The organism is Shinella lacus (genome assembly GCF_010994755.1).
Lineage (GTDB): Bacteria > Pseudomonadota > Alphaproteobacteria > Rhizobiales > Rhizobiaceae > Shinella > Shinella lacus.
This window is the reverse complement of record NZ_WHSB02000001.1, coordinates 172,498-230,168: the sequence shown is the minus strand read 5'-3', so window position 1 is coordinate 230,168 and position 57,671 is coordinate 172,498. Positions and strand designations below refer to the sequence as shown.

General features: G+C 64.7%; 50 protein-coding genes (1 of these 50 running past the window's edge). 35 read left to right on the top strand and 15 right to left on the bottom strand.

Going from position 1 to position 57,671, the window contains the following annotated elements; genetic code table 11:
- The first annotated feature begins 58 nt into the window (after window positions 1-58).
- The 5 genes from GB927_RS01020 to GB927_RS01000 all read left to right on the top strand — a co-directional run bounded on the left by GB927_RS01020 (window position 59) and on the right by GB927_RS01000 (window position 5,978).
- On the top strand, window positions 59-1,099 hold the full coding sequence (locus GB927_RS01020; protein WP_256114640.1) for a Dyp-type peroxidase: 1,041 nt from the start codon (window positions 59-61) through the stop codon (window positions 1,097-1,099).
- Window positions 1,092-1,892 (top strand): family 1 encapsulin nanocompartment shell protein, encoded by an 801-nt coding sequence (locus GB927_RS01015; RefSeq protein ID WP_256114639.1) that lies wholly within the window; start codon window positions 1,092-1,094, stop codon window positions 1,890-1,892. The genes GB927_RS01020 and GB927_RS01015 overlap by 8 nt, the downstream gene beginning before the upstream one ends.
- A gap of 29 nt (window positions 1,893-1,921) precedes the next feature.
- Window positions 1,922-3,199 carry an NAD(P)/FAD-dependent oxidoreductase gene (locus GB927_RS01010; protein ID WP_256114637.1) on the top strand — a complete coding sequence of 426 codons (1,278 nt, stop codon included), beginning with the start codon at window positions 1,922-1,924 and terminating at the stop codon, window positions 3,197-3,199.
- Between the two features lie 26 nt (window positions 3,200-3,225).
- Entirely contained in the window at window positions 3,226-3,606 is a 381-nt protein-coding gene (locus GB927_RS01005; RefSeq protein WP_256114636.1) for a DUF427 domain-containing protein, read from the top strand.
- Between the two features lie 113 nt (window positions 3,607-3,719).
- On the top strand, window positions 3,720-5,978 hold the full coding sequence (locus GB927_RS01000; protein ID WP_256114635.1) for a mechanosensitive ion channel family protein: 2,259 nt from the start codon (window positions 3,720-3,722) through the stop codon (window positions 5,976-5,978).
- Window positions 5,979-5,999: 21 nt separating this feature from the next.
- On the opposite strand, the gene GB927_RS00995 is transcribed toward GB927_RS01000, so the two are convergent.
- Window positions 6,000-8,402 (bottom strand): thiamine pyrophosphate-binding protein, encoded by a 2,403-nt coding sequence (locus GB927_RS00995; RefSeq protein ID WP_256114634.1) that lies wholly within the window; start codon window positions 8,400-8,402, stop codon window positions 6,000-6,002.
- 128 nt (window positions 8,403-8,530) lie between these two features.
- Here GB927_RS00995 and GB927_RS00990 point away from each other — a divergent pair, with 128 nt between their 5' ends.
- The gene (locus GB927_RS00990) at window positions 8,531-9,031 is read left to right on the top strand and encodes an Lrp/AsnC family transcriptional regulator (protein WP_256114633.1); all 501 of its coding nucleotides are present in this window, start codon (window positions 8,531-8,533) and stop codon (window positions 9,029-9,031) included.
- Window positions 9,032-9,043: 12 nt separating this feature from the next.
- Here GB927_RS00990 and GB927_RS00985 read toward each other — a convergent pair whose 3' ends face one another.
- The 3 genes from GB927_RS00985 to GB927_RS00975 form a co-directional block, all read right to left on the bottom strand.
- Window positions 9,044-10,627 (bottom strand): Na+/H+ antiporter, encoded by a 1,584-nt coding sequence (locus GB927_RS00985; RefSeq protein ID WP_256114632.1) that lies wholly within the window; start codon window positions 10,625-10,627, stop codon window positions 9,044-9,046.
- A gap of 126 nt (window positions 10,628-10,753) precedes the next feature.
- Window positions 10,754-11,509, bottom strand: a complete 756-nt coding sequence (locus tag GB927_RS00980) for an alpha/beta fold hydrolase (protein ID WP_256114631.1) — start codon at window positions 11,507-11,509, stop codon at window positions 10,754-10,756.
- A 164-nt stretch (window positions 11,510-11,673) separates the two neighbouring features.
- On the bottom strand, window positions 11,674-12,693 hold the full coding sequence (locus tag GB927_RS00975; protein ID WP_256114629.1) for a 1-aminocyclopropane-1-carboxylate deaminase: 1,020 nt from the start codon (window positions 12,691-12,693) through the stop codon (window positions 11,674-11,676).
- 139 nt (window positions 12,694-12,832) lie between these two features.
- On the opposite strand from GB927_RS00975, the gene GB927_RS00970 reads away from it, so the two are divergent.
- From GB927_RS00970 to GB927_RS00920, 11 genes are all read left to right on the top strand, one after another.
- A complete protein-coding gene (locus tag GB927_RS00970; RefSeq protein ID WP_256114628.1) occupies window positions 12,833-13,309 on the top strand; it encodes an Lrp/AsnC family transcriptional regulator in 477 nt (158 codons plus the stop codon).
- A 70-nt stretch (window positions 13,310-13,379) separates the two neighbouring features.
- Window positions 13,380-15,674 carry an FdhF/YdeP family oxidoreductase gene (locus GB927_RS00965; protein ID WP_256114627.1) on the top strand — a complete coding sequence of 765 codons (2,295 nt, stop codon included), beginning with the start codon at window positions 13,380-13,382 and terminating at the stop codon, window positions 15,672-15,674.
- Window positions 15,671-15,949 (top strand): hypothetical protein, encoded by a 279-nt coding sequence (locus GB927_RS00960; RefSeq protein WP_256114626.1) that lies wholly within the window; start codon window positions 15,671-15,673, stop codon window positions 15,947-15,949. Before GB927_RS00965 ends, GB927_RS00960 begins: the two co-directional genes overlap by 4 nt.
- A 76-nt stretch (window positions 15,950-16,025) precedes the next feature.
- Window positions 16,026-17,456: an amidase gene (locus GB927_RS00955; protein ID WP_256114624.1), complete on the top strand. Its 1,431-nt coding sequence runs from the start codon at window positions 16,026-16,028 to the stop codon at window positions 17,454-17,456.
- Window positions 17,457-17,470: 14 nt separating this feature from the next.
- Window positions 17,471-18,472 carry a LacI family DNA-binding transcriptional regulator gene (locus GB927_RS00950; protein ID WP_256114623.1) on the top strand — a complete coding sequence of 334 codons (1,002 nt, stop codon included), beginning with the start codon at window positions 17,471-17,473 and terminating at the stop codon, window positions 18,470-18,472.
- 129 nt (window positions 18,473-18,601) lie between these two features.
- Window positions 18,602-19,636, top strand: a complete 1,035-nt coding sequence (locus GB927_RS00945) for a sterol desaturase family protein (RefSeq protein ID WP_256114622.1) — start codon at window positions 18,602-18,604, stop codon at window positions 19,634-19,636.
- A complete protein-coding gene (locus GB927_RS00940; protein WP_256114621.1) occupies window positions 19,633-19,944 on the top strand; it encodes a MocE family 2Fe-2S type ferredoxin in 312 nt (103 codons plus the stop codon). The genes GB927_RS00945 and GB927_RS00940 overlap by 4 nt, the downstream gene beginning before the upstream one ends.
- 75 nt (window positions 19,945-20,019) lie before the next feature.
- Window positions 20,020-20,964, top strand: a complete 945-nt coding sequence (locus GB927_RS00935) for a substrate-binding domain-containing protein (protein WP_256114620.1) — start codon at window positions 20,020-20,022, stop codon at window positions 20,962-20,964.
- A 55-nt stretch (window positions 20,965-21,019) separates the two neighbouring features.
- Entirely contained in the window at window positions 21,020-22,225 is a 1,206-nt protein-coding gene (locus GB927_RS00930) for an NAD(P)/FAD-dependent oxidoreductase (protein WP_256114619.1), read from the top strand.
- Complete coding sequence (locus GB927_RS00925; protein ID WP_256114618.1) at window positions 22,222-23,058, top strand: sugar phosphate isomerase/epimerase family protein; 837 nt, start codon at window positions 22,222-22,224, stop codon at window positions 23,056-23,058. The genes GB927_RS00930 and GB927_RS00925 overlap by 4 nt, the downstream gene beginning before the upstream one ends.
- Window positions 23,059-23,489: 431 nt before the next feature.
- Window positions 23,490-24,143 carry a methyltransferase domain-containing protein gene (locus GB927_RS00920; RefSeq protein ID WP_256114617.1) on the top strand — a complete coding sequence of 218 codons (654 nt, stop codon included), beginning with the start codon at window positions 23,490-23,492 and terminating at the stop codon, window positions 24,141-24,143.
- 40 nt (window positions 24,144-24,183) lie between these two features.
- Here the strand turns inward: GB927_RS00920 and GB927_RS00915 are convergent, their stop codons facing one another.
- From GB927_RS00915 to GB927_RS00875, 9 genes are all read right to left on the bottom strand, one after another.
- Complete coding sequence (locus tag GB927_RS00915; protein WP_256114616.1) at window positions 24,184-25,353, bottom strand: nucleotide sugar dehydrogenase; 1,170 nt, start codon at window positions 25,351-25,353, stop codon at window positions 24,184-24,186.
- A gap of 34 nt (window positions 25,354-25,387) precedes the next feature.
- Window positions 25,388-25,861, bottom strand: coding sequence for a cupin domain-containing protein (locus tag GB927_RS00910; protein WP_256114615.1), 474 nt, complete (start codon window positions 25,859-25,861; stop codon window positions 25,388-25,390).
- Between the two features lie 105 nt (window positions 25,862-25,966).
- Window positions 25,967-27,094, bottom strand: coding sequence for a sugar-transfer associated ATP-grasp domain-containing protein (locus tag GB927_RS00905; RefSeq protein ID WP_256114614.1), 1,128 nt, complete (start codon window positions 27,092-27,094; stop codon window positions 25,967-25,969).
- A gap of 44 nt (window positions 27,095-27,138) precedes the next feature.
- On the bottom strand, window positions 27,139-28,419 hold the full coding sequence (locus GB927_RS00900) for a type III PLP-dependent enzyme (RefSeq protein ID WP_256114613.1): 1,281 nt from the start codon (window positions 28,417-28,419) through the stop codon (window positions 27,139-27,141).
- Window positions 28,412-29,938, bottom strand: coding sequence for an AMP-binding protein (locus GB927_RS00895; RefSeq protein WP_256114612.1), 1,527 nt, complete (start codon window positions 29,936-29,938; stop codon window positions 28,412-28,414). The genes GB927_RS00900 and GB927_RS00895 overlap by 8 nt, the downstream gene beginning before the upstream one ends.
- Window positions 29,935-30,198 carry an acyl carrier protein gene (locus tag GB927_RS00890; protein WP_256114611.1) on the bottom strand — a complete coding sequence of 88 codons (264 nt, stop codon included), beginning with the start codon at window positions 30,196-30,198 and terminating at the stop codon, window positions 29,935-29,937. The genes GB927_RS00895 and GB927_RS00890 overlap by 4 nt, the downstream gene beginning before the upstream one ends.
- A 32-nt stretch (window positions 30,199-30,230) precedes the next feature.
- The gene (locus tag GB927_RS00885; RefSeq protein WP_256114610.1) at window positions 30,231-31,076 is read right to left on the bottom strand and encodes a hypothetical protein; all 846 of its coding nucleotides are present in this window, start codon (window positions 31,074-31,076) and stop codon (window positions 30,231-30,233) included.
- A 143-nt stretch (window positions 31,077-31,219) separates the two neighbouring features.
- Entirely contained in the window at window positions 31,220-33,025 is a 1,806-nt protein-coding gene (locus GB927_RS00880; protein WP_256114609.1) for a serine aminopeptidase domain-containing protein, read from the bottom strand.
- 133 nt (window positions 33,026-33,158) lie between these two features.
- Window positions 33,159-34,412: an oligosaccharide flippase family protein gene (locus GB927_RS00875; RefSeq protein WP_256114608.1), complete on the bottom strand. Its 1,254-nt coding sequence runs from the start codon at window positions 34,410-34,412 to the stop codon at window positions 33,159-33,161.
- 178 nt (window positions 34,413-34,590) lie between these two features.
- Between GB927_RS00875 and GB927_RS00870 the strand changes: the two genes are divergently transcribed.
- From GB927_RS00870 to GB927_RS00820, 11 genes are all read left to right on the top strand, one after another.
- A complete protein-coding gene (locus GB927_RS00870) occupies window positions 34,591-35,271 on the top strand; it encodes a polysaccharide deacetylase family protein (protein WP_256114607.1) in 681 nt (226 codons plus the stop codon).
- A gap of 211 nt (window positions 35,272-35,482) precedes the next feature.
- Window positions 35,483-36,403 carry a glycosyltransferase family 2 protein gene (locus GB927_RS00865; RefSeq protein WP_256114605.1) on the top strand — a complete coding sequence of 307 codons (921 nt, stop codon included), beginning with the start codon at window positions 35,483-35,485 and terminating at the stop codon, window positions 36,401-36,403.
- Window positions 36,403-37,605: a glycosyltransferase family 4 protein gene (locus GB927_RS00860; protein WP_256114603.1), complete on the top strand. Its 1,203-nt coding sequence runs from the start codon at window positions 36,403-36,405 to the stop codon at window positions 37,603-37,605. Before GB927_RS00865 ends, GB927_RS00860 begins: the two co-directional genes overlap by 1 nt.
- Window positions 37,606-37,625: 20 nt before the next feature.
- Window positions 37,626-38,921 (top strand): phenylacetate--CoA ligase family protein, encoded by a 1,296-nt coding sequence (locus GB927_RS00855; protein WP_256114602.1) that lies wholly within the window; start codon window positions 37,626-37,628, stop codon window positions 38,919-38,921.
- Between the two features lie 89 nt (window positions 38,922-39,010).
- Window positions 39,011-40,318, top strand: a complete 1,308-nt coding sequence (locus GB927_RS00850) for a nucleotide sugar dehydrogenase (RefSeq protein WP_256114601.1) — start codon at window positions 39,011-39,013, stop codon at window positions 40,316-40,318.
- Window positions 40,299-41,552: a glycosyltransferase family 4 protein gene (locus tag GB927_RS00845; RefSeq protein ID WP_256114600.1), complete on the top strand. Its 1,254-nt coding sequence runs from the start codon at window positions 40,299-40,301 to the stop codon at window positions 41,550-41,552. The genes GB927_RS00850 and GB927_RS00845 overlap by 20 nt, the downstream gene beginning before the upstream one ends.
- Window positions 41,549-43,510 (top strand): alginate lyase family protein, encoded by a 1,962-nt coding sequence (locus GB927_RS00840; RefSeq protein ID WP_256114599.1) that lies wholly within the window; start codon window positions 41,549-41,551, stop codon window positions 43,508-43,510. Before GB927_RS00845 ends, GB927_RS00840 begins: the two co-directional genes overlap by 4 nt.
- Window positions 43,507-44,769: a glycoside hydrolase family 5 protein gene (locus GB927_RS00835; RefSeq protein WP_256114598.1), complete on the top strand. Its 1,263-nt coding sequence runs from the start codon at window positions 43,507-43,509 to the stop codon at window positions 44,767-44,769. Before GB927_RS00840 ends, GB927_RS00835 begins: the two co-directional genes overlap by 4 nt.
- Before the next feature lie 70 nt (window positions 44,770-44,839).
- The gene (locus GB927_RS00830) at window positions 44,840-46,165 is read left to right on the top strand and encodes an O-antigen ligase family protein (RefSeq protein ID WP_256114597.1); all 1,326 of its coding nucleotides are present in this window, start codon (window positions 44,840-44,842) and stop codon (window positions 46,163-46,165) included.
- A gap of 111 nt (window positions 46,166-46,276) precedes the next feature.
- Window positions 46,277-47,779 (top strand): GumC family protein, encoded by a 1,503-nt coding sequence (locus GB927_RS00825; RefSeq protein ID WP_256114596.1) that lies wholly within the window; start codon window positions 46,277-46,279, stop codon window positions 47,777-47,779.
- Between the two features lie 617 nt (window positions 47,780-48,396).
- Complete coding sequence (locus tag GB927_RS00820) at window positions 48,397-49,032, top strand: DUF1062 domain-containing protein (protein WP_256114595.1); 636 nt, start codon at window positions 48,397-48,399, stop codon at window positions 49,030-49,032.
- Window positions 49,033-49,157: 125 nt separating this feature from the next.
- On the opposite strand, the gene GB927_RS00815 is transcribed toward GB927_RS00820, so the two are convergent.
- Both GB927_RS00815 and GB927_RS00810 read right to left on the bottom strand, forming a co-directional pair.
- Complete coding sequence (locus tag GB927_RS00815; RefSeq protein WP_256114594.1) at window positions 49,158-49,439, bottom strand: muconolactone Delta-isomerase family protein; 282 nt, start codon at window positions 49,437-49,439, stop codon at window positions 49,158-49,160.
- A gap of 9 nt (window positions 49,440-49,448) precedes the next feature.
- A complete protein-coding gene (locus GB927_RS00810; RefSeq protein WP_256114593.1) occupies window positions 49,449-50,477 on the bottom strand; it encodes a LacI family DNA-binding transcriptional regulator in 1,029 nt (342 codons plus the stop codon).
- Window positions 50,478-50,618: 141 nt separating this feature from the next.
- Between GB927_RS00810 and GB927_RS00805 the strand changes: the two genes are divergently transcribed.
- The 7 genes from GB927_RS00805 to GB927_RS00775 all read left to right on the top strand — a co-directional run.
- Entirely contained in the window at window positions 50,619-51,827 is a 1,209-nt protein-coding gene (locus tag GB927_RS00805) for a CaiB/BaiF CoA transferase family protein (RefSeq protein ID WP_256114592.1), read from the top strand.
- Window positions 51,827-52,651 (top strand): 3-ketoacyl-ACP reductase, encoded by an 825-nt coding sequence (locus tag GB927_RS00800; protein WP_256114591.1) that lies wholly within the window; start codon window positions 51,827-51,829, stop codon window positions 52,649-52,651. Before GB927_RS00805 ends, GB927_RS00800 begins: the two co-directional genes overlap by 1 nt.
- Before the next feature lie 48 nt (window positions 52,652-52,699).
- Window positions 52,700-54,193: a sugar ABC transporter ATP-binding protein gene (locus GB927_RS00795; RefSeq protein ID WP_256114590.1), complete on the top strand. Its 1,494-nt coding sequence runs from the start codon at window positions 52,700-52,702 to the stop codon at window positions 54,191-54,193.
- 10 nt (window positions 54,194-54,203) lie between these two features.
- Entirely contained in the window at window positions 54,204-55,670 is a 1,467-nt protein-coding gene (locus GB927_RS00790; RefSeq protein ID WP_256114589.1) for an aldehyde dehydrogenase family protein, read from the top strand.
- Between the two features lie 2 nt (window positions 55,671-55,672).
- On the top strand, window positions 55,673-56,521 hold the full coding sequence (locus GB927_RS00785) for a Cof-type HAD-IIB family hydrolase (RefSeq protein WP_256114588.1): 849 nt from the start codon (window positions 55,673-55,675) through the stop codon (window positions 56,519-56,521).
- Window positions 56,514-57,506 (top strand): ABC transporter permease, encoded by a 993-nt coding sequence (locus tag GB927_RS00780; RefSeq protein ID WP_256114587.1) that lies wholly within the window; start codon window positions 56,514-56,516, stop codon window positions 57,504-57,506. The genes GB927_RS00785 and GB927_RS00780 overlap by 8 nt, the downstream gene beginning before the upstream one ends.
- Window positions 57,507-57,571: 65 nt before the next feature.
- On the top strand, window positions 57,572-57,671 hold the 5' end (the start) of the coding sequence (locus GB927_RS00775; RefSeq protein WP_256114586.1) for a substrate-binding domain-containing protein. 854 nt of this gene lie beyond the right edge of the window; 100 of the gene's 954 nt are visible here — the first part of the coding sequence; its start codon is at window positions 57,572-57,574; the stop codon falls past the right edge of the window.

The window sequence follows — 57,671 nt, the reverse complement described above, 5'->3', positions numbered from 1 at the left end:
CACGGCGCAGCGAGACTCGCTACGTTCCGACAGACAGGTTCTGCCGAACGGATCGAGTATGAATGCAGTCTTGCCTTCCGTGGTTCCCCAGCCGGTCGCAGCGCGGCTGTCGCGCGCGGCCATCTTCCTCGTCGTAACGCTGACGCCCGGCCGCCCGGCGGAAACGGCAGCGCGCGCGCTGTGCGCCGATCTTTCCGGCCTGCTGCGCGCGGTCGGGTTTCGCGATCTCGAAGGCGGGCTTTCCTGCGTGCTCGGCATCGGCTCGGCGGCCTGGGACCGGCTCTTTGCCGCACCCCGCCCGAAGGACCTGCACCCCTTCCGCGAAATCCGTGGCCGCCACCATGCCGTCTCCACGCCCGGCGACCTCCTGTTCCATATCCGCGCCACGCGCATGGACCTCTGCTTCGAGCTCGCTACCCAGATCATGGCGCGGCTGGCTGGCCTGGTGTCCACGACCGACGAGGTGCACGGCTTCAGCTATTTCGACGACCGCGACCTGATCGGCTTCGTCGACGGCACGGAAAACCCGGTCGACCAGGCCGCGGTCGACGCGACGATCATCGGCGACGAGGATGCGGATTTTGCCGGCGGCAGCTATGTCATCGTGCAGAAATACCTGCATGACCTGCCCGCCTGGAACCGCCTGCCGGTCTCCGACCAGGAGAAGATCATCGGCCGCGAAAAGCTTTCCGACATCGAGCTCGACGATGCTGTCAAGCCGAGCTACGCGCACAATGCGCTGACGAGCATCGAGGAAAACGGTGAGCCGCTGGAAATCCTGCGCGACAACATGCCCTTCGGCGATGTCGGCAAGGGCGAGTTCGGCACCTATTTCATCGGCTATGCACGCTCGCCGCGCCGCATCGAGATGATGCTGGAAAACATGTTCATCGGCCGCCCGCCCGGCAATTACGACCGGCTGCTCGATTTCAGCCGCGCCGTGACCGGCACGCTGTTCTTCGTCCCCGCCGCGTCCTTCCTCGATGCGGTATCGCCCGATGTACCCGACACGACCGCCCCGGCGGACCAACCGCAGCCGAAGCGCCACGACGGCTCGCTCGGCATAGGCTCTCTCAGGAAAGAGGCTTCCCATGAATAACCTGCACCGCGACCTGGCCCCGATTTCCGAGGCCGCCTGGGCCGAGATCGAGGAAGAGGCCACGCGCACGCTGAAGCGGAACCTCGCTGCACGCCGCGTCGTCGATCTGGCCGGCCCCTCGGGGCTCGGGCTCTCCGCCGTCGGCACCGGCCGTGTCGCGCCCATCGCGCCGCCGGCCGAAGGCGTGCAATCGCTGCGGCGCGAGGTGAAGGCGCTGGTCGAGCTCCGGGTTCCCTTCACGCTGTCGCGCAGCGCCATCGACGACGTCGAGCGTGGTTCGCGCGATTCCGATTGGGAGCCGGTGAAGGAAGCCATGCGAAAAATAGCCTTCGCCGAGGATCGCGCGGTGTTCGACGGTTATGCCGCCGGCGATATCGAGGGTATCCGCCAGGCCGCGAGCAATCCCGCCATTCCGCTGCCGGCCAGCGCCAAGCGCTATTCCGATGCGGTGGCCCGCGCGGTTGGCCAGCTCCGGCTCGCGGGCGTCGAAGGGCCTTATGCGCTGGTGCTGGGGGCTGATGCCTATATGGCGGCAAGCGGTGGCAGTGACGATGGCTATCCGGTCTTCCACCATCTCGAACGGGTGGTGGACGGCGGCATCATCTGGGCACCGGCGATCGAGGGCGGCCTCATTCTGTCCTTACGCGGCGGTGATTTCGAGCTGACCGTCGGGCAGGATTTTTCCATCGGCTATCTCAGCCATTCCGCCACTACCGTCGATCTCTATGTGCAGGAAAGTTTCACCTTCCGCACGCTGACGACCGAGGCGGCCGTGGCGCTTTCGCCGGAATAACCGACGCCCGGATCACGAGAGGACATCGCATGGCGGCAAGAGGCGACCACCATATCGTCATCATCGGCGCGGGTTTTGGCGGGCTGGAGGCGGCGCGCAACCTGGCCAAGGGGGCGGTCCGCATCACCGTTATCGACCGGCGCAACCATCACCTGTTCCAGCCCTTGCTCTACCAGGCGGCAACGGCGTCGCTGGCGCTGTCGGAGATCGCCTGGCCGATCCGCTCGCTGCTGCGGGGCTACGACAATGTGACGACGCTGCTCGGCAGCGTCACCGGCGTGGATGCGGCGGGCAAGGCGGTGCTGCTGGAGGATGGGCGCGCCATCCCCTACGACACGCTGATCCTCGCCACCGGCGCGCGCCACGCCTATTTCGGCCATGACGAATGGGAGCCGCATGCGCCCGGCCTGAAGACACTGGAGGACGCGACGACAATCCGCCGTCGCATCCTTTCCGCCTTCGAGCGGGCGGAATGGCAGGACGATGCGGCCGAGCGCCGCCGCCTGCTGACCTTCGCCATCATCGGCGCCGGCCCGACCGGCGTGGAGCTTGCCGGCACCATCGCCGAGCTGGCGCACGAAACGCTGCGCCGCGATTTCCGCAACATCGACACGCGCGAGGCCCGCGTGGTGCTGGTCGAGGCGGGGCCGCGCATTCTCGCGGGCTTCACCGAGGATCTTTCGACCTATGCCGAACGGGCGCTGACGCGCCTCGGCGTCGAGGTGCGCACCGGCCATGCGGTGTCGCAATGCGATGCCGCCGGCATTACGCTCGGTGACGAGGTTCTGCCGGCCGCGACCATTCTCTGGGCGGCGGGCGTTGCCGCATCGCCGGCTGCCGAGTGGTTGCAGGTTCCCGCCGACCGGGCCGGGCGCGTGCTCGTCGCCCCCGACCTCAGCGTGCCCGGCTTCCCGGACATTTTCGCGGTCGGCGACACCGCCCATGTGCCGCTGGGCGAGGGCAAGATCGTTCCCGGCATCGCGCCTGCGGCAAAGCAGGAAGGGCGCTATGTGGCCGGCGTCATCAAGGCCCGGCTCGATGGCAAGCCCGTGCCAAAACCCTTCACCTATCGCAACGACGGCAATCTGGCGACGATCGGCAAGCGGGCCGCCATCGTCGATCTCGGCTGGATCAAGCTGAAGGGCCGGCTTGCCTGGTGGACCTGGGGCATCGCCCATGTCTACTTCCTGATCGGCCTGCGCAACCGGCTGACCGTCGCGCTGAGCTGGCTGTGGATTTACTCGACCGGCCAGCGCAGCGCCCGCCTGATCACGCAGGCAAGCGCCGAGGATGGCCGCAGCGGCTAATCCGTTTTATCGGAAAGGTGAAGCAAATGGCGGAAAGAATTGTCAAAATGCCGGGTCCGGATCACCCGATCTCCATCGAGCGCATCCCTGCACGCGTCGTCGTGCGTGCGGCTGGCCAGGTCATCGGCAGCTCGCAAAGGGCGCTGCGCCTGCGCGAAGCGACATATCCAGCGGTCGTCTACATGCCCCGGCCGGACATGGACATGACGCTGCTCGAACGGACGGAGCATAAGAGCTATTGCCCTTACAAGGGTGAGGCGAGCTATTTCAGCATTCCGCTCAGCGGCGGCACCAATGCGGCCTGGAGCTACGAAACACCATATCCGTCCGTCGCGGAAATCGAGGGCCACATCGCCTTCTACGCCGACCGGGTGGAAATCGACGAGGTGCAGGACATCGAGGAATGAGGCGTGCGGTCCAGCGTTCTGGCCCGGCGCCGGCATCGCTTGACTTTGCTTGGGCTTGCATGATCGAACAGTAGGGATTGCTCAACAAGCGCGGGCGAGGGGGATTGAAAAGCATGGTGGCCGCATTCCGTCAGCTTCTGCGGTGCAAGGCGATCCTTGTCGCGATGGCCCTGCTCTTTGCCGGTCCGGCGCTTGCACAGGACGTTGCGGCGCCGCCCGTCGACAAGCTGCGCGAGATTTCGCGCCTGCTTTCCGATCCCGCCGTCGCCACCTGGCTCAACAGTGCCGAGACCGGCCCGGGCAAGGCCGAGGATATCGCTCCTGCCGGCTCCGAATCCATGATGATGGAGACGGGTTACGTCGCCGAAAAGCTTGGCATGATCCAGAACCGGATCGACACCGCCATGCAGGGCAGCATGGAGCTTGGCCCCGGCGCGCACACTGCCATGACGCGGCTTGAGGCCGAAGTCACCAGCCGCGGTCCGCTGCGCCTGTTCTTCCAGCTGCTTCTCGTGCCCGTCCTCGCCATCGGCTTCGAGCGATTGTTCAACCGATTGTCGGCCCGGCACTGGCGCCGCCAGGCGGCGGAGCCGCAGGTCGATCCGGTGGGCGTGGTGCCGATAGGGCTGCACGCCTGCGGGCAGGCCATCTGCTTTGCCGTCGGCGCGCTGCTGCCGCTCGCCATCGTCGCCTGGCCGCCGCTGTTGCAGCGCACCGCGCTTATCCTGGCGATCGCCGCCATCATCGTCCGCTTCGGCGGCCTCATCGGCGCCTATATCGTCTGGCTGATCGAGCAGCCGACCGATCGCGCGGCTGAAAAGTCACCGGCCGAGGCTGTCGTGGTGCCGGAGGGCACGGTGGCCGTGGAAGCGGCGCCCGTCCTCGTTTCCGAACCGGTCGTGGACACGGTGGCAGCCGATGATCTCCAGTCCTCGGCAAACATCACGCCAGAACGGGTTCGCTACTGGCTCTCGCGGTTTCTGCGCGCCCTGCGCTTTTTCGTCATCGGCTGGATCGTGCTGGAAATGATGCGGGTGTTCGGCTTTTCCAAAGGCTCGATGCTGCTCGTGATGTTCGCCTTCGATTTCGGCCTCTTCGCCATCGCCATCGAAGCGATCTGGTCGCGTCCGCGCCGCCTTGAGCAAACGGACACCGCGCGCAAGATATGGTCGTGGCTCGCAACCGTGGCGGTGATCCTGCTGCTGGTCGTGTGGCTCGCGGGGCTGCACCTGCTCTTTGCGGCGGGCGTGGTAGCACTCCTCCTGCCGCCACTCTTGCGGCTGACGACGGCGGTCGTTGCCCGCCTCCATGGCGGCACCGAGACCAGGCGTCCCACCAGCATGCATTTCGTGATCGGCGAACGCGGCATGCGCGCCATCGTCATCATCCTGTCCGCCTGGTGGATCGCCGCCGTCGCGGGCGTCGACGCCGCCGGCATGATGGGGGCCGGCGACACGCTGGTCAGCCGCGTCGCCCATGCCGCCACCCAGGCGATCGCCGTGCTGCTGATCGCCGATATCGCCTGGCAGTTCCTGAAGGCCGAGATCGCCGTGCGCATGGCCGACAATCCGGCGGATCGCCGCCTCACCGACGATGAGCGCGGCCGCAACGCCCGCATCCGCACGTTGCTGCCGATCCTGCGCAACATCCTCGCCATCACGCTCGCCGCCGTCGCCGTCATGATGGTGCTGACCAGCTTGGGCGTGGATATCGGCCCGCTGATCGCCGGTGCCGGCGTTGCCGGCGTCGCCATCGGCTTCGGCGCGCAGACCATCGTCAAGGACCTGATCTCGGGCATCTTCTACCTGTGGGACGATGCCTTCCGCATCGGCGAATATATCGAGACCGGCAAATACAAGGGCGTGGTCGAAAGCTTCTCGCTGCGCTCGGTCAAGCTGCGCCACCACCGCGGCCCGCTCACCACGGTGCCCTTCGGCGAGCTCGGCGCGGTGCAGAACATGAGCCGCGACTGGTCGGTCATCAAGTTCAACCTCTCCGTGACCTACGACACGGATCTCGAAAAGCTGCGCAAGGTCATCAAGCGCATCGGCACGGAGACGGCGGAAAAGCCCGAATACAAGGATATCCTGCTCGAACCACTGAAGATGAAGGGCGTGTCCGATTTCGGCGAATATGCCATCGTCGTGCGCGTCGGCTTCACCACCAAGCCGGGCGAGCAATTCATGATCCGCCGCGAGATCATGAACCGCATCAAACTCGATTTCAAAGCCAACGGCATCCAGTTCGCCTCTCCGACCGTGCATGTCGGTGGCGGCAGCGGCGACGCCCAGGCCGACGCGGCAGCCGCTGAAGCCCACTATCGCCAGCGCCAGCAAGCGCAGACCGCCGCAAACGAGGCGGCGGCGGGCTGAGCGGGCCTCCTGCGACCGGTTTCAGACCGCCCGCAACGGCACGGACGCGTCCGAACGGACCACGGATTCCGCGGCCTCGATGATGGCGTCGGTGTCGATGCCGAAATGGGCGTAGAGGTCGGCAATCGTGCCGGTCTGGCCGAAATGTTCGACGCCGAGCGAGATCGTGCGGTGGCCCTCCACGGAGCCCAGCCAGCCGAGCGTCGCCGGATGGCCGTCCGTGGCCGTGATGAGGCTTGCGGGGCGCGGCACGGCGGAAAGCAGCGTCTCGATATGGCTGCGGGCGCCGAAATCGCCGTGGCGACGGGCGCGTTGCGCGGCCGTCCAGCCGGCATTCAGCCGGTCGGCGGAGGTGACCGCGAGCACGGCGATATCGCCATGCGCTTCGGCGAGCCGCCCGGCCGCCATCAGCACTTCCGGCGCAATGCAGCCTTGATAGGCGAGCACGATGCGGGTGCGGGCCGATGGCGGGCGCAGCCAATAGGCGCCGTCGATCACGCCCTGGCGGAAGGCAGGGTCCTCGCGCCTGAGCGCGATCTGCTCCAGCGGCCGCGTCGTCAGGCGCAGGTAGACCGAGCCGCCGGTCTCGTCGCGCAGCCACGTGCGCGTGTCGTGCCAGCCGTCGCCCTCGCGCTGCATATAATCGAAGGACCAGTCCATGATGACCGACAGTTCGTCGAGATAGGCGGGCTCGAAGCTCGCCAGCCCATCCTGGCTTATGCCGATCAACTGCGAGCCGATCGACTGGTGCGCCCCACCCTCCGGCGCCAGCGTCACGCCCGAAGGCGTGCCGACGATCATGAAGCGGGCATCCTGGTAGCAGGCATAGTTCAGCGCATCAAGGCCGCGCGCCACGAAGGGATCATAGACCGTGCCGATCGGCAGCAGCCGCTCGCCGAATAGCGAATGCGACAGGCCGGCGGCTCCCAGCAGCAGGAACAGGTTCATTTCCGCGATGCCGAGTTCGATATGCTGGCCGGCGGGACCGAACTCCCATTTCTGCGCCGAAGGCACGCGCTCGTCGCGGAACGTATCCGCCAGCTTCTCGCGGGCGAAAAGGCCGCGGCGGTTGACCCAGGGGCCGAGATTGGTCGAGACGGTAACATCCGGCGCCGTGGTGACGATGCGCGCCGACAGGGCATCGTTGCGCTGGGCGAGCGCATCGAGGATCTTGCCGAAGCCGGCCTGCGTCGACAGTTCCCGGTCGTCGAGGAAGACCGGGCCGGACGAGGGCAGTGCGGGTGACGTGAAGCGCCGCGTGCCTTCCGCAAAGAAGGGCACGGTCTTCAGAAGCTCGCGCACCGGCTCGGGCGAGGGGATCGCGCCGAACATCTGCCATTCCGCGCCGGGTTTCACGCCGATGCGGCTCTGGAAGGTTTCCATCTGTGCCTTGGTCATCAGGCCGGCATGGTTGTCCTTGTGGCCGGCGAGCGGCGTGCCCCAGCCCTTGATCGTATAGGCGAGGAAGACCGTCGGGCGGTCGTGGTCGATGCTTTCGAAGGTGCGGATCAGCGTTTCCAGGCAATGGCCGCCAAGATTGTTCATGAGGTCGGAAAGCTGGTCGTCGTTGCGCGCCGCCAGCAGCGCGGCCACACCGGGCTTAGTGCCGATCTCGTCGGTCAGCCGCTTGCGCCAGGCGGCACCGCCCTGGAAGGTCAGCGCTGAATAGAGCTGGTTCGGACATTGGTCGATCCAGCCGCGCAAGGAAACGCCGCCCGGCTCCTCGAACGCTGCCTCTTGAAGCGCGCCGTATTTCAGCACCTTCACATCCCAGCCGAAGGCGGTGAAGATGCCCTCGATGCGCTGCCACAGCCCTTCGCGCACGACGCCGTCGAGGCTCTGGCGGTTGTAGTCGATCACCCACCAGGTGTTGCGCAGGTCGTGTTTCCAGCCTTCCTGCAGGCATTCGTAGATATTGCCCTCGTCGAGTTCCGCATCGCCGACCAGCGCGATCATCCGGCCCGCCGGGCACTCCGACCATTGTTTGGCGGCGATGTAGTCCTGCACGATCGAGGCGAAGGCGGTAATCGCGACGCCGAGGCCGACGGAGCCGGTGGAGAAATCCACGTCGTCGATATCTTTGGTGCGGCTCGGATAGGATTGCGCGCCGCCGAAACCGCGGAAATTCTCAAGCTTTTCCCGGGTCTGGTTGCCCATCAGGTACTGGATGGCGTGAAAAACGGGCGAGGCGTGCGGCTTGACCGCCACGCGGTCCTCCGGCCGGAGCACATGAAAATAGAGCGCCGTCATGATCGCGGCGAGCGAGGCCGACGAGGCCTGATGCCCGCCGACCTTCACCTCGCCCTTTTCGCGCAGGTGATTGGCATTGTGGATCATCCAGCAGGCATGCCACAGGACCTGTCTTTCCAGGTCCTTCAGGCAGGCCAGCCGTGCTGGCGTCAGGGCCGGCGCATTCATCGTCATCTCTCTCCCGTGATCTCCCAATTGACCGGAATGCTACACCGGAATTTCGGAGAAAAGTGATCTCAGTTGACCGCGTGAAGAGAAATTGCGAAAGGTTTATCCGATAATTCCTCCGTCATCGGTCAATTATGCCCCCCTCGAAACCCGCGCTCGATTCCGCTTCCATCCGCATCCTCGACCTGTTGCAGCAGAATGCCGAGATGAGCATTTCGGAGCTGGCGGAGGCGACGGGGCTTTCGGCGTCGCCCTGCTGGCGGCGCGTCAACGATCTCAAGGAAAGCGGCGTCATCAAGGGCTCGGTGGCGCTGGTCGATGCGCAGGCGCTGGGGCTCGCGGTCAATGTCTTCGTGCAGGTCTCGCTGAAGCAGCAGGACCGGGAATCGCTCGACGTCTTCAACGCCGCGATCCGCACCAAGCCCGAGATCGTCGAATGTTACCTGATGACCGGAGAGGCGGACTACATGCTGCGGGTGGTCGTCGAGGACCTGATGAAGTTCCAGGCGCTGGTGGTCGATTTTCTTACCCGCATTCCCGGCGTTGCCAATATCCGCTCCAGCTTCGCGCTCGGCCAGATCAAATATACGACGGCGCTGCCGACCGGCCATCTGAAGGCCGGCCGCGGGGCGTGAGGGCGGGGGCGGTCATGCCTTGGCGGAAATGGCGCTCAGTTCTTCGAGGTCGAGGTCGCGTTCCAGTTCGTGCAGCGTCTCGTCGTCGATCTCGCCGGCCCGGTGGAGGCGGATGAGTTCGCGGCGGCCGGTGGCGACGGCTTCGAGCACCAGGTCGAAATGGGCATGGAGAACCGGCGTGTAGTCTTCCGTGCGCTCGGCATAGTCGACGATCGATGTCGCCCTGCGCTGGTAGCGCTCCAGCAATTGCGGGTGGACGAGATTGCCGTCTCCATCGTATGCCCGGCTTCGTACGACCACGAACTGTGCCTGCGCCATGGCAGCTTCGGTCTGGCTCATGGTGAGCCGTGGCTTTTCCGAGGCCGGCTCGCTGAGCTTCGCCCAGGCGATCACCTTGCCCAGGGTCGTGCCCTGGATCAGCACGGTTCCGAGGATGACGGCGAAGGATGTGACGAGGATGAAATCGCGGCCCGGAAAGCCTTCCGGCACGGAGAGCGCCAGCGCCAGCGTGACCACGCCGCGCACACCCGCCCAGCCGAGCACGGTGGAGCCGCGGGCGCCGAGCGGCGTATAGCGATCGATCCCCAGCATGTTGCACAGCCTGATCACATAGTCGGAGCCGAACACCCAGGCGAAGCGCGCGAGCGTCAGCGCGATGAGGATGACGAGGATCGGCAATCCCATTGTGGCGACCACGACGTCGATGCCGCCGCCGCGCTCCACGACGCCACGCAGCGAGAGGCCGATCAGGATGAAGACCGCGGCCTCCATCAGGAAGACCAGCACGGTCCAGAAGGAGGTGCCGCGCATGCGGGTGGCGGCGGAAAAGACGGTGTGCTGGTGCCAGCCGGCGATGAGGCCGGTGGTCACGGTGGCGATGACGCCCGAGACGTGGAAGAATTCGCCGAGCAGGTAGGATGTCCAGGAGAGCAGCGCCGTGGCGGCGATGATCAGGTAGTCGTCTTCAAGGCGGCGCACGAGCAGCACCCAGACCGTGCCGATGGCGATGCCGACCAGCGCACCGCCGATTGCCAGAACGAAGAAGCTTCCGACCGCATCCACCGTGCTGAAGGCGCCGGTGACGGCGGCGGCGATGGTGAAGCGGAAGAGCACGAGGCCGCTCGCATCGTTGAACAGGCTTTCGCCTTCGAGCAGGATCTGCAGGCGCCGCGGCAGTTTCACCTGCTGCAGCACGGCGCGGGCGGAGACCGCATCGGGCGGCGAGACGATGGCGCCGAGCGCCGCGCAGGCGGCCCAGGGCAGCGAGGGGAACAGCAGATGGGTGACCACGGCCACGACGACACAGGTGAAGACCACGGCACCGACGGCGAGCGAGGCGATGCCGATCATGTGGCGGCGCAGGCGGCCGAGCGCGATGAACCAGGCACCGTCCATCAGCAGCGGCGGCAGGAAGATGATGAGAACCAGCTCCGGATCGACTTCGATGGTGGGCAGGCCCGGCGCGAAGGCCAGCAACGCACCGCCCGCGAGCAGCGCCACGGAAGGCGGCAGCCCGAGCCGGTGGGCCGCATAGTGCAGCACGATGATCGCCAGGAACATCCCGATCACGAGTTCGAACAAATGTGTAGGATCCATGCGCTTCTGTCCCGAACGGCTTTATTACCGTCGGCTTCATTACAAAGCGCATTCCGCCGAAAGGCAATTGCCCTCCGGCGGAAAATCCCGTGTCGCCAATGGCATGGCCCCTAACGCCGCAGTGCATCAATCCGAAAGCGTGGTCGCGGCCTTCTCGATCAGGTCGGCGACCGCTGCCGGTTGTGACATGAAGACGGCATGGCTCGCCTTCACCTCGACCGGCTCGCTGCCGGCGCGCTTGGCCATGTCGCGCATCAGGTCGGGGTGGATGGCGCGGTCGTCGGTTGCGATCAGCGCCCAGCTCTTGCGGCTCTTCCAGGCCGGCGCCGTGATTTTGGTCTCGAACGCCGCCTTGGCGGGGTAGACCTGGGAGTGGGCCATGAAGCGGGCCTCGTCCGCCGGGATATCGGCCGCGAAATCGGCGGCGAAGGCGGCCGGGTCGAGGAAGAGATAATCGTCCTTCGTCGCCATGATGGCCTTGGTCGCGGCCGGCGTTTTGCCGGCGAGGTCGAGCAGGGTTTCGCCCGCATCCGGCTGGAACGCCGCGACATAGACGAGGCCCGCGACATTGTCCGCGGTGCCTGCTTCGGTGACGATCATGCCGCCATAGCTATGGCCGACGAGCACCGACGGCCCGTCCTGCTGGTCAAGGATACGCTTCGTCGCGGCGACGTCGTCTTCCAGCGAGGTCATCGGCGGCTGGACGACGGTGACCTTGAAGCCCTTGGCCGTCAGCCGGTCGAATACCTTGCGCCAGCCGGAACCATCGGCAAGCGCGCCATGCACGATCACGACGTTCCTAACGGGTTCCGCAAACGCCTGCCCGACAGGGCCGAGCGCAATGCTTGCCAGGGCGGCGAGCAGAATGGATGTCTTGCGCATTTCAAAAGTCCTTTCCTTGGGTTGGTGGGATCGTCCCCTGGGGGTGGCGTCTTGCCTCAAGGAAGCGACGCTTCTCGTTTTGGAAGACGAACGCCACCGCTAGCTGCCGTGGCGGCAGCGCCGGGCCGTTCGTCTTCAATGGGGTTTTTGGATCGAGCCGGCGGTCAGCCGTCCTTGTAGTAGTAGCTGTAGCCGTTCAGCGCCGGGGCGCCGCCGAGATGGGCGTAGAGCACTTTGGAGCCCTCGGGGAAGAAGCCTTTCTGCGCGAGGTCGATCATGCCCTGCATGGATTTGCCCTCGTAGACCGGGTCGGTGATCATCGCCTCGGTGCGGGCGGCAAGCCGGATCGCCGCATTGGTCTCTTCCGACGGCACGCCATAGGCCGGATAGGCATAATCGGGGTTGATGACGATCTCGTCCTCGCGGATCGCCCGGCCGAGGCCAACCAGTTCGGCCGTTGCATCGACGATGCCGCGCACTTGCGCGCGGGTCTGGTCGAGCGTGCCGGAGGCATCGATGCCGATTACCCGATCGGCACGGTCCTGCGCGGCGAAGCCGACGATCATGCCGCCCTGGGTCGATCCGGTGACGACGCAGACGACAATGTAATCGAAGGTGAAGCCGAGTTCCTTCTCCTGCGCCGCGACCTCCTCGGCGAAGCCGACATAGCCGAGCGCGCCGTATTTGTGCACCGAGGCGCCGGCGGGGATCGGGTAGGGCTTGCCGCCGGCATCCTTCACCGACTGGATGGCGTCTTCCCAGCTCTTGCGGATGCCGATGTCGAAACCGTCGTCGACCAGCCGGCTGTCCGCCCCCATCAGCCGCGTCATCAGGATATTGCCGACGCGGTCGTAGACGGCATCGTAATGCGGCACCCATTTTTCCTGGATGACCACGCATTTCATGCCGATCTTCGCAGCCGTGGCGGCCACCATGCGCGTGTGGTTCGATTGCACACCGCCGATCGAGACCAGCGTATCGGCACCCGAGGCGATGGCGTCCGGCACGATATATTCGAGCTTCCTCAGCTTGTTGCCGCCCATGGCGAGGCCGGAATTGCAATCATCCCGCTTGGCGTAGATCTGAACCTTGCCGCCGATTGCGGCCGACAACCGCGGCAGATGCTCGATCGGCGTCGGGCCGAAGGTGAGCGGGTAGCGTTCGAATTTTTCGAGCAGTGACATTGTGTCCTCCGTTCCGATTTTGCCAAGGAAAGATGGCAGAAACCGTGTGGAAGGTGCTCTCTATTTTTGTGGCCGTTTTTCCAAAGAACCGATAGATTTGTGCACTGGTGATTTAATTTTTCGGATTGAGTGGTGAAAAATGAAAGATTCTTCCGAAGAGGGTTTTGACAGGATTGACCTGAAGATCCTGCGCGCCCTGCAATCCGAGGGCCGGCTTTCCAATGCCGATCTCGCCGAGCGCGTGAATGCCAGTCCGGCCACTTGCCACAGGCGCACGCAGAGGCTTTTCGACGAGGGTTACATCACCGGTGTGCGGGCCGAAGTGGCGCCGGCCGCGGTCGGTCTCGGCGCGCTTGTCATGGTCGGCGTGGTGCTCGACCGGTCGACGCCCGAGAGTTTTGCCGCCTTCGAGGGCGCGGTGATGGCGATGAAGGAAGTGCTCGACTGCAACCTGGTTGCCGGCGATTTCGATTATCTCTTGAAAATCCGCGTGCGCGACATGGCGGATTTCAACAAGCTGCATGGCCAGAAGCTGATCGCGCTGCCCGGCGTGCGCCAGACGCGCACCTTCTTCGTCATGAAGGAAGTGAAGGAGAATGCTCGTCTGCCGTTTTGATAGGAATTGACTATCAAGCCATCGTGACAGTCGCCTTGATCCCCGCCCTGCTGTCGATAATACATGAGTCATGACAACGACTTTTATCGGCAAGAAATCCTCCGCAGCCGGTGGCTGGGGAGCGTTGAAGAGTTGCGGCAAAAGGCTTCTGGAGAGCGGCATGCCGATCTCCGGCGCGCGCACCCTGCTGAAGGCTAACCAGCCGGACGGTTTTGATTGCCCGGGCTGCGCCTGGGGCGATCCCGAACACGGCTCCTCCTTCGAATTCTGCGAAAACGGCGTGAAGGCCGTCGCCTGGGAAGCGACGGAAAAACGCGCTTCGCCGGCCTTCTTCGCCGCCCATACCGTTTCGGAACTGCGCCGGCTGACGGATTACGAGCTGGAGCTCAACGGCCGCCTGACGCACCCGATGCGCTACGACGCGGCGAGCGATCGTTATCTGCCGGTCGCCTGGGAGGATGCCTTCGCCGAAATCGGCGGCATCCTGAAAGGTCTCGACAATCCCGACCGTGCGGAATTCTACACGTCCGGCCGCGCCAGCAACGAGGCGGCCTATCTTTACCAGCTGTTCGTGCGCGCCTACGGCACCAACAATTTCCCGGACTGCTCGAACATGTGCCACGAGGCGAGCGGCGTCGGGCTGCGCCAGGCGATCGGCGTCGGCAAGGGAACGGTACTGCTCGAAGATTTCGAGGCGGCGGATGCGGTCTTCGTGATCGGCCAGAACCCCGGCACCAACCATCCGCGCATGCTGGGCGACCTGCGCCGGGCCGCCATGCGCGGCGCCCGCATCGTCGTCTTCAATCCCATCCGCGAGCGCGGCCTGGAGCGCTTCTCCGATCCGCAGGACAAGATCGAGATGCTGCGCGGCGGCGCGACGGATATTGCCAGCCATTATTTCCAGCCGCAGCTCGGCGGAGACATGGCGGCCGTGCGCGGCATGGCGAAGGTGGTGTTCGCCGCCGAGGACGCGGCGGTGGCCGCCGGCCTGCCGAGCGTGCTCGACCACGCCTTCCTGGCTGAACATTGCGCCGGTCTTGCCGAGTATCGCGCCGCCGTAGAGGCGACGGGCTGGGCCGAGATCGAGGACCAGTCCGGCCTGACGCGCGCCGAGATCGAGCGCGCCGCCGAGGTCTACATCAAGGCCGAGCGCGTCATCTGCACCTGGGCGATGGGGGTGACGCAGCACCTGCATTCCGTCGCGACGATCCGCGAGATCGCCAACTTCATGTTCCTGCGCGGCAATATCGGCCGGCCCGGCGCCGGCCTCTGCCCGGTGCGCGGCCATTCCAACGTGCAGGGCGATCGCACCGTCGGCATCAACGAGAAGCCCTCGCAAGCCTTCCTCGACGCGCTGGAAAAACATTTCGGCTTCGCAGTGCCGCGCAAGCACGGGCACAACGTGCTCTCGGCGATCGGCGCCATGCTGGACGGCTCGGCAAAGGCCTTCATCGGCCTCGGCGGCAATTTCGCCCGCGCCACGCCGGATAGCGCGCTCGTCGAAAAGGCGCTGAGCAGCCTCAAGCTGACGGTGCATGTCGCCACCAAGCCGAACCATTCGCATCTGATGCCGGGCGAGGTCTCCTTCATCCTGCCCTGCCTCGGCCGCACCGAGATGGACCTCAACGCCGCGGGCAATTCGCAGCTCATCAGCGTCGAGGATTCGATGAGCATGGTGCATGGCTCGGCCGGCATCAACCGTCCGGCCTCGCCGCATCTCAAGTCCGAAGTCGCCATCATTGCCGGCATTGCGCGGGCGACGGTTGGCGAGGGCACCATCGACTGGACGGCGCTCGCCGAGGACTACGACCGCATCCGCGACGCCATCGAGGCGACCATTCCGGGCTTCGAGGATTTCAACAGGCGCCTGCGCAAGCCGCGCGGTTTCCACCTGCGCAACACGGCCGCGCACCGCGAATGGGATACGCCTGCGGCAAAGGCGACCTTCTTCTCCGGTCCGCTGCCGGCAGAGACCGTGCACCAGAAGGCGCGCAAGGGCGGCGGGCGTTTTGCGCTACAGACCTTCCGCTCGCACGACCAGTACAACACGACGGTCTATGGCCTCGACGACCGTTATCGCGGCGTCTATGGCGAACGCCAGGTCATCTTCATCCACCCGGAAGACCTGAAGGCCATGGGCGCGCAGGCGGGCGACCGCATCGACGTCGTCGGCGACCATGACGACGGGATCGCGCGCATCGCGCCCGATTTCCGCTTCGTGCCCTACGATATCCCGCGCGGCAGCATCGCCGGCTATTATCCGGAACTCAACGTGCTGGTGCCGCTCGCCAGCGCGGGCGAGGAAAGCGACACGCCGACCTCCAAGTCGATCATGGTGACCTTCCGCAAGCGCGAGGCGGCGTGACCGGCACGGTGCCGGATGCCGAGCAGTTCCTGACGCTCGTCGCCCGGCTGCAAGCGGAGGAGCCGCGGCTGAGCGCGATCCAGGCGGGACTTCTTGCCGCCGCGTCGCTCGGCATCGCGCATGACAGCCGCACCTTCGCCCGCCATCTCGGGCTCGCCCATGCGCTCGTGCTGCGGGAGTTGAATGCGCTTGCCGAACGCGGCGACCGGCTTTCCATCGAGACGCGCGACGCCCGCACGATGCGCACGCATTACATCCTGCCCGGAAAAACCTGACGGCAGCGCGCCGGTTGACAAAAGCGCCAGTGCTGGCTTGTGTGGCGGTCCCGCGTCATGACCGTCAGGATTTTCCATGAACCTTTCCGAATATTGCAGCCATGACGCGACTGGACTTGCCGATCTGGTGAAGCGCCGGGAGATTTCCGCCCGCGAACTGACCGCGCTCGCCCGCGCGGCGCATGAAAAGGTCGATCCCGAAATCAATGCGGTCGTCGAGTTCTACGCTGATGCGGAAGACGTGACCGGCCCGGACGAGGGCGTCTTCGCCGGCGTGCCGTTCCTGCGCAAGGATATCGGCTCCAAGGAGGCCGGGCGCCTTCAGGAATGCGGCAGCCGGCTGATGAAGGGCAATGTCGCGACCTTCGACAGCTACTACACCACCCGCGCCAAGGCGGCCGGCCTGCGCCTCATCGGCCGCAGCGCCGTGCCGGAATTCGCCTTTGCCGGCTTCACCGAGACCCTGCTGGAAGGCGTCACGGGCAATCCCTGGAATCTCACCCGCTCGGCGGGCGGCTCCTCCGGCGGTGCGGCCTCGGCGGTCGCTGCCGGCGTCGTGCCGATCGCGCACGCGTCCGATGGCGGCGGCTCGATCCGCATTCCGGCCGGCTGGTGCGGCCTGGTCGGGCTCAATCCCTCGCGCGGCCGCGTTTCCGGCGGCCCCGACGGTCAGGATTCGCTCTTCGGCCTCGCCCGCGAATTCGTCGTCTGCCGCACGGTGCGCGACATGGCGGCGGCGCTCGACGTGTTTTCCGGCCCGGAGCCGGGCGATCCCTTCATCATCCGCGAGCCGGAGCGTCCCTATGTCGAGGAGCTGAACCGGCCGACCGGCAAGCTGCGCGTCGGCCTCGCGCGCACCGCCTGGGGCAGGGTGCCGATTGCGCCAGACGTGCTGGCCGTGCTCGACGAAACGGCAGCCCTTCTCGCCGAGATGGGCCACGAGATCGAGGAAATCGGCGCGCCCGCAGACCCGCAGGATATCATGGTCGGCGTCATGGGCGGCTTCAATCTCGGCCTTGCCGAAATGCCGGACTTCGCCCGCCTGCTCGGCAAGCCGCTCGATGCTACGACGCTGGAGCCGGTGATCCTGAAACTGATGGAGCAGACGCTCGCCATGTCGCCGGCGGCGATCGTCAACGTCTTCGAGGTCCTGCGCAAAATCCGCCATGACGTGGCCGTCGCCACGCAGCGCTTCGATATCCTGCTGACCCCGACGACGCCGGTCACGGCACCGGAACACGGCCTGTTCTCGACGACGCGCGAGGACCTGACGGCGCAGGCGTTTTCCGAGGGCGATACGACGCTCTTCACCTTCCTCGGCACCTTCAACGCCACCGGCCAGCCCTCCGTCAGCCTGCCGCTCGGCCTCGACCGCACCGGCATGCCGATCGGCATCCAGGTCGTCGGCCGTTTTGCGGACGAGGCGACCCTGGTGCGCGTCGCCTGCGACCTTGAGCTGGCCCGCCCGTGGAGCGCGCTGCGGGCGCCGGTTCATGCCGGCAGCTAGCGGGAGGTTTTAGCGTGAGCAAACCGCGCTACCGGGACATCGCCCGCCAGGCCGGGGTGGGGACCGCGACGGTGGAGCGGGTGCTCAACGGGCGAGGGGGCGTGCGGCCCGAACTGGTCGAGAAGGTGGTCGCCGCCGCGCGCAGCCTCAACTATCCGCGCACGCTTCCCGAAGCACACCGCGGCCTGCTGCGCATCGACGTGCTGATGGTGCGCCCCGAGACGACCTTCTATCGCCGCCTCTCCAAGGCGTTCGAACGGATCGCCGCGACGCTCGATCCGCTCGTGGTGGTGCATCGGCGGTTTGCGGAGGAGATGAACCCGCAGGAGATCGCCCGGCACATCCTGTCCACGGACGTGCCGCGCGCAGGCCTTATCCTTGCGGTTCCAAACAGCCCGCTGATCCGGGCGGCGGTGGAAACAGTCGTCCGGCAGGGCGTGCCGGTCGTCCATGTCGTGACCCGTGCTTCCGAGGACAAGGTCGACTTCGTCGGCATCGACAACTACGCCGCGGGGCGCACGGCCGCCCATTTCATCGCCCGCATGGCGCGGACGGAAGGCCCGGTCGTCGCGCTGTGCCATCCGATCTATCAGGTCCACCATGACCGTATCCGCGGCTTTTCCGAATATTTTCGCGACCATCCCGGTGCGATCAGTTTCGACTGGCTCGGCTTCACCCGCGACGAAGAACATTTCAGCGCGGAAACGCTCGCGATGGCGCTCGGCATGTTTCCGAACCTCGTCGGTCTCTACAATGCCGGCGGCGCGAACTCGGCCTTGATCGACGTGCTGCGGCGCCATGGTCGCGGCAAGGACATTCTGTTCATCGGCCACGAACTGACCGACTACACCCGCGCGGCCCTGCGCGACGGCATCATGGATGTGGTGCTCGACCAGGCGCCGGAGGCGCAGGCGCAGCGTGCGCTCGACCTCATCCTGCGTCGCGTCGGTCTCACCGAGGTTGAGCCGGACCGCAATCCCATCCGCTTCATCACCATTACCGCCGAGAGTCTTTGATCTGTTTTGATCAACTAAGCCTTCGGTGTTTGAACGGCCTCCTGCTACTTTTGCGGTCGGGAGGAGAGGCGGCGTTTCAGGAAAAGGCCGCGCGTCTCCCATCGGAAAGGTCTGCCGAAGGAGAGCGTTATGGACGACTTAAAATATGGCACGCGCAACAAGCGGGGGGACTGGGCGCCGCATGAGCCTGTCGAAACCGCACCGCTCTTCACCTTTCCGCCGCGGCTGCTGGCGGTCCTGAAGTGGCTGCCGCACTATTTCTTCCCGTGGAATGCGATCTTCGCGGCCTCCGCCGTCGCTTACTGGGCCTGGGTCATCCCGCCGGTGGAGACGATGGCGACGCTGAGCGCCGGCTGGATCGCCTGGCTCTATGCCGTCAACGCTGTCTGCGTGGCGCTTTTCTATGGCGCCTTCGAGGTTCACCTTTATGTGCTGAAGCGGCAGGAGAACCGCTTCAAGTACAACGGCAAATTCCCCGCAGATCAGAAGAACAAGGCTTTCTGGTTCGAAAGCCAGAACCTCGACAATATCCTGCGCACCTTCCTTTCCGGCGTCACCATCTGGACCGCCATCGAGGTCGCGATGCTCTGGGCCTATGCCAATGGTTATGCGCCCTGGCTGAGCTTCACCGAAAACCCGTGGACGCTTGCCCTCGTCGCCCTCGTGGTGCCGATCATCCACGAGTTCCACTTCTTCTGCATCCATCGGCTCATCCACACGCCGTTCCTCTACAAATGGGTGCATTCGGTCCACCACAATTCGGTCAACCCGTCGCCCTGGTCCTCGCTGTCGATGCATCCGGTCGAGCATTTTCTCTATCTCGGCACGGCCTTCTACCACCTGGTCCTGCCGTCGAACCCGATCCTCATGCTCTACCAGTTGCACTATGCCGGCTTCGGCGCGATCCCCGGCCATGTCGGCTTCGACAAGGTGGAGGTCGGCGAGGACAAGCTGGTCGATAGCCACGCCTATGCGCATTACCTGCACCACAAATATTTCGAGGTGAACTACGGCGACGCGCTGATCCCGCTCGATAAGTGGTTCGGCACCTGGCACGACGGCTCGGCGGACGGCGAGGCGCGCATGCAGGAACGCTACCGCCGGCGCAAGGAAAAGCTCGCCGCCCGCAAGGCCCGCACGCAAGTTCAGGGAGCAGCCGAATGACCTGGGTTCCCGCCTGCAAGCTCGACGACATCGAACAGGAAGGCGCCATTCGCTTCGACCATGGCGGCCGCACCTACGCGCTCTACCGCGGACCGGACGACAGCGTCTACTGCACCGCCGGCCTCTGCACCCACGAGGCGATCCATCTGGCGGACGGGCTGGTCATGGATTTCGAGGTGGAATGTCCCAAGCATTCCGGCGCCTTCGACTACCGCACCGGCGAGGCGCTCAGGCTCCCCGCTTGCGAGAACCTAAAGATCTATCCCGTCGAAGTGATCGACGGCGAGATCCGCGTGGCGCTCAGCTAGCGCCGCGCACATCAACCAGGCCCATCGGGCTTCCGGAATGTGATCGGGTGAACCGGCACCCATTGGGAGGATATGATGAAAACACTGTATCTGGCGGCCGTGCTGGCCGCCTTGACGGCAAGTGCTGCCTCGGCCGAGACGATCGGCATCTCAATGCAGAGCTTCGACAACAATTTCCAGACGCTGCTGCGCGAAGGGCTGAGCGCTAGGGCCTCCGAGGTCGCGGGCGTCAACGTCCAGGTCGAGGACGCGCAGACCGACATTTCCAAGCAGCTCAACCAGGTGAACAATTTCATTGCGGCAGGGGTGGATGCGATCGTCATGACGCTGACGGACACGTCGGCTGCCCCGGGTGTCAGCGAAGCGGCGGCGAAGGCCGGCATTCCGCTCGTGTACCTCAATCTGGAACCCGAAAACGTCGACAAGCTGCCGGAAAAGCAGGCCTATGTCGGATCCAAGGAAACCGACGCCGGGCGCCTGGCTGGCGAGGCGGCCTGTTCGCTGCTCCAGGAGAAGGGCAAGGCGGGCGCGGCGCAGGTCTACATCCTGATGGGCGATCTCGCCCATCAGGCCTCGCGCGATCGCACCTCCTCGTTCAAGGACGCGCTGGCGGCGGGCGACTGCAAGGGCGTCACGATCGCCGACGAGCAGTCCGCCGCCTGGACGCGCACCAATGCCATGGACATGACGACGAACTGGATCACCGCCGGCCAGCCGATCGACGTGGTCTTCGCCAACAATGACGAAATGGCGATCGGCGCGATCCAGGCGCTGAAAGCGTCCGGCCTGTCGATGGACGATGTCATCGTCATCGGCATCGATGCGACGCAAGATGGCCTTGCCGCCATGGCCGCCGGCGATCTCGACGCGACCGTGTTCCAGAATGCCAAGGGCCAATCGGCAAGCGCCATGGATACAGCCGTGGCGCTTGCGCGCGGCGAACCGGTCGAAAAGCAAGTCATGGTGCCTTTCGAGCTCGTGACGCCGAAGAACATGGCCGAATACGCCAGCAAGAACTAATGCTCCGGCCGGCGCGCTTCTGGTTCGCGCCGGTCTCATTTTCCAGGGAGACGACATGCAGGGTATCGTCATCATCGGTGCGGGCGAGGCCGGCACCCGCGCGGCCTTTGCCGCCCGCGAGGCGCGCTTTTCGGGTGCTATCACGCTGGTCGGCGCGGAGCCGCATTCGCCCTACGAGCGCCCACCGCTCTCCAAGCCGCTGGACGGCGCGGTGCAGATGAAGCCGATCTGCGGGCTACCGGCGCTGGAGGCCACTGGCATCGACTATCATCAGGGCGTTTCTGCCTTGCGCATCGAGCCGGACGCCCGATCTGTAGTGCTCAGCGACGGGCGCACGCTGGCCTATGATAAACTGCTCCTCGCCACCGGCGCGCGGCCGAGACGCCTGGCATGCCCCGGCGCCGGGCGCGCGCTCGACTTCCGTACCTATGCGGATGCGGCGGCGATCTTTTCCAAGGCAGAGGCGGGCGGGCGAGTCGCAATTATCGGCGGCGGCTTGATCGGAATGGAGCTTGCCGCGGTGCTGCGCGGCAAAGGCGTCGCCGTCAGCATTATCGAAGCAGCGCCAAAGCCGCTCGGGCGGGCGGTTCCCGCGCGCTTTGCCGCGACGCTGCATGCCCGGCATATGGAGGAGGGCGTGCTGTTCTATCTCGGGCAAGGCGTGGCCGAGATCACTCCCGACGCCGTCCTGCTGGCCGATGACGCGTGCGTGCCCGCCGACATCGTTGTTGCCGCCGTCGGTGTCGTGCCTGATATGGCACTGGCCGAGGCCGCCGGACTTGCAACCGGCAACGGCATCCTCACCGATGCATTTCTGCGCACGAGCGACCCGCACATTTTCGCGGCCGGCGACTGCGCCGCCGTGTCTCAGCCCGATGGCGGCCAAGTCCGCTTCGAGAGTTGGCGCAACGCGCGCAGCCAGGCCGAGACGGCCGCGCGCAACATGGCGGGTGCCAACGAGGCCTTTGCTGCGACGCCCTGGTTCTGGTCCGACCAATACGATCTCTGCTTGCAGGTGGCAGGCCTGCCGCTGCCGGGGCATCAAAGTATCGTGCGCACGCTTGGCGACGGCGAACTGGAGTTCTATCTTGACGGCGGGCGCCTCGTCGCCGCAGCAGGTCTTGGTGTCGGCAACGGTATCGCCAGGGATATCAAACTGGCGGAAATGCTGATCGCCGCCGGCGTCGCCCCCGATCCGGCCGCGCTGATGGACCCGGGCGTCAACCTCAAAACGCTCCTCAAGAGCGCACGGGCCGCGTGATGCAAAAGCTGCTTGTCTTTCAATCGCTCTGGGCAATGGAGCGCCGGAACACCGACGGCCAGGAGCGCAGCCTCGCGGAAAACATCGCGATGATTGCGGCGGCGGGGTTCGATGGCGTCAGCGCGCATTATACCAATCGCCGGGACGTGGCGGGTCTCGACGAAACCCTGCGCGGCACCGGGCTGAAGATCGAAGGCGTCTGTTTCCCGCGCACCATCGACGACCTGCGCTTGCCGCTCGAACTGGCGACCGAATTCCCGGTCAGCCATATCAACCTGCAACCCGATGTGCGGCTGCGCCGTATCGAGGATTGCCTGCCGCTGCTCGATGGCTGGATGCGGCTTGCCGAGGATGCGGGCATTCCCGTCTTCATCGAGACGCATCGCGATCGCATGACCACGGATCTCTTCTTCACACTCGACCTGCTGGAGCGCCGTCCAGACCTGCCGCTCCTCGCCGACCTCTCACATTTCCTCGTCGGTCGGGAGTTCGCCTTTCCGGTCGACGCTGAAAACCACGCGCTGATTCAGCGCATCCTGCGCAATGCAAAAGCCTTCCACGGCCGCGTCGCTTCGCGTGAACAGGTGCAGATCGAGATCACCTTTCCGCACCATCGCCCCTGGGTCGATCTCTTCCTGCAATGGTGGGACGACGGTTTTCGCGCGTGGCGATCGCGTGCCGCTGACGATGCCGAACTGGTCTTCACCTGCGAACTCGGCCCCAAGCCCTATGCCATCACCGGACGTGACGGCAACGACACGACGGACAGATGGGCGGAGGCCTTGCTCCTGCGCCGGATGGTGCGGGGTCTCTGGGCCGCGATCGACCGGTAGCCTCTGCCGCAGCCGACCTCCTCGGGTTGCGGTCGAAAGAAGAGAGGTGGTTCCCGGCCACCTCTCTTCGTTGGCTTTTGTCATGTATATGTTAAGTGATTTTAACCATAGATTGTAACTGACTGTGCCAGCTATGGCATCGGCCGCCGGATTCCGGTAAAGATTAATGAACGATTAGCAGACGGAAATTCTGCCGATTTTCTTGTCGGCATTTGAAACAAAGTGAATCCAGAAAAGGTACAGATCAGTTCTATTTCTGGATTACCGAAATGTAATCTTTGGAGAGTTTTCATTATTCGGAGAATAGTGTAGATGACCAAGGGCATGTTCTAACTTACTTTAAAAGGTGTATCGTTGTGTCCTATTTCAGCCGTAAGATAAGGGCTGCGTTTCCCTGGTTGCAGGATGCAAAGGCCGTAAAGGAGTTGCTCATGCAGAGTGATTCCCGCGTCTTTACCTGCGCCTGCTGCGGAAACAGCCAGAAGTTTCGCCTCGCGGGTTACCCGCCGCGCCTCAATGCGATGTGCCCGACCTGCGGCTCGCTTGAGCGCCACCGGCAGTTCACGCTTCTCCTGAACGACCGCCCCGACCTGACGAAGGGCAAGTCAATCCTGCATTTCGCGCCCGAGCCGACGCTTCGCAAGGGTATCGAGACGGTGGCCGCCTCCTATATCGGCGCCGACATCGACCCGAACCGCGGCGACCGGGAAATGAACATCGAAGCCATCGACCTGCCGGCCGACAGCATCGAGCTGGTGATCTGCAACCATGTCATGGAGCATGTCGACGACACCAAAGCGCTCGCCGAGCTGCACCGGATACTGGTGACCGGCGGTGTGGCGCTGCTGACGGTCCCGCTCGTCGAGGGCTGGCCGACGACCTATGAAAATCCATCGATCACCGATCCGGCGGAACGGCTCCTTCACTTTGGGCAGTCGGATCATGTGCGCTATTACGGCCGCGACTTCCGGGATCGCGTGATGGCGGCCGGCTTCGACCTCGAAGAATTCGTGGCCCAGGAACCCTATGTCGGCCAGTATGGCCTTTTGCCCGGCGAGACGATCTTCATCGCAACCAAGCGATAAAAGCCTTTCGGCACACTTTGGCCGGCGGAAACGCTGCCGGTCAGTCAGCTCCGAAAATATCGCGCGTGTAGATCTTTCCGCGCACGTCGTCGAGATCGTCCGAAACGCGATTGGCGATGATGAGGTCGGCGCGGCGCTTGAACTCTGCGAGATCACGCACGATTTCCGAGCGGAAGAACGTCTCTCCGTCAAAGTCCGGCTCATAGATGATGACCGGAATGCCCTTTGCCTTGATGCGCTTCATGATGCCCTGGATCGAGGATTCGCGGAAATTGTCCGAATCCTTCTTCATCGCGAGGCGATAGACCCCCACCACATCCGGATTGCGCGCGGCGATATCGCCGGCCAGGAAATCCTTACGCGTCGTATTGGCATCGACAATCGCCCGGATCAGGTTTTGGGGGACTTCGCTGAAATTGGCGAGAAGCTGCTTGGTATCCTTCGGCAGGCAATAACCGCCATAGCCGAAGGACGGGTTGTTGTAGTGCTTTCCGATGCGCGGATCGAGCCCGACACCCTCGATGATCTGGCGCGTATCGATACCGTGGGTAATGGCGTAGGAATCGAGCTCGTTGAAATAGGCGACGCGCATGGCGAGATAGGTGTTGGCGAAGAGCTTGATCGCCTCCGCTTCGCCTGAGCCGGTCGCGAGCACCGGAATATCCGTCTTCACCGCCCCTTGCCGAAGCAGGTCCGCGAAGCGATGGGCCTCCGGCGTATCCGCGCCAATGATGATGCGTGAAGGATGCAGGTTGTCGTAGAGCGCCTTGCCTTCGCGCAGGAATTCCGGAGAGAAGACGATCCGGTCGTCATCGCGTGCGTCGCGCAGCGACTGGGTATAGCCGACCGGCACGGTCGACTTGATGATGATCGTGGCATCCCGGTTGACGCGCCGTACGTCGTCGATCACGGCCTCGATACTGCGTGTATCGAAATAGTTGCTTTCGGGATCGTAGTTTGTCGGCGTGGCCACCACGACGAATTCGGCGCCGGCAAAGGCTTCCGCCTTGTCCATCGTTGCCTTCAGCCGCAACGGCTTGGTGCTGAGATAGTGCTCGATTTCCGTATCGACGATGGGCGAGTGGCGCGCATTCACCCGGGCGACGCGTTGCTCGCTGATATCATAGGCGATGACGTCATTATGCTGCGCGAGAAGCACGGCGTTGGAAAGGCCGACATAACCGATGCCGGCGACCGTAATATTGACCATGCAAACCTCTGAACGGGGGCGTTCGATGAACGCCCTATCGTCTGAATTTGTCGCGCAACTTCAGCGCCATGTTGACGGCGCCGGGGAATTCACGGCGGCCGAAGGCGATTTTTCGCACATAGTCGTCGATATGCCAGATCGCCGACGAACCTGCCGGGAAATAGGCAATGTCGCCGACTTTCAGTACACGCTCCGCGCCGTCCTCGCCGGTGACCCGAACCTCACCCTCCAGGATAACGACCGTTTCGTCCCAGCCGAAATGCCAGTGGAAGGTGCCGGCTGTGCAATCCCAGATCGCCGTTGTCGCCTGGTCGTCGGCCGAGCGCGAGTGGAGCGAGCGGCGCGCGACGGGCTTGCCTGCGATGATCCACGAGGGTTCGACTGGGCAAGGCTCCATTTCGAGATCGTCGGGTGCGGTCGCGACGATAGCCTTAGGGGCTGCCGGTTCGACATAACGCGAACGCACGGCCGCACCCACCATCGTCGCCAATATCAACTTCAATACCATGTCTTGCCCCCCGGCATGCTGTTCAAGGCGTCCCCAAATTCTCCCGTAAGCATTTAAAGAATATCTGAATCCCGCGCTATCGATTTTCCGTACGTAAGCCGCGAATTACTGCAAGGCTTCAAGGATGCGTTCTTTCCGGGCCGGATGCCGATCGAGATAGGACCGGCCGAGCGCCTTGTCGACGTAGCCTCCAGCAAGTTCCTGCAGGACATCGATGCCATAGTCGGAATTGGCTTCAACGACGAGGGGGCCTGCTGGCGTTATGGCGATGTCCCAGCCGAGGGAGCGGAAAGGTGCGACCGTCTCGGCGGCGCGGCTTGCCGTCTCGCGCAGCGCCTGCCAGAACGGCATTGTAAAGGTCGACGGCTCGATGCCGAACACCGTGCGGAGATCATGGTATTTGCCGCCGAAACGCGCCTCGGTCTTGGCGCCAGTCAAGAAGCGGCCGGTCTCCAGGTCGATGGCGATCATGTAACCGCCCGTGCTGGAATTGTCTGTGATGCTGCCGGGGGAGCCGACTTTGAGGGCGGCGGCGTTGAAATGCACTCTGCCTGCTTCATCTATGAAGGTGTCGATGCGGACCGTATTGACAGAGGTTGGGTTAAACCGTGCGACGTCCGGATGCTGCGAGATGGTCTCTTGAACGATAAAATCCGTCCAGTAGAAGCCGTTGTTCGTGGTGAAGATCAACGTGTCGAAGTCCGCCTCACCGAGCGCCTGTCCCTTGTAGTAGAGCACGCCATCTGTCGCGCGAAGCTTAAAGACGGCGCTGCCAGAACCGCCCGAGAGCGGCTTGATGATGATGCCGTCAGGTAGCTTCAGCGCTTCTATCGTCGCGACGAAATCAACATAGGTGACCCGCTTGCCAGCCATGTCGCTGATGGCTTGGCGTTGCAGCTGGAACAGGGTGTTGGTGGTTCTGAGGCCCGCCGCGCGGATCCGCTCCTCGAACAGTAGTTTGTCATCGACAAGCGCGAGATCGGCCGCCGAGTTCACGCGGTCGCGCGTGACATGCAAAAGTTCCGTCGGAAGATAGCGGTAAATCTCCTTGCCATATTTCTTCAGATAGAGGCTATGCTTCAGGTACTGGTACGGGAGATAGCCGTAGAGCTTGTGCAGGCGATAGATCTCGAAAACCTGCCGCGGCAGGGGCTTCTTGTCACGAGCCCCCAGATACACCCGGAAATCCTCCGTGAGCATCCTTTTGAACCGCCGATAATTCTTCACTATCACTTTGCTTCTCCTGACGGTTCCGCGTGACGCCCTCCTTGCGGGTGTTACCGGCCGATTGCCTCGATGCGTCCATTTTCCACAAGGGCTTCGGCCGGATGCGGATGGGAGAGGAAATTGATCGGGCTCGCCGTCAGCCCATAGGCGCCCGATTGCAGCACGGCCACGAGGTCGCCGGCCTTGAGGTCGGGCAGCCCCGCATCGCGGGCGAGCGTGTCGAGCGGCGTGCAGAGCGGGCCGACGAGCGTTGCCGGCGCGTCGGACGGCGCCGTCATTCGGGCGGGTGCGACGACCGGATAGTTGCGCTTGATGACCTGGCCGAGATTGCCGGAGGCGGCGAGATGGTGATTCATGCCGCCCTCCATGACGAGGAAGCGCACGCCGCGCGATTGCTTAACCGTGTTGATCTCGCTGACATAGAGGCCGGCCTCGCCGACGAGAAACCGGCCCGGCTCGACTATGGCGCGGGCGCCGGCAATCAGCGGCTCCGACTTGAGGAGCGCCGCCAGCTCCGGCACCGCGGCGGCCACGGCGTCGAGGTCGAGCGGCTTGTCGCCGGCATAATAGGGAATGCCGAGGCCGCCGCCGAGATCGATCGTCTTCAGCGGCTTGCCGGTGGTGCGTGCCACGCGGGCCGCAAGCGTGATGGCGTGGCGCCACTGGCCGAGCAGCGCTTCTGCATCGAGGATCTGCGTGCCGCCATAAACGTGGATGCCGACGAGCTCGATATTGTCGGCGGATGCGACGGCGGCGATCGCGGCGTCGAGATCCTCCTCGTCGAAACCGAAGGCGGTTGCCTTGCCGCCCATGCGCATGGCGCCGGCCTGCACGGTAGGGACGGGATTGATGCGGATGGAGGCTTGCACCGGCTTGCCGATCGAGCGGAGCCGCCCGATCTCGTCGACGCCCTCGATATGGATCTCGCCGATGCCGCCTTCGATCACCGCTTCCAGTTCCGCGCGGCGCTTTCCGGGGCCGGCGAAGAGGATATGTTCGGGCGCCGCACCGGCGGCGATGGCCGCGCGATATTCGCCGAGCGAGGCGATCTCGATGCCGGCGCCCTCTTCAAGGAAGAGGCGGATGACCGCCTCGGCCGGATTGGCTTTTGCCGAATAATAGATGGAGGCGAAGCCCTTGAGCGCATCGGCAAGCCGGCGATAGGCGCGGCGCATCAGCTGCCCGTCATAGAGATAGGCTGGCGAGCCGACTTCCGCGACGATCGTGCGCACCGGCAGGCCACCGAGGACGAGATCGTCGCCGTTGATCTCGAAGAGGCCTTTGGCAAGTTCGTAGCCGTGGTTTGCGGGCTTCTGGACGTTGTCAGCCATTGTCTGTCCGCTCCCTGACGAGCTGTCGGTAATCGACCTTGCCGTTCGGCGTGATCGGCAGGTTTTCCACCAGTTCGAGGTCGCGCGGCACCATGTAGGCGGCGAGCGTGCTGGCGACTGTTTGCAGCACTGGCGCGACGGCAGTATTTGGTTCGAGCGCGACCGCGACCGCATGGACCTTCTGCCCGGCGAAATCATCCGGCAGGCCGATAACGGCGACCTGGCGGAACCGGCCGGTGGCCATGATGACCTCCTCGACTTCCGAGGGGCTGATGCGGTAGCCGGAGGACTTGATCATCGCGTCGTTGCGGCCGATGAACGAGAAGAAGCCGTCCTCGTCCTCGACGGCGAGATCGCCGGAATAGCAGACGATGTCGCCGCCCTGGTCTTTGGTGCGGAAAGGGTTCTGCTTGAGCACACGCGCGGTGTCTTCCGGGCGGTTCCAGTAGCCGAGCGAAACCGTCGGCCCGCGATGCACGAGGATGCCGGGCTCGCCGGCTTTTGCCCGCGTTCCGTCCTCCTTCACGATGAAGATCTCGCATTCCGGAATGGCCTTGCCGATGGAGGTCGGCCGCCGGTCGAGTTCCTCCGGGGGGAGGTAGGTGGAGCGGAAGGCCTCCGTCAGGCCGTACATCAGGAAGACGTTGGTGTGTGGCAGCATCCGGCGCAGGTTCGCGACCGTCTGCGAGGGCACGGCGCCGCCGGAATTGGTGATATAGCGCAGGTGCGGCAGCTCGGTCTTCGGCAGCAGCGGCGAGGCCTTTGTCAGGATCGCCCAGATCGTCGGCACGCCGGCAAGGGCCGTGATGCGGTGGTCGCGCAGCGCCTTCACGATGTCGTCGCCGAAACGGAAGGTCAGGATGACCGTCAGCGCGCCCTGCTCGACCGATGTCAGGAGCTGGTTCAGGCCATAGTCGAAGCTGAGCGGCAGGACGGACAGGATGCGCTCGTCCGGCGTGATGCCAAGATAGGTGCGCACGATGCGGGCGCCGGCGAGAAGGTTGCGGTGCGAAAGCATCACGCCCTTCGGGCGGCCGGTGGAGCCGGAGGTGTAGAGGATCGCTGCAAGGTCCTCGCCGATATTGACGTCGCGCGGGCTGCCAGCGGCATCCGCCTCAGCCATGTCCTCGACGAGGAGGATGCGGGCTTCCGCGACGCCTTGCAGGCATTCGGCGACCATCGGCGCAAGCGTGCGATTGGTGATCACGACCTTCGCGGCGCAATCGGCGACGATGTGGCTGATCTGCTGGCCACGCAGCAACGCGTTGATCGGCACGAAGACGCCCATCGCCCGGCTGACGGCGAAAATGGCGACGCATTCCTCGATGCCGCGCGGCAGGAAGATCGCGGCGCGGTCGCCACGCTCCAGACCCGCGCCCGCAAGCGCCGCAGCGAAGCGCTCGACGCGCTCGTTCATGCCGCGGTAGTCGAGTTCCCGCGCGCCGTCGATCAGCGCGGGCCTGTCGCTTTGCGCATGCGGCGCGAGCAGGTGGTGGAGAAGGACAGGGCTTTTGCTCACATCCGGGTCCGCGAAACGAAGTTGACGAGACTGGCGGGCGTCGCCAGTTCCTGGAAGTCGAAATTGTCGTCTTCCATGGAAAGATTGAAGCGCTCGCCCAGGAACATGATCAGTTCGAGGAAGCCGAGCGAATCGATCGCGCCGTCGAGCAGGGCCGTGTCCGGCGCCACGGGGGCGAGCGCCGGGAACCGCTTGTCGAGATAGCCGTAGATTTCGGCCTCGATATCGGGGGTGGAAGCGGCAGTCGCGTTGTGCAGCATGGCTTTTTCCTCTTCGTGAAGACCGGTCGCGGCTAGACTTTCAAGAGCACGCGTTCGGAGTAGAGTTCGTTGATGCTCCGGTCGTCCCATTCGCCCTTCACCTGATAGCGAAGCCCGCTCTGCCAGCGGTAAGCGAAGGGAACACGCCGCCCGGCCGGCATCTGCAGGCAGAGCAGCGGAACGCCGTGCCGGATCAGCAGGCGCGCCAGGATCGCGAGGTTATCGGCAACGAGATCGGCGCTTTCGGCGTAGACCACCCGCGCGATCGGGATGCGCTTCTTGCGGATGACGTCGAAGACGACGGGATGGTAGCGCCCGCCCGCCTCGATCACGGTGACGATGCAGCCGAGGGCCTGGTGGTTGCGCAGGTCCCGCAGCAGGGTTTCCGAAATAGCGCCCGGCGGCACCGAGTTGAGGGCGACCAGCCTGCCTTGCCTGCGGCCCGCAATCGCCAGCCAGGGGAGGGGAAACAGCAGGAGGTCGTAGTCGAAGGTGCGGAAGCCGAGACGGTTGTTCAGCTCGACCGCGGCCTTCGAGGGGGTGAGGTCGGTGTAGATGGCCCCGCTGTCCGCCATGGCGGCCAGCAGCATGCGCGGCGCGTACCAGCGGTGGCTTTCCTCGACATACCAGCTCGAAAGGTTGACGATCTTCTGCCCCGTCTCGCCGTCACGCCGGGCGATGGTCAGGAGGATGCCGATGGGCGTTTCGTCCGCCATCAGGAGGTTGCCGATCGAGCCCGCACCGGTCTCGCTGCCATGGTCGAAAAGCCGCTTCAAACCGTGCTGCCAGAAGGCGAGCGAGCGCGATGGAAACCCCTTCGTGAGAAGTTCCGAGGCGGCGTCCAATCCATCCTGGCCTATGGCGCGAAGCTTGAGCATATCCAGCGTTGCAATCCCGTTCTTTGGGCCAAGTCTCTAGGCCGGACTCCTTCAGAAAGCCTAAACGGGGGCTCTTGCGCCGGGTGCGGGCGGCCTCTGATGCCAAACAAGGTAAACAGTTCGCATGTCGCGAGTAGCCTTGCTCAGCGCTCGCGCGAAAGCGAGGTTGCTGCCTGCTCGACAATGTCGAAAAGCTGTTGGCGGCTGACGCGTGGGGTCACGTTGTGGTCGGTATCCGGCAGGATATGCAGCGAAACATTCGGATAGGCGGCCAGCCCCTCCACCTGATTGCCGAAATGCACATAGAGATTGTCGAGTCCCGGATCGTCGACGCTGTACACGAGGCATGTCCGGCCCGGCCGCTGCGAAAGCGCGCGAAAATCGGCATGCACGGCGCGTTCGAGGCGCTCGGTTGCAAGCAGCGGCCCGAGCAGTGGCGCAAGGCGTTTGGACAGGCGCTGGGTGACGCGCTGGCCGATATTGCGCGCGGCGGCGCTCATGTCGATGTCGCCGGAAAAGAGCCGACGGATCGTGTCGAGCTTGAGCGCCTTCTGGGAGTAGTCGGCAAGCGCACGGGGTGCGCTGTTGACGACCTCCGCACTTGGCGGCTTCAGCCAGCGGAAGGCATAGGGGTTGACGACGATGCAGCCCGCCCAGCGCTCGTCCGCGGCGGCGGCGCGGAAGGCGACATAGGCCCCGCTGCATCGCCCGAAGAGCAACGCCGGGCCGCGCCTGCCGATACCGTCGAGGAATTCTCGTACCGCGGGCATGTCGTCGACCTGCGTCTCGTCGTAGAGAACCTCTTCGCGGCGGCCCGGCACCGGCGGGCTGTCGCCGACGCCGGCGCTGTCGAAACGAAACGACGCGACGCCCTTTGCCGCAAGCTGCCGGGCAAGATCGACGCCGGAGCGCGCCCACCCGCCCTGATGGTCGTAGCCGGTGGTAAGCAGCACGACCGTGGCCTCGCTGCCGCCCGTCGCGGGTTCGGTCAGCGTGCCGACGAGCCGTTCGCCGGGGCCGAAGCGCAGCGCGGTTTCGCGCACGTCACCGGCGGTGACGACGGCTGGGCCGGATGGGGGCACTGGCGGATTTATCGCCGTCTGATACGGAGCAAGCCCCTTCAACCAATCGGGCAGGGCTTCGAGGAAGTCGGCCGGGATTTCCTGGCCGAGCGGGTTGGAGACCAGCTTGTCATAGCCGCGAAAGACGAAATCGCGCATTGTCGTCGCGCCGTCTGCCAGATGGTCGCGTAACTGGCGGTCCGATGTGTTGTCCGGCCTTGCGGCGAAGAAGACATGTTCGACGCGGCTGTCGGCTAAAGCGTCGGGGGTGAGGGTCGAGAGCGTCGTGACGATGCCTTCGGGCATCGACAGGCCGGCGATCGTGCCAGGGGCGGTGTCCCGCATATGCGGCGCAACGCCCACGCCTTCATCGACCACGGCCGACCAGACGGAGAGTTCGCGCAGATAACGGCGTCCCGAGACGACGGGCGCGAGGAGGGCGAGACCTGCCAGGTTTTCGACGTGGTCGCTCGCCTTCAGCGCGATCGCGGCGCCGAGGCCGAAGCCGAGCAGGACCACATTGGTCGCGCCGGAAAGGTTGCGCAGGGCGTCCGCCCCTGCAAGCGCGGCATCCGTCCAGCTCGCAATATCGATGATGGCGTCGGGCGCATCGAGCGCATTGGCGGTGCCGGGATAGTCGAGGCGCAGGCTGGCGATGCCGACATCGGCGAGCGTTTCGGCGGTGATGCGGAAGAACTTGCGGGTGCAGAGTTCGTCGATCCCCCAAGGCGCGAGGAAGAGGACCGCGAGATCGCGTGCAGGCATGGTGTCGGAGGCGGGCTTGAAGAGGCCCATGATGCCGGAAAAGGCCACGGGATAGGCGGCCTCATGGGCTTTTGCCCCGATTTTCGCAGCAATGACCGCGCCGTTCTTGGCGTCTCCCGACATGTCGTGTTCCGTCCCCAGTCCGCCCTAGCGCCGCGCAAAAGGCGCTGTCATATTTTGAATGCGGCGGCCAATTTTGCAGGCGCGCAGCCGTTCCGTTCTGCCCGGCAAAGTTTAAGATCGCGTGTAATGCGCCCTAGACGGTCTTGTCGCGCGCCAGGAACAGCCAGGTCGCGCCGACGAGCGAGATCTGCACGATGAGGCGGGCGAGGCCGGCACCGAGCAGGCCACCGAGCACAGCACCCGCCCAGATCGCCGGCACCATGACGAGCGCGGTGATAATGAGGAGCGTGATGCGCAGCTTCTGCTTGCCGACCGCCCGCAGAATATCGGCGCCGATGCCCGAAAGGCCCATGAGCAGCGGATAGAGCGCTAGGAGCTGGATGATCTCCGGCGTGCCGTCGAAATCGTGGCCGATGAGATACGGAATATAGTCGGCGACGAAATAGAGGAAGATGGCAATCGGAACCGAGATCAGCAGCGAGAAGGGCACAAGCTTCAGGCCGAAGCGCACGCTTTCGGCGGCGCTGGCGGAAGCGTTGCGGAAGTGGCGTGTATAGGTCGCGTAAAGGAGCGCGCGGATCGGCGCGGAGGCTGCATCGACGATCTTGAAGCCGGCCGCATATTGGCCGGCGATGTCGGGGCCGAGCGTCTGGGCTACGGCCGGTTTGTCGACATCGGCGACGCTGCCGATCGCGACGAATTCCAGGCAATATTGCAGGCCGAGCGAAATGTCCCCGCGGATCACGGCCGGCGACGGCATGCCGCAGACCACGGCGACCAGCACGACGGAGATGAGCGCGCCGAGCGCGGAGGCGGCGAGATACCACCAGGCCCAATGGTCGAGCGTCAAATCCTTTTGCAGCACCACCGCCGCGACCAGGAAGAGCGCGCGCAGCACTGCCATGCCGACATTGACGAGCATTTGCAGCTTCGCCCGGTCGAAGGCCATGAAGGCGCTGGCGCAGACGGCGACGATGCGCCCGAAGACCAGATGGGCCGCGACGAAGGCAAGCAGAGAGGAAAGCGCGATATGGGCGCTCACAAGATAGTGACTGATCGCGATGGCGAAGACCGCGACGACCGGCATTGTGAGGGCGGACATTGCGACGCTGTGGCCGAGGTAACGCGGGAAATTTCCGGGATCGACGGCGACGCGCTGGATCATCACATGGTCGCTGCCAAGGCCGATCAGCAGCACGCCGATCCCGTTGATGGCCGACAGCGTGACGAAGACGCCGTAGTCGGACGGCCCGAGATAGCGGGACAGCAGCATGAAGTAGCCGAACTGGATGACCAGCTGCATGCCGAAATTGAAAGTGTAGACGATGGTATTCCGGGCTAAGAGCGAACCGCGAACTTTGTCGGCAAGCGCCACGATCCGTTTCATGCAACCACCATGCGTTCAGCCCCCGCGGTGCCCGATACGGCCGAGCCGCCCGATCACGGCGCTACGTCTAGAACAATGGTGGATCGCGCGCAATGGTGGCAGAGCGAAGGGGGTAAACCGTTTCTTGAGCTTTGCGGCGTAGAGGAGGGACGGTCGCCCCATCGCCGCCGGAGACGCCATGCTCGCCAATACAATGTACCTCACCTTTCACGGCATCGGCGCGCCCATCGTGCCGCCGGCCGAGGGGGAGCTTCGCTATTTCGTGACCGCCGACATTTTCCGCCGCACGATCGCCGGCCTTGGCGAACTGGAGGCGAAGACCGGGATCGAGGCGCACGTCACCTTCGACGACGGCAATATCTCCGACTATGAGGTCGCTCTGCCGACACTGGTGGAACACGGCCGTCGCGGCATCTTCTTCGTGCTCGCCGGCCGCATCGGGCAACACGGGTATCTCTCCGCCGCGCAGATCCGCGAGATCGCCGCCGCCGGCATGACGATCGGCAGCCACGGCCACGACCATGTCGACTGGCGCCGCCTTGATGCGGCAGGACGCCGGCGTGAACTGGTCGATGCCCGCAAGACGATCGAGGACGCGCTTGGCGCGCCGGTCGCCTATGCCTCCATCCCCTTCGGCGGTTTCGACCAGGCGGTGCTGCGGCAGCTGAAGGCGGAGCGCTACGACCGCGTCTTCACCAGTTCGACGGGTCTCACCTATCGCGACGTGTGGTTCTGCCCGCGCCGTTCGCTGACCGAAACCTTCGACCCCGCCACCGGTCTTCTGCCGTTCGCAAGCGCCGAACAGAAGGCCCGCGGCCTTGCCTACCGCATCGCGCGCCGGTTGCGCTACCGCTGGTAATTCGTTTCCTTCGCATTCGATCCTTTCCGTTTCACGGGCATTAACCAGGCCGCGACGATTCCTGCGCCGAAACAGGACCGGAAGGCGGAAATTAACGCCATGTTAGACACGACACGCCAACAAGTTGGGCACACGGCGAGCGCGATCATCGGTTGCGACGATGCCGGGAACGACGGCCGCAACCGGTGGGCCGAGAAGAGGGACAGGGCGCTTGACCTTGATTTCGGTAGTCATGTGCACCTTCGACAGGGAGGTGATGGCAAGGCGGACGATCGCGTCGGTCTATGCCCAGCGTCTGCCGGGCGGCCTCTCCCTGGAGCTGATCGTCGTCGACAACACACCGGACGGCAATGCGCGCGGCTGGGTCGAAGGCCTTTCGGGTCTCGAGCCGCGCCCGCGCTACGTCCATGAAACCCGGGCCGGCATTTCCCACGCCAGAAACGCCGGTGTTGCCGCCGCAAGCGGCGAGTTCCTTGCCTTCATCGACGACGACGAGACTGCCGAGCCGGACTGGCTGGAAAACCTCCACCGTGCGCTCCTGATCCACAGCGCCGACATGGGCACCGGCCCCGTCCTACCGGTCTTCGAGGACAAGCCGGCGCTCGGCTGGGACCCGACACCCTTCTTCTTCGGCAAGCGCGAGGCGATGGCGACCGGCGGGCAATTGCAGGCCGCGCGCACGGGCAACATCATGTTCCGCGTCGCCACCTGCTTCGACGGCACGCCGCCGTTCGATCCGCGGCTTGGCCGCTCGGGCGGAGAGGATACGGATTTCACGCACGGTCTCTACCGCAAGGGGCGCAAGATCATCTGGGTGGCGGATGCCATCGTGCACGAATTCTGGCCGCAGTCGAAGGCCTCGCTGCGGGCCTTCCTGCGCCGCAAGCTCGTCACGGCGCGCAACACGACCCATGTGCGCATCACGCGCGATCCGCGGCCGATGCCGGCGTTCCTGGCGATCGTGCCCAAGGCGCTTGCCCAGCTCGTGATCTTCTCGCCGCTCGCGGCAGTGAGTTATCCGTTCAGCCGGCAGTTCTACGCGCGCTGCGCCATGCAGGTCATGTCGGCGCTCGGCAAGCTGACCTTCTGGCAGCGCGCCGGCTATTACGGCCGCAGCGGGAGGCAGGCGTGATGCTGCAAAAGCCCGCAAAACCCTACAAGGTCGCGATCTTCCACCAGGGCTGCGTTCCCGTCTATCGCCGCGGTTTTTACGTGCGGCTCTCCGAGACGTCGAAGAACGACTATGTCGTCTTCCACGGCAAGCCGCCGTCCAACACCTCGCTGCAAGTGGCGCAGCCGCCGTTTCCCTTCGCCAATGTCGAGGTCGGCACGGTCGAGCTGCGGCTGAAGAAGGCGCTGCTGATCTGGCAGCGAGCGGTGTCGCGTTTTGCCTCCGGTCGGTTCGATGGCGTGGTCATCGGCCATGAATTCAAGTTCCTGTCGAGCTTCGCCATCCTCGCGCTCGCCAAGCTGCGCCGGCGCCCGGTCTTCTGGTGGGGCTTCGGCTACCGCAAGGCCTACGGTTCCTGGGATGAGGGCGGCAAGCCGCCGCTGAAGGACCGCCTCGCGCTCTGGGCCGCCGATAAGCTGGCCCGTTGGGGTGACGGTTACCTCGCTTATACGGAAAAGGGCCGCGACCATCTCCTGTCGATCGGCGTGCCCGCCGACCGCATCCAGGTGGTGCGCAACACGATCGACGTCGAGGAGCAAATCGCGCTCGCCGAGGCGGTCGCAGGCAGCGATGATGCCGAAATCCGCGCCGAGTTCGGGCTCAGGCCGAATGCCGACGTGCTGCTCTATGTCGGCCGCCTGGTGCCGCGCAAGGAGGTGGACAGTCTCGTGCGCTTCGCCGTCGCCAACCGCGACGTGGACGGCCGGCCGGTGGACGTGCTGGTGATCGGCGACGGCGAGGAGCGCGCAAAGCTCGAAGCACTTGCCGGTGACGCACCCAACGTCCGCTTCGCCGGAGCCATCGACCCCTCCGACATCCGCATCGCCAAGGCGATGAAGCTTTCCCGTGCGGTGGTCATTCCCGGTTATCTCGGTCTCGCCATCAACCATGCCTTCGCGCATGGCCGCCCGATCGTCACCCGCAAGCACGAGTTCCACAGCCCGGAAATCGAATATCTGACGGAGGGCGAGGACAGTCTGCTGATCCCTGGCGACGAGACGGCGTTTCACGAGGGGCTGAAGAGCTTCCTTGCTTCGCCGCAGGAGCAGGCGCGCCTTGCGGCCAACGCCATGCACCAGCGGGAGACCTTGAGAATGGACTATATGGTCCGGGCTTATGATGATTTCATAAGCCGTGTCGTGTCCAAGGCGGGCGACCGATGAACGCGATCGCCCGACTCAAAATGGCTTCGCTCGGGGACGCGCTCGTTCGCCGCTTCCCGCCGCTCTATCTCGCCTATCGGCGCGACCTCGCCGCCTTCGACGCGAGCGACGCTGCCGGCCGCCAGGCGCTTCAACAGCGCCTCGTCGATCGCATCCTCGCTGCCGCCACCAGCCTGCCGGGTTATAGCGCCCACAAGGGCAAGCCGCTCGATGCCTACCCGATCCTGACGAAGGAAATGCTGCGTGCGGCACCCGACGACTATCGCTCGCCCTCCGGACTGCTGACGGCGGCGGCGGCAACCAGCGGCTCCTCCGGCATTCCGCTCGCCATCAAACGCAGCTTCGCTTCCGTCGTCTTCGAGCAGGCGGCGATCGACCATGTCGTGGCGCTCGCCGGCGGCGATTTCCGGAACGACCGCATCGCCGTGTTGCGCGGTGAGGCCATCAAGGACCCGTCCGACCGCACGCCACCCTATTGGCGCGTGGAGCGCGGCGGGCGGATCATGAATTTCTCCGTTGCGCACCTGAATACCGAGACGGCGGAAACCTTCTTCAAGGCGCTCAAGGATTTTGCGCCGGGCGTCATCTGGGCCTATCCCTCCGCGCTCGACATGCTCGCCGCCTGCATGGAGCAGAAGGGCTGGCGGCTCGACGTGCCGGTCGTGCTGACCTCCTCCGAGGTGCTGACGGACGAATTGCGCGCGCGCGCCGGACAGCTCTTCGGCGCCTGCGTCGCGGATTATTACGGCCAGGCCGAGCGGGTCTCATTCGCCTATGCGCTGAAGGCCTCCACCTACCGGTTCATGCCGGCCTATGGGCGGGTGGAACTGCAACCCGTCGGCAACGAGGGCGACGGGCGCTTCCGCATCATCTCGACGAACCTGCGCAACGCCGCGCAACCGCTGGTCCGCTACGACACCGGCGACATCGCGATTGCTCGGGCTGCGCTGGATGCGCAGGGTGCGGCCGAAGTGGCCCTCGGCATAAAACCCTTCGCCCGCATCGAGGGCCGCGAAAGCGACTACCTGATCGCGCCGGACGGCAGCCGCCTGATCGGCATGAACCACATCCCCCGCTCCATCGACGGCCTTTTGCAGATGCAGCTTCGGCAGACGGACCCTGACCGCGTGCTGGTCCTCGCCGTCGCCGAACGATCTGAAGACGAGACGCTGAAGGCGGCGATCGCGGCGAAGGTTGCCCAGCGGTTGCCCCAGACGATGCGGGTCGAAATCCGTTTCTGCGAGGCAATTGCGCGGGACAAGAGCGGGAAAATGCCGCTCGTCGTGCGCGAGCCCGGCCTTTGTGCGCCGGGATAAGGGTATCCGTAATGTTTTGCCGCTACTGACGCGCTTTCAGCAGCGACTTTCGTCATCACGCCGGGATCGGCAATATTGCAGAGGTTCGCATGAAGATTTCGCTATTTGGCCTGGGTTATGTCGGCGCGGTGACCGCCGCCTGCCTGTCGCGCGACGGGCATGAGGTCATCGGCGTCGACAATCAGCAGCTCAAGGTCGACATCATCAACAGCGGCAATTCGCCGGTCGTCGAAGAGGGCGTTGGTGAACTGATCCGCGCCGGCATCGAGAACGGCCGTTTGCGCGCCACGACCAATGTCGAAGAAGCGGTCAACGCCACCGACATGTCGCTGATCTGCGTCGGCACGCCGAGCCGCAAGAATGGCTCGCTCGACACCGACATCGTGCTGCGCGTCTGCCAGGAGATCGGTGCCGCCGTGGCGCGCAAGAAGCGCCCGCACACGGTCGTCATCCGCTCCACGGTGCTGCCGGGCACGATGCGCAACCTCATCATCCCGACGCTGCGCGAACATGCCGGTCCGGAGGCGCAGCTCTCCATCGGCAACAACCCGGAATTCCTGCGCGAGGCGAGCGCCGTCTACGACTACGACAACCCGCCGAAGATCGTTGCTGGCGGCGAAGACGAGGCCGTGGCGGCGCAGATCGCGTCGATCTACGACGGCATCGAGGCGCCGCGGTTCCTGACATCCGTCGATGTCGCCGAACTCGTCAAATATGCCGACAATGCCTGGCATGCCGTGAAGGTCGCCTTCGGCAACGAGATCGGCAATATCGGCAAGGCCGTCGGCGTCGACAGCCACGAGGTCATGAAGATCTTCTGCAAGGACGAGAAACTCAACATCTCGCCGCGCTACCTGATGCCGGGCTTCGCCTTCGGCGGCTCCTGCCTGCCGAAGGATGTGCGCGCGCTCTCCTACAAGGGCCGCGAGCTCGACCTGGAACTGCCGCTGCTCAACAGCCTGCTGCGCTCGAACGAGGAGCAGGTCGCCCGCGCCTTCGACGAGATCATGGCTTACGGCAAGCGCAAGATCTCCATCTTCGGCATCAGCTTCAAATCGGGCACGGACGACCTGCGCGAAAGCCCGCTGGTGACGCTGGTGGAACGCCTGCTCGGCAAGGGCATGGACATCCTGATCTATGACCGCTTCGTCAATTTCGCCCGGCTTTACGGTGCCAACCGCGATCACATCCTCAACGTCATCCCGCACATCTCGTCGATCCTCGTCGACGATTTCGACCGGGTGGCGGCGCATGGCGATGTGCTGATCGTCGGCAATTCCGATCCGGAATTCGAAAAACTCCCCGCACAGATGCGGCAGGACCAGAGGCTCTATGACCTCGTGCGCCTGAAGAATGTGGATGAGCTGGAGGAACGCTATGAAGGTGTTAACTGGTAAGGAGGTCGAGGCGGCCGTCGACCGGCCGTTCGACCGGCGTGTGCTCATCATCGTGGAAAACCTGCCCGTGCCCTTCGACCGCCGCGTGTGGTCGGAGGCGACGACGCTTCGCGCCGCCGGCTATACGGTCTCGGTCATCTGCCCGACGGGCAAGGGTTTCGAAGCGCTCTACGAGGAGCGCGAGGGCATCCACATCTATCGCCACCCCCTGCCGATCGATGCGCGCGGCGCGCTTGGCTATCTCCGGGAATATTCCGCCGCTCTCTTCCATGAGGCGCGGCTCGCCTTCAAGATCCGCCGCCGGCATGGATTCCACGTCATCCACGGCTGCAACCCGCCGGACCTGATCTTCCTCGTCGCCTGGCTGTTTAGGCCGTTCGGCATCAAGTTCCTGTTCGATCATCACGACATCTGCCCGGAACTGTTCGAGGCGAAGTTCGGCAAGCGCGGCATGCTCTATCATGTGACACGCTTCTTCGAACGGCTGACTTTTCGCTCGGCTACAGTCTCCATCGCGACCAACGAATCCTACCGCGACATCGCCATCAAGCGCGGCGGCATGGCGCCCGATGACGTTTTCGTGGTGCGCTCGGGGCCGAAGATCGAGAAGTTACAGATCCGCCTGCCGAAGGAAGAGCTGAAGAAGGGCTTTGCCCACCTCGTCGGCTATGTCGGCGTCATCGGCCAGCAGGAGGGCATGGACCTGCTCGTCGAGGCCGTCGACCATATCGTCAACACGCTTCACCGCACCGACATCCATTTCGGTATCGTCGGCGGCGGGCCAGAGCTTGCGACCATCGTCGAGGACGTGGAGAAGCGCGGCCTCTCGCGCTACTTCACCTTCACGGGACGTGCGCCCGACGACGTGATGCTCGACATGCTGAACACGGCGGATGTGTGCATCAATCCCGACCGCGTCACGCCGATGAACGACCTGTCCACGATGAACAAGATCCTCGAATACATGACGCTGAAAAAGCCGATCGTGCAGTTCGAGACGCGTGAGGGCAAGGTCTCGGCGGGCGAATCCTCGCTCTATGCCAAGCGCAACGACGTGAAGGATTTCGGCGAGAAGATCGTGGCGCTGATCGACGATCCGCAGCGGCGCCAGTCCATGGGCGAGCTTGGACGCAAGCGCATCCTCGCATCTTTCTCGTGGGAGCATTCGGCGCCCGTGCTGCTGGCCGCCTATGAGCGCCTGTTCGAGAAAGTCGGCGCGAAGGCCGGCCGATGAGCTCTGGCGGTCTTTCGAACCGGCTTTCCTGGTATGCGCGACGTCTGTCGGCCATGTCGACGGCGGAGGTCGTGCACCGGGTCGGCGAACTGGCGAAAAAGCGCTCGGCCCGCCTTGCGCAGCCGGGCTGGGCGCGGTTCGATGAGGGCGACGGACCACTTCCGCTCTTTCCGACCGCCATTGATGTTGCCTCGGCGGATGCCGATCTCCTGGCACGCTGGGAGCGTGTCGCGGAGGCCGCAATGGCCCGGCGGCATCGTTTCCTCGGCGTGGATTGGCCGCCTGCGGGGAACGCTTCGCTCTGGCATTTTGATCCGGTCTCGCAGCGCGAATGGCCGAAGGACCGCTATTGCTTCGATATCAACTACCGGCATAGCGACGTCTATGGCGATGTGAAATATGTCTGGGAAATCAATCGCCTGCAATATCTCCAGCCGATTGCGGCACTGGCTGCACGGACGGGTCGGGCGGACCTCAAGTCTTTCGTAACGGCCGAGATCGCCAGCTGGATCGCCGACAACCCGCCCTTCCACGGCATCAACTGGCCGTCCGGCATCGAACTGTCGGTGCGCGCCGTCAGCGTGCTGGTCGCAACACGGCTCCTCGGCGCCGACGCCTTTTCGCCGGCCGAAACCCGCGCCATCCGCGCCTTCCTGGCCGCGACCGGCGACTGGCTCAGCCGCTATCCGTCCCGCTTCTCGTCCGCCAACAATCACCTGATCGCGGAAGCCGTCGGCCTCTATGTCATCGCCACGGCCTGCCCGGAGCTGCCGGCGGCGTCGCGCTGGCGCGCCTATGCCCGCCGCGTACTGGCGGAAGAAGTCGATCGCCAATTCCACGCCGATGGCATCGGTGCCGAGCAGTCACCGACCTACACCGCTTTCACGCTGGAACTCTATGTAACGGCCGTGCGCGTGGCACAGGCGGTGGGCGATCCGTTGCCGCGGGCTGTGCTGGACAAGCTCGCCACCGTCGGCGAGGCGCTTTCCTGGTTCATGGACGAAACGGGCGCGGTGCCGTGCATCGGCGACGACGACGAAGGCCGCGTGATCGTCAGCGATCCCGAGGCGGATCGGTTCTACGTCGCCTCCGTGCTCTCGGCGACGGCAGCAATCTGCGACCGGCCGGACATCGCCCCGCCGGTAGCACCACTACACCTGCGCGACCTCGTCTTCGGCCGCCGCCTTGCGCCGGCCAAGGGGGAGGGGGTGCACACCTTTGCCGAGGGCGGCTATACGGTGCTGCGAGACCAGGTGCGCGACCGCCAACTGGTCTTGGCCATGGACCACGGGCCGCTCGGCTTCCTGTCGATCGCCGCGCACGGCCACGCCGATACGCTCGCCGTCTGGCTCACCTATGGCGGCAGGGCGCTGCTGGCGGACGCCGGCACCTATCTCTACCACGCCGGCGGCGCCTGGCGGGATGCCTTCCGCGGCACGCCGTTGCACAACACGCTGTCGATCGGCGGCGAAAGCTCCAGCCTCGTCTCCGGCGCCTTCAACTGGAAGGCCAAGGCAGAGGCCAGCCGGCTTGCGGTGAACGACCGCCTCGACACCTTCTCCTGCGAGGCCGCGCATGACGGCTACAAGGCCCGTTTCGGCGTGGAGCACGTCCGCGCGCTACGGCGCGTCTCGCCGGATACGTTCCGCATCGAGGACAAGCTGGAGGGTGCGGCTGCACCGGTCGATGACGTCGCGATTTCCTTCCTGTCCGGTGAAGGCATCGAAATCCGCGCCACGGACCGAACCGGGACCTTTGATTTCGTTTTTGAAGGCACGGCGCTGCTGCGGCTCACCGGGCCGGAAGGCTGGGCGGGATCTGTCATCAGCGGGCAAGAGACGGAGCGGCTCGGCTGGCGTTCGCCCTGCTTCGGCGTGAAGACGCCGTCCGACCAGCTGGTGTTCCGCGGATCTGCTGCGCCCGGCACGACGATGCGCACGGATTTGAGGCTGCTGTGAGAGCCTTTCGCCCGCTCGTCTTGCTCGTCATCATGCTTCTTGGAGCGGCAGGCACGGCACTGGCGGCCGACCTGCCGAGCTTCCGGCGCGGCATCAATTTCGCCCGGCTGCACAGCCTGCCGACGGAAGATCCCGAGAAAGCCGGTGCTTTCCTCTGGCCGCCGTTCCAGGGGCCACTCGCCCGCATCAAGAATGCCGAGCTTCGGCGCCTGCGCGCCGTCGGTTTCGATTTCATCCGCCTGCCTGTAGCCCCGGCACCCTTCCTCTCGGTGACGCAAGCCAAGCGGCGCGTGCTTACCGACGCGCTCCTTGATACGGTGCGGCGCTTGCAAAAGGCCGGCTTCGGCGTGCTCATCGATGCGCATCCCAACCATTCCGACCCGAACTGGTCGGCACCCAAAATTCTGGCCGACGCCAAGGGTGCGCCGTTTCGCGATTATGCCGAATGGCTGAAGCAGCTCGCTGCACATCTGCGTGACCTGCCGGCGGAAAAGACGGCGCTCGGTCTGATGAACGAGCCGCAGCAGGAATGCCAGCTGAAGACGGCGAACGACTGGATCAATATGCAGCCGCTGCTCTATGCGGCCGTTCGCGAGACTGCGCCGGACCTCGCCTTGGTCCTGACGACGGGATGTTATTCCTCCCCCGAAGCGCTGCCCCAGCTGGATATGGCGCCCTTCGACGGCAATACGCTCGTCGACGTGCACTATTACCGGCCCTATCCCTTCACACATCAGGGCCTTCCCTTCGCCAACGAGCCGCTGCGCTACATGTCCGGCATCGCCTATCCCGGCACCGGCGCCGACAGTATCCTGACGCTTGCCCGCACGATGCAGCTGATCGCCGAGCGCCGGCGCGCCGGGGACAATGTGCCGGACGACGCACTCGACCAGGCGAAGGCAACGATGGCGAATTACTACGATGATCCGCCGATCGTGGACGACGGCTACGTCCCAGGCCATTTCGCCGCCATGCGGAAATGGGTCGAGGCTGAAAAGATCGCGCCGTCGCGGCTGATCATCGGCGAATTTGGCGTTGCCCGCCAGCCGGAAGACTTTCCCGAAATCCCCGGTCGCTATCGCTGGCTGGCCGACGTGCGCAAGGCGGCGGAAGACAACGGCTTCGGCTGGGCGCTGTGGGATTACAATGCCGGCGACGGTTATCCCGGTTTCGGGTTGGTTTTTGACAATGAATCACGCAAGATCGACGCCGACGCGATAGAGGCGCTCGGTCTGGACCGGAGCGCGCTGCGCGACTAAGGCAAATCCAGCGGCTTTGCGTCTGGAGAGACATCTCCCGCACGGCGCGAGGACCAGATTGAGCGATACGGTGAACAACGGTTTGGCCGTGAGGCAGGAGCAGCGGCAGGTCCGTGCTTCTGACGGTCTGCTCGGCTGGGTTCCGGCGATCGCCATCGGTTATGCGACGATCCTCACGCCGCTCCTCGTGTTTCGCACGACGCCTGCGGTCGAGGACCCGGCGATTGCCGCGGCTGCGTCGGGTTCCAATCTCCTCAACCAGGTCTTCTGGCTCTTCCTGCTTGTCTCGACGGCGTTCGCCTTCCGCCACCGGCTGTCGCGGTTCGAGGAGGCGCTGAAGCAGCCGGTCGTCGTGCTTGTCGGGCTCTATATGCTGCTCGCCTTCTCCAGCATCGTCTGGTCGCCGGCGCCGTCCATCGCCTTTCGCCGCTCGACGCTGCAATTCATCGTGATCGCAACGGTCGTGCTGCCGGCCTTCCTCGTGGACGACCCCAGAGCTCAGATCGACCGAGTCATGGCGGTCTTCTTCGTGACGATCGCCATCAACCTCGTCGCAGTGCTGCTGCTGCCGGCGGGCCGGCTCGGCCATCAGGGCATCTATACCCACAAGAACGAACTCGGCCTCGTCGTTGCCTACGGCTTCGTCTTCTGCCTCTACGGCGTCTGGCGGCTGAGCGGCCTCGGCCGGCTCATCGCACTCGCTCTTGCCGCAGCGGCCCTGCTGGAACTCGTCGTCAGCAAGTCGAAAACCTCGCTCGGCCTTGCGCTGCTCATCCCGCTGATCGCGCTTGCGGTGGTGGCGGTCAGCCGGTTTCTGCGCATCAATGCGCTGTATCCGCTGTTCTTCGGCCTGCTCACCTGCCTGTTCGTCGGGCTCTTCGTCGCCAACCTGGTCGATTTCAGCTTCGCCGACTTCTCGGTGCTGCTCTTCGACGATACGACCTTCACGGGGCGCACGATCATCTGGGACTTTCTCGGCGACGTGATCAGCCGCAGGCCGATCCTCGGCCAGGGATACGGCTCGTTCTGGGATATCGGCCTCGGCTCGATCGTGCTCACCGAAGCCCCGGGCTTCGTCGCCACGCTGTTGCAGGGGCATAATGGCTATGTCGACGTCACGGTGGAACTCGGCCTCGCGGGTCTCGCCTTGCTGCTGTTCTTCCTCGCCTGCGTTCTCCTGAGTGTCGGCCGCGCGCCGAATGATGGGCGCACCGGCATGGCGGAAGCCTGGCTCTTCATGTCCGTCGTCATCGTGACGCTCTGCCACAACATGCTGGAGAGCAGCTGGTTCCGCGGCTATTCCGTGGTGTGGATGCTCTTTCTGCTGGTGGGCGCCTGGGCACAGGCGGGTCGGCGCAAGGCGCGGGGAAACCGCGCCGTGCGACACAGAAATTGAAACTCCGTTAACCATAACGATTTACACCATGGGAGGGGATTCGTGCGCGCCGCCCCTTATTTGCATGATGTGATTTCATTTCAGCCGAGCGGGTCTATGACGAACGCCTCCATGGAAAACCGAAATGGCGAAGGGTTGATCGACCCCTGGGCGATAGCGCGCAAGCTGTATCAGCGCCTGCCGCTCATCGCGCTCATCGCGGCCGTGGCCGTGGGTCTCACCGCCGCCTATGTCTTTACCGCCGCGCCGGTCTATACGGCCTGGACGCGCATCGTCGTCGATCCGGCCAGCCGCAAGCCCTTCGAGGACAAGAACGCGCCGTCGCTGCTCGGCAGCGAAGTGCTCGGCCTCGATACCCAGCTCCTGATCGTCTCCTCCGCCGCCGTGCTGGAACCCGTGGTCGCCGAACTCAAGCTCACGGAAGACCCGGAATTCGCCAAGGAGGCGGCCGGCGACGCGCCCGAGCGGCGTGCCGCCAAGGTGATGGCGGCGCTTGCCAAGGCCGTCACGGTTTCCCGCGAGGGCGCCACCTATATCATCTCGATCGGCGTCAAATCGGAAAGCGCCCAGAAATCCGCCGACCTGTCGCAAGCCATCGCAAAATCCTACCTGCGCGAACAGCAGCAGTTCCAGCTGAACTCCTCCCAGCAACTCGCCGAGCAGATCGACAGCCGCCTGGTCGGCCTTCGCGAGCGCGTCCGCGAGACGGAAGAGAAGGTGCAGAAGTTTCGCGCCGAAAAGCGGCTGCAGAGCGCGGTGGACGGAAGCCTGCTGGTCGGCCAGGAACTGGGCGGCCTGAATGCGCAGCTCGTGGAAGCGCGCAGCGCGCTGGCCACCGCGACGGCGGCCAGCGAGGAGATCCAGCGTTATTTCCAGCGCGAGATCGAACCGACCGCCCTTGGCGAAGTCGTCAACTCCCCGCGCGTCACGCAGTTGCTACAGGAATATTCGCGTGCGGTGCGCAGCGAAGCATCGCTGGCCTCCGGGCTCCTGCCGCAGCATCCCTCGCTTTTGAGGGCGAAGGCCGAGGTTGCGCGCATTTCCTCGCTGGTGAGGGCCGAAATCCAGTCGATCGGCGAGGGCAAGAAGGTCGAGCTCGACGTCGCCCAGCAGCGCGTGGCGAACCTGGAACGGCAGATGGAGACTGTGCGGTCGTCTTCCAATGTCGGCGAGGAGGACCTGATCATGCTGCGCGAGCTGGAGACCGAGGCGAAATCGACCCGCGCGGTCTATGAGAACGTGCTCGGCCGGGCCAAGGAAGTGGCCAACCTCGAACAGATCACCATGCCCGTCGCCCGCATCATCAGCCCGGCGCAGCCGCCGGAAGACCCGTCCTGGCCGCGCAAGAAGGTGCTGGTTGCGCTTGCCGGGGTGGTGGGCGTGGCTCTCGGCGTCTTCCTCGTCGTGGTGCTGGAAGTCTGGCGCCAGCTTCGCGCCCGCTATTCGCCTGCACCTGTCGTCAGCGAAAGCAAGGTCGAGCCGGTCGAAACCGTGGTGGTGGAAGCCGCGCCGGTGGAAACCGTTCAGGTCACGGAGACGGTCCAGCCCGTTCCCAGGCGGCGCATCGTCTATACCGGCTCGCCCAAGATATCGACCGGCTATCCCAAGCGCTGACACAAGCTCAGGCGTTAACTGTTTCAGCATTTAGGTTTTCGGGAAGGCGGTCCTCGCGGCTATAGTCGCGAGGATGCTGACTACAGTCTATGCCATCATAGCCGTCCTGTTCCTTGTGCTGACCTTCCTCGAAGGCCGGCGAAAGGACTTGCCTTGGAGCCCGTACCGGGCTTTCGGGTTGTTGCTCTGCGCGGTGTGGCCGGCGCTTCTTGTCTATGTGCTCGCCACCGCTGCAATCGAGCACTATGGCGATCGATCTTCGAAGATCGCGAAACGGCCGGACGGATTTTGAATCCCGCACACTTTTAAAGTGCTTTTGCCTTTGTTATGGCTGACGGCGAAGAGCGTTGGCGCATAGAGGTTCCGTTTTGCCGTCGTAAACACCGGTCTCATCCAGTTTCACCCTCATAGGGCATGCGGCGCGCCTTGCGCTACGCGGCCCTGTGCCATGTTCATCGGGTGGTGGTCTGAGACCGGTTTGGCATTGTCGAAATGTGCCATGCGCAGCCCTCCGGCTGCCCAGCTCTTCCGCCGCTCGAAACACCGCCACGCCGTGCCCTGACGGGCTTCTCACGACCTCAACTTGGTGAACTTCCTTTTTGGAAGACCAAGACGGTATGTGCAATCTTCTCAAGGTCCGATGGACCATCATTCCCCGCACGCCCCCGCAACCCTGGATCGTTTGCGGTAATTGCGGCGGGCCAAAACCCTTCCGGGCAAGCGACAAGCTGCGGCTCAACGCCAACGGAAAAAGGCTCGACGCCTGGCTGATCTACAAGTGCCTGTCCTGCGACAAGACCTGGAACCGCCCACTGTTCGAACGCCAGACCGTTCGCGACTTCGACCCGGCAACGCTCATCGCGTTGCAGAGCAACGACCTGCAGTGGCTCCGCCGCCACGCCTTCGACATCGAGGCGTTGCGCCACAAGGCGAAGCGCATCGACACCTTTGCCGAGAGGGACATCGACAAGGCGGTGCTGGCGGCAGGCCCGCAATGGGATCTCCTGGAGATCACCTTCTCGGTGCCGACTGCCGCCTCCATCCGGATCGACCGGTTGCTGGCATCCGAACTGCGCCTCTCCCGCACGCGCCTGCATGTCCTCTACGACACCGGAAAACTGCGGACCGATCCGGAGCGAAAGGACGCCATGCGCCGAGCACCGAAGGACGGCGGGCGGGTGACCATCGATGCGGCCGATTTGCCGGAGCGTGACGTTATCGCGCTCAACGCACGAGGAGAAAGGCCCGCCTGACGCCGCAAGACCCAGCCACAGAACCGGACCGTTGCATCCGGTTCTGTGGCTGGTGTCATGCGCTCATCTGGGGACCGGTGGTCTTGATCGCCGTTTTGAAGAGGCCCATCAAGGGCCGCCATTCATTACGGCGTGAAGCCCGCATAGGGTTTCAGGGGGATGACGTCGAAGGCGATCATGCCGGCGGCGGCGAGGGGCAGGGTGGCGAGCGTTTCGTGCACGGCGTCCAGCGTGTCCGCCTCGACGATCTGGCAGGCGCCGGGCTGGTCGCCGCGGTGCCAGATCTGGCGGGTGAAGCCGGCGGCGTAGAGTTCGCGGGCGCGTGCGCCCTCCAGCGGCACGACGGGCGCGAAATTGGCGTCGGAAAACCGGTCCGTCAGGCGGCGGGATATGACGAGAAACTGCATGTCGGTTCCTTAGCGGGCGATGGGTGCGGTGCTGGCGCGCACGACCAGCCGCAAAGGCAGTTCGCGCTGGCGCATGTGCTCGCGCTGGGCGGGGGTGGCGAGAAGGTAATCGCCGGCGATCGTGCCCATCTCGCGGGCGGGCACCTCGACGGTGGTGAGGTCCGGCGTTGTCAGCTCGGCGATTTCCAGATTGTCGAAACCGAGGATCGAGACGTCGCGCGGCACGCTCAGGCCCTTGTCGTGACAATATTTGATGGCGCCGGCGGCGATGATGTCGCTCCCGCAGAAGATGGCGCTTGGCGGCTGTTCCGCCGCCATCAGCGCCTGCATGCCGGCACGGCCGCCCTCGATCTTGTAGGCGGATTCGACGACCGGAATGTCTGTCTTCCCAAGCCCGCTCTTGACGAGTTCCTCGAGGAAGCCGTTGCGGCGCGAGGCGGCGCGGTCGTTGTCGCGGGTGATGCCAGCGATCATGGCGATGCGTTTGTGGCCGAGATCCAGCAGGTAGCGCGCCGCCATGCGGCCCGCCTTCACATTGTCGAAACCGATCGCCGCGCCGACCGCCGTGGCATCGGACGTGTAGGTGTAGACATAGGGAATGTTGCGCTGCTCCAGCATGGCGAGCGTTTCCGGCCTATGCGTCGAGCCGACCAGCGCGATCGCTTCGACGCCGCGCTCGACCAGAAGCCGTGCCTGCTCCAGCTCCATGTCGACATCGTAGAACGAGGTGCTGATGATGATCGATACGTCCCGCTCGGAAAGCCGGGTCTGGAGGCTGTTGACCATGGTGGCGTAGATTGCGTGGTCGAGCGTCGGGATGATTGCGCCGACGAGGCGGGTGCGCGTGGAGCGCAGTGCGCGCGCCGAGCCGTTCGGCACGTAGCCGAGGTCGGTGGCGGCCTTCAGCACGCGCTCGCGCACCCCGAGCCCCACCTTTGGATTGTTGTTGAGCACGCGCGAGACCGTTGCGGGGGAACAGCCTGCTCGTTTCGCCACGTCGACCAGCTTTGCGTCCAGGCGATCTGTTTCTGTGTTCACGGGATGCGGCCTCCGGATTTGTGAAATCGATTTATCAAACGTCTTGGTTGAAAATGCAAGCTTTGAAGAATATTCCGGAAAGCCAGTTGACAGAGAAATGGAAAAATGTGAAATCGATTTCACGAAAGTTTGGGAGGAACCATGCTTCTTGACGGTATCAAGGTCGTCAGCTTCTGCCATTTCCTGCAGGGGCCGGCCGCTGACCAATATCTCGCCGACATGGGCGCCGACGTCATCAAGGTCGAGCCGCTGACCGGCGCCTATGAACGGCAATGGTCCGGCGCCGATGTCTATGTGGAAGGTGTCAGCGGCTTCTACCTCTGCGCCAATCGCAACAAGCGCTCCATCGCCGTCGACCTGAAGAGCGAAGAGGGCAAGGCCGTCGCGGCAAAGCTGATCGCCGGTGCCGATGTGGTGCTGGAGAATTTCCGCCCTGGCGTCTTTTCCCGGCTCGGCTTCGATGATGCGCGGCTGAAGGAACTCAATCCGGCGCTGATCTTCGCTTCCGCAAGTGGCTTCGGTTCCACCGGTCCGCTGGCGCAGAAGCCGGGGCAGGATTTGCTGGTGCAGGCCCGCGCCGGCCTTATCGGCGTCACGGGCACGCCGCAGGGCGGGCCGACGCCGGTCGGTGCGGCGGTCGTTGACCAGCATGGTGGCGCGCTGCTCGCCATGGGCATTCTCGGCGCGCTGGTCCGCCGCCTGCGCGACGGCAAGGGGACGCGTGTCGAAGGTAGTTTGCTGAATGCCGGCATCGACCTTCAGGGCGAGCCGCTGGTCAACTGGCTTGCCGGCGATATCGAGCGCAAGGCTTTGAAGCGCGAGCGCAATCTCGCGACCTGGTTCCACCAGGCGCCGTATGGTGTCTATCCCGCATCCGATGGCCATGTCGTCGTGTCGCTCTGCGAAACCGAAAACCTGGCGGACGCCGTCGACAGCGACGGGCTGCGTGCGCTGGCCGGCAAGGACCGCTACGAGGAGCGCGATGCTTTCGCGCGGCTTCTGGCGGAAGCCACGCCGAACTTTTCAATGGAAGAGCTCGGCGAGCGTTTCGACCGGCTCAATGTCTGGTGGGCGCCGGTCAACTACTACGACCAGCTGCTCGACGATCCGCAGTTGAAACATGCCGAGGTCTTCCGCGAGGTCGATGTGCGCGGTCGGAAAATCCATCTGGTCAATCACCCGAACCGCTACGACGGCAAGGTGCCGGAGCTGCGCGTGCTGGCGCTCGATATCGGCGAGCACACGCGCGAAATCCTCGCCGAACATGACTACAGCAAGGCCGAGATCGAAGGGCTGATCGCAAACCGCGCCGTGGTCGCGGCGGATGCGGCAAAGAAGGGAGCGGCGTGATGGCTGGCTTGAGGCTCGACAAGACGGGGCTGCCGTTGCCGGAGCGTCCTGCCACGGCCAAGCGTGGCGTCGCCGTCGTCACCGGCGCGCGGCGTGGCATCGGCCGCGCGATCTGCGCGGCGCTGGCGGAGGCCGGCTATGACATCGCGGTCATCGATATTTCCCGTGATGGTGCGGAGGAGACGGTCGATGGCGTGACGGGGCTTGGCAGCAAGGCCGGGTTCTACGAGATGGATATTTCACGCACGCAGGATTTCACCAAGGTCATGGCGGCGATCGAGGCCGATCTCGGGCCGATCGATTGCCTGGTGAACAATGCCGGCGTGCAGGTTTCCGAGCGCGGCGATCTGCTCGATGTGTCGGAGGAAAGCTTCGATCGGCTGCTGAACGTCAACCTGCGCGGCACCTTTTTCTTCACGCAGGCGGTGGCGCGGCGCATGGTCGAACGGGCCGAGCCGCCGGAACACCGGTCCATCGTCTTCATCACCTCGGCGAATGCCCATCTCGTTTCGCCGGAAAAGGGGCCGTACTGCATCTCGAAAGCCGGCCTGTCGATGGCCTCGCAGCAGTTTGCGCTGCGGCTCGCCGAACACGGCATTGGCGTCTACGAGATCCGGCCAGGGCTGATCCGCACCGACATGACGGCCGACGTGGTGGAGCGTTACAGCGACGGCATCGAGAACGGCACGCTTTCGGCGATCCGTCGCTGGGGCCAGCCGGAGGATATCGCGCGCGGCATCGCAACGCTGGTGACGGGCGGTATGCCGTTCAGCACGGGCGATGTCTACAATATAGGCGGCGGCATGCAGATCCCGCGGCTTTAGCTTTCGGCATCTCAAGAAATCGATTTCACGAATGATGGGAGAGAGGACATGATGGCTCCGATCCTGGAGATGAAGGGGATCCACAAGCGCTTCCCCGGCGTCTATGCCCTGAAGGATGTCAGCTTTTCCGTCCGGCGCGGCAGCGTGCACGGGCTGATCGGCGAGAATGGTGCCGGCAAGTCCACGCTGATGCGCATCCTCTCCGGCGCGCACCGGGCGAGCGAGGGCTCGGTCGCCATCGATGGCGCCGAAATCGACAACCCGACGCCGGAACGCATGCTGGAACTTGGTGTCGCCGTCATCTACCAGGAACTCGCCCAGACGCCGCACCTGACGGTGGCGGAAAACATCTTCCTCGGCCGGCTGCCGAAAAACGCACTCGGCCTCGTCAACTGGCGCAAGGCGCGGGCGGATGCACGGGCCGTGCTGCAGGACCTCAATTTCAACGTCAATCCTGCGGCGCGCATCGACAAGCTCAGCGTTGCGCAGCGCCAGATGGTGGAGATCGCCAAGGCGATCTCGCGCCATGCCCGCATCGTCGTGCTCGACGAGCCGTCGGCCGTGCTCGGCGACAGCGAACTCGTCAACCTCTTCGCCATGATCCGCCGGCTCAGCCGCGAGCAGGGCGTGTCCTTCATCTACATCTCGCACCGGCTGAAGGAGCTTTACGAGATCTGCGACGACGTCACGGTGCTGCGCGACGGGCAGGTGATCTCCAGCACGCCGATCGCCGGCACCACGACGGAAAGCCTGATCCGCCAGATGGTCGGTCGCGAGATGAACGACATTTTTCCCGAACGCGGGACGCCGCGTGAGGAGATCCGACTGGCTGTCTCCGGGCTCAACCGAAAGGGCGTACTGAAGGACATCAGCTTCGACGTGCGGCAAGGCGAGATTTTCGGCATTTGCGGGCTGGCGGGTTCGGGGCGTACCGAGGTGCTGCGCGCGGTTGCCGGCGCCGACCGCATCGACAGCGGCGAGATCCGCGTCGATGGTAAGGCGCTGTCGGTGAACAGCCCGCGCACGGCGCTTGCCAATGGCATCGGCCTGTTGCCGGAAGACCGCAAGACGGAAGGGCTGTTCCTCGACCAGTCCGTGGCCTTCAACGTCACCATCTCGTCGCTCGGTGCGCTTGCGTCCGGTGGGTTCCTGAAGGCGGGCGAGGAGCGCGCCAAGGTCGCCGAATATATCCGGCAGATGCGCATCAAGACCCCCTCGGGCGCCACTCGGGTGCGAACCCTTTCCGGCGGCAACCAGCAGAAATGCGGCATTGCCCGGCAGCTCAGCGCCGGCACGCAGATCCTGCTCGTCGACGAGCCGACCCGCGGCGTCGATGTCGCCGCCAAGCGGGAAATCTACGACCTGCTGGTGCGGCTCACCAAGGATATGGGCGCCGCCGTGGTGATGGTGTCGTCCGAACTGCCGGAGGTGCTCGGGCTCTGCGACCGCATCATGGTGATGCGGCAGGGCGAGGTGTCGGCGATCGTCGACGGCAAAAGCGCGAGCGAGGAAACGCTGATGGCCCATGCGGTCTGGAATTGAGGAGAATGACATGACGGTTCGTGATTACAGCCACTATATCTCCGGCGCCTTCGAGGCCTGGAATGGCGAAACGGTCGAGCGGCGTTCGCCCGCGAGCGGCGAGACTGTCGCCCGCTATGCGAGCGGCACGCCGGCCGACATCGACCGCGCCGTCACGGCGGCACGCAAGGCCTTCGAAAGCGGCGACTGGTCGGAACTGAGCGGCATGGAGCGTGCCGAGGTGCTGAACCGGCTCGCCGACCTGATCCAGGAGAATTTCGAGCGGCTCGTGCGCATCGAGGTCGAGGAAACCGGCAAGCCGATCCGCTTTGCGCGCGGCGATATCAACGGTGCCGTCGGTCTAACGCGCTATGCAGCCTCGCTCGGCATGCAGATGGCGGGCACGACCTATACCAATCTCGGCCGCGACCGTACGGCCCTCATCATGCGCGAGCCGGTCGGCGTCGTCGGCCTTGTCACGCCCTGGAATTTTCCGGCGCTGATCCTCATGCAGAAGGTGCCGTTCGCGCTTGCGGCCGGCTGCACGGTCGTGGTGAAGCCTTCGGAATTCACCTCCGGTAGCACGCTGGAAATCGCCGCACTCGCCTCGAAGGCGGGCCTGCCGGATGGCGTGTTCAACGTGGTGAGCGGCAAGGGCACCGTTGTCGGCCAGCGGCTCACCGACCATCCCGGCGTGGACTTCATCTCCTTCACCGGCTCCACGCGCGTCGGCCGCAATGTCATCGAGAGTTCGGCGAAGAACATCGTCAAGACCTCGATGGAGCTTGGCGGCAAGTCGGCCAATATCGTCTTTGCCGATGCGGATCTCGACGCCGCCGTGGACGGCGCGCTGATGGGCGTGTTCTTCAACAATGGCGAATGCTGCGTCTCGGGTTCGCGGCTCTTCGTGCAGTCCACCGTCGCGGATGATTTCATCGCCCGCGTCGCCCGCCGGGCTTCGGAACTCAAGGTTGGCGATCCCTTCGACGACAAGACCGATATCGGCGCGATGATCGACGAGAACCATTTTGGCAAGGTGCTGGATTTCGTAAAATCCGGCGTCGCCGAAGGCGCGAAGCTGCTGACGGGCGGGGAGGCGGCAAAGCTCGGCTCTGGCCACTACGTGCAGCCGACCGTGTTCGACCATGTCACGCCGTCGATGACGATCTTCCAGGAGGAGATCTTTGGCCCTGTCTTGAGCGTCACGCGCTTCGACACGCTGGGCGAGGTTATCGGACTTGCCAATGACAGCCAATACGGCCTGTCGAACTATGTCTGGTCGAAGAACATCGACACCGTCATGACTGTTTCCAGGCGGCTGAAGAGCGGCTGGGTGCAGGCCAACACCATCATCGACGGCGCACCGCAACTGCCGCTGACCGGCGTCAAGGGCTCCGGCTTTGGCTACGAGATGGGCCAGGCCGGCTTCGAGGAGTTCACGCAGCTCAAGACGCTCTTCCTGCATACCGGCCCGCGCCAGCCGGTTTTCGGGAGCTGAGCATGGCGCCGATCACCCTCCTCGTCTCCGATGTCGACCGAACGCTGCTGACGCATGACTACGTCCTGCGGGACGACGTCGCCAGCGCGCTCGCGCGGCTGCGGGCGGCGGGCGCGCAAGTGGTGCTTGCCACCGCGCGGTCGCCGGAGGCGGTGCGGCCCTATGCCGAACGTCTCGGCGCGACGGGCCTTGCCATCTGCTTCAACGGCGGATGGATCGGCGATCTCGACACAGGCGAGGCGCATTCCAGCACGCCGGTTCCGCGCGACGATGCGCTCGCCGTGATGGCGGCTGCGCAGGAAATCGGCGTAGTCGCGCTCTGGTACGGCGCAGGCGGCGTCAGCACGATCGGCGAGCATCCCCTTGCAGTGCGCGAGGCGAAGATTACCGGCGAAAGCCTGCGCGTTGTCGATGCCGTGGCGGACCTGCCCGGAGAGCCGGGCAAGATCATGTGCGTCCGCGCCGATCCCGACGACGACACAGGATTTGCCGCAATGAGGCTACGCTTCTCCGACCGCCTTGCCGTCGCGGGCTCGCATCCGCGCCTGCTTGAGATCGGGCCGCAAGGTGTGTCGAAACGCGCTGCCGTCGAATGGGTCGCGCGGCATGTCGGCGCCGATCAGGCGTCCACGGCTGCGGCCGGCGACGCGGAAAACGATCTCGACATGCTTCATTGGGCCGGCACGCGGCTGACGGTCGAAAACGGCATCGATGAAGTGAAGCGCATCGCGGATTTCGTCGCTCCGTCCTGTGACGCGGGCGGGCTCGCCGTCGCCGTGGACTGGCTGATGCGCGAGCGGATGCCCATAGAGCCGATAAGCACCCCGCAGGGAGGAAGAAGGAATGGCTGACATGGCAACGCGGCAGGAAATGGGGCTCGCGCCCGGCGGCTTCTCGCGCATCGTGACGGTGCTGCAAAGCCTCGGGCTGTTCTGGGTGCTCGTGGCGCTCTGCGCCGTGGCCGTTTATCTTTCGCCGAGCTTCTTCCAGTTCGGCAACATGATGAATGTCGGGCGGCAGGTCGCGCTCTTCGGCATCGTCAGCATCGGCATGACCTTCGTCATCCTGACCCGCGGCATCGATCTCTCCGTCGGCTCGATCGTCGGCGTCGTCGCGGTCTCCACGGCCATGCTGCTGTCGGCGGGCTTTTCCATTCCGGTGGTGATGGGGATTGCGCTGGTGCTCGGCATGCTCTTCGGCGCCTTCAACGGCGCGGGCATCGTGCTCTGCGGCATGCCGCCCTTCATCATGACGCTCGGCACGCTCGTCATGGGCCGCGGCATCGCGATGACCATCGCCAATGGCGAGCCGCAGATGCTGGGCGAGGCGACCGATGCCTTCTATTTCCTCGGCGGCGGCTTCCTGCTCGGCATTCCGGTGCCGATCTGGATCTTCGCCTTCGTGGCGCTCGTCGCCTTCGTCGTGCTGCGCTCCACTGCCTTCGGCCGCCAGGTCTATGCCGTCGGTTCGAATGCGGAGGCCGCGCGCCTTGCCGGCATCCGCGTCGGCGCGGTGCTGATGTCGGTCTATGTCATCTCCGGCATGCTGGCCGCCGTCACTGCACTGATCACCGTTTCGCGCCTCACGGTCGGCGAGCCCACCGCCGGCAGCAATCTCGAACTCGAAGCCATCGCCATCGTCGTCATCGGCGGCACCAGCCTGTTCGGTGGCGAGGGCGGCGTGGTCGGCACGGTCATCGGCGCGGCGATTATCGCCGTCATCGCCAACATCCTCAATCTTCTAGGCATTTCGCCCTTCACCCAGCAGATCGTCAAAGGCGCGATCATCATCGCCGCCGTGATGTTCGAGGTCTACCGCCATCGCCAGAAGGCCTGACATTCCGCGGGCGCCGGGGGCGCCGGGATCCATGAGCAATGTTCATCAACGGGAGGAGTAATACAATGAACACCAGTCGCAGACAGTTCCTGACACTTTCGGCCGCCATCGCCGCTGCTGCCGGCACCGTGGGGCTGCCGTTTCGCAGCGCCTTTGCCGAGGGCA

What these genes read in the sequence shown, in the direction of transcription:
- GB927_RS00845 (WP_256114600.1), top strand. Translation starts at nt 40,299, where the DNA reads ATGAAGGTGTTAACTGGTAAGGAGGTCGAGGCGGCCGTCGACCGGCCG.
- GB927_RS00790 (WP_256114589.1), top strand. Translation starts at nt 54,204, where the DNA reads ATGACGGTTCGTGATTACAGCCACTATATCTCCGGCGCCTTCGAGGCC.
- GB927_RS00820 (WP_256114595.1), top strand. Translation starts at nt 48,397, where the DNA reads ATGTGCAATCTTCTCAAGGTCCGATGGACCATCATTCCCCGCACGCCC.
- GB927_RS00880 (WP_256114609.1), bottom strand. Translation starts at nt 33,025, where the DNA reads ATGTCGGGAGACGCCAAGAACGGCGCGGTCATTGCTGCGAAAATCGGG.
- GB927_RS00885 (WP_256114610.1), bottom strand. Translation starts at nt 31,076, where the DNA reads ATGCTCAAGCTTCGCGCCATAGGCCAGGATGGATTGGACGCCGCCTCG.
- GB927_RS00940 (WP_256114621.1), top strand. Translation starts at nt 19,633, where the DNA reads ATGACCTGGGTTCCCGCCTGCAAGCTCGACGACATCGAACAGGAAGGC.
- GB927_RS01010 (WP_256114637.1), top strand. Translation starts at nt 1,922, where the DNA reads ATGGCGGCAAGAGGCGACCACCATATCGTCATCATCGGCGCGGGTTTT.
- GB927_RS00900 (WP_256114613.1), bottom strand. Translation starts at nt 28,419, where the DNA reads ATGGCTGACAACGTCCAGAAGCCCGCAAACCACGGCTACGAACTTGCC.
- GB927_RS01015 (WP_256114639.1), top strand. Translation starts at nt 1,092, where the DNA reads ATGAATAACCTGCACCGCGACCTGGCCCCGATTTCCGAGGCCGCCTGG.
- GB927_RS00910 (WP_256114615.1), bottom strand. Translation starts at nt 25,861, where the DNA reads ATGGTATTGAAGTTGATATTGGCGACGATGGTGGGTGCGGCCGTGCGT.
- GB927_RS00935 (WP_256114620.1), top strand. Translation starts at nt 20,020, where the DNA reads ATGAAAACACTGTATCTGGCGGCCGTGCTGGCCGCCTTGACGGCAAGT.
- GB927_RS00855 (WP_256114602.1), top strand. Translation starts at nt 37,626, where the DNA reads ATGGCTTCGCTCGGGGACGCGCTCGTTCGCCGCTTCCCGCCGCTCTAT.
- GB927_RS00945 (WP_256114622.1), top strand. Translation starts at nt 18,602, where the DNA reads ATGGACGACTTAAAATATGGCACGCGCAACAAGCGGGGGGACTGGGCG.
- GB927_RS00785 (WP_256114588.1), top strand. Translation starts at nt 55,673, where the DNA reads ATGGCGCCGATCACCCTCCTCGTCTCCGATGTCGACCGAACGCTGCTG.
- GB927_RS00985 (WP_256114632.1), bottom strand. Translation starts at nt 10,627, where the DNA reads ATGGATCCTACACATTTGTTCGAACTCGTGATCGGGATGTTCCTGGCG.
- GB927_RS01020 (WP_256114640.1), top strand. Translation starts at nt 59, where the DNA reads ATGAATGCAGTCTTGCCTTCCGTGGTTCCCCAGCCGGTCGCAGCGCGG.
- GB927_RS00870 (WP_256114607.1), top strand. Translation starts at nt 34,591, where the DNA reads ATGCTCGCCAATACAATGTACCTCACCTTTCACGGCATCGGCGCGCCC.
- GB927_RS01000 (WP_256114635.1), top strand. Translation starts at nt 3,720, where the DNA reads ATGGTGGCCGCATTCCGTCAGCTTCTGCGGTGCAAGGCGATCCTTGTC.
- GB927_RS00875 (WP_256114608.1), bottom strand. Translation starts at nt 34,412, where the DNA reads ATGAAACGGATCGTGGCGCTTGCCGACAAAGTTCGCGGTTCGCTCTTA.
- GB927_RS00890 (WP_256114611.1), bottom strand. Translation starts at nt 30,198, where the DNA reads ATGCTGCACAACGCGACTGCCGCTTCCACCCCCGATATCGAGGCCGAA.
- GB927_RS00850 (WP_256114601.1), top strand. Translation starts at nt 39,011, where the DNA reads ATGAAGATTTCGCTATTTGGCCTGGGTTATGTCGGCGCGGTGACCGCC.
- GB927_RS01005 (WP_256114636.1), top strand. Translation starts at nt 3,226, where the DNA reads ATGGCGGAAAGAATTGTCAAAATGCCGGGTCCGGATCACCCGATCTCC.
- GB927_RS00795 (WP_256114590.1), top strand. Translation starts at nt 52,700, where the DNA reads ATGATGGCTCCGATCCTGGAGATGAAGGGGATCCACAAGCGCTTCCCC.
- GB927_RS00780 (WP_256114587.1), top strand. Translation starts at nt 56,514, where the DNA reads ATGGCTGACATGGCAACGCGGCAGGAAATGGGGCTCGCGCCCGGCGGC.
- GB927_RS00825 (WP_256114596.1), top strand. Translation starts at nt 46,277, where the DNA reads ATGGAAAACCGAAATGGCGAAGGGTTGATCGACCCCTGGGCGATAGCG.
- GB927_RS00840 (WP_256114599.1), top strand. Translation starts at nt 41,549, where the DNA reads ATGAGCTCTGGCGGTCTTTCGAACCGGCTTTCCTGGTATGCGCGACGT.
- GB927_RS00805 (WP_256114592.1), top strand. Translation starts at nt 50,619, where the DNA reads ATGCTTCTTGACGGTATCAAGGTCGTCAGCTTCTGCCATTTCCTGCAG.
- GB927_RS00860 (WP_256114603.1), top strand. Translation starts at nt 36,403, where the DNA reads ATGCTGCAAAAGCCCGCAAAACCCTACAAGGTCGCGATCTTCCACCAG.
- GB927_RS00920 (WP_256114617.1), top strand. Translation starts at nt 23,490, where the DNA reads ATGCAGAGTGATTCCCGCGTCTTTACCTGCGCCTGCTGCGGAAACAGC.
- GB927_RS00975 (WP_256114629.1), bottom strand. Translation starts at nt 12,693, where the DNA reads ATGTCACTGCTCGAAAAATTCGAACGCTACCCGCTCACCTTCGGCCCG.
- GB927_RS00990 (WP_256114633.1), top strand. Translation starts at nt 8,531, where the DNA reads ATGCCCCCCTCGAAACCCGCGCTCGATTCCGCTTCCATCCGCATCCTC.
- GB927_RS00970 (WP_256114628.1), top strand. Translation starts at nt 12,833, where the DNA reads ATGAAAGATTCTTCCGAAGAGGGTTTTGACAGGATTGACCTGAAGATC.
- GB927_RS00955 (WP_256114624.1), top strand. Translation starts at nt 16,026, where the DNA reads ATGAACCTTTCCGAATATTGCAGCCATGACGCGACTGGACTTGCCGAT.
- GB927_RS00995 (WP_256114634.1), bottom strand. Translation starts at nt 8,402, where the DNA reads ATGACGATGAATGCGCCGGCCCTGACGCCAGCACGGCTGGCCTGCCTG.
- GB927_RS00930 (WP_256114619.1), top strand. Translation starts at nt 21,020, where the DNA reads ATGCAGGGTATCGTCATCATCGGTGCGGGCGAGGCCGGCACCCGCGCG.
- GB927_RS00980 (WP_256114631.1), bottom strand. Translation starts at nt 11,509, where the DNA reads ATGCGCAAGACATCCATTCTGCTCGCCGCCCTGGCAAGCATTGCGCTC.
- GB927_RS00965 (WP_256114627.1), top strand. Translation starts at nt 13,380, where the DNA reads ATGACAACGACTTTTATCGGCAAGAAATCCTCCGCAGCCGGTGGCTGG.
- GB927_RS00815 (WP_256114594.1), bottom strand. Translation starts at nt 49,439, where the DNA reads ATGCAGTTTCTCGTCATATCCCGCCGCCTGACGGACCGGTTTTCCGAC.
- GB927_RS00800 (WP_256114591.1), top strand. Translation starts at nt 51,827, where the DNA reads ATGGCTGGCTTGAGGCTCGACAAGACGGGGCTGCCGTTGCCGGAGCGT.
- GB927_RS00915 (WP_256114616.1), bottom strand. Translation starts at nt 25,353, where the DNA reads ATGGTCAATATTACGGTCGCCGGCATCGGTTATGTCGGCCTTTCCAAC.